59 protein-coding genes and 1 tRNA gene (1 of these 60 cut by a window edge) are annotated in these 54,105 nt (G+C 59.6%); 26 read left to right on the forward strand and 34 right to left on the reverse strand.

The window, feature by feature from the left end; translation table 11 throughout:
- Positions 1–1,108, forward strand: a 1,108-nt coding sequence (locus ACTG3X_RS00755) for a D-alanyl-D-alanine carboxypeptidase (protein WP_439109308.1), incomplete at its 5' end; no start/stop codon positions are given.
- Here the strand turns inward: ACTG3X_RS00755 and ACTG3X_RS00760 are convergent.
- Positions 1,105–1,530 carry a tellurite resistance TerB family protein gene (locus ACTG3X_RS00760; RefSeq protein WP_439109309.1) on the reverse strand — a complete coding sequence of 142 codons (426 nt, stop codon included), beginning with the start codon at positions 1,528–1,530 and terminating at the stop codon, positions 1,105–1,107. The two genes, ACTG3X_RS00755 and ACTG3X_RS00760, sit on opposite strands and share 4 nt — an antisense overlap.
- Positions 1,531–1,651: 121 nt before the next feature.
- On the opposite strand from ACTG3X_RS00760, the gene ACTG3X_RS00765 reads away from it, so the two are divergent.
- A complete protein-coding gene (locus ACTG3X_RS00765) occupies positions 1,652–3,295 on the forward strand; it encodes a lysine--tRNA ligase (protein WP_439109310.1) in 1,644 nt (547 codons plus the stop codon).
- 52 nt (positions 3,296–3,347) lie between these two features.
- Positions 3,348–3,752, forward strand: coding sequence for a DUF4864 domain-containing protein (locus ACTG3X_RS00770; RefSeq protein WP_439109311.1), 405 nt, complete (start codon positions 3,348–3,350; stop codon positions 3,750–3,752).
- Positions 3,753–3,780: 28 nt separating this feature from the next.
- On the opposite strand, the gene ACTG3X_RS00775 is transcribed toward ACTG3X_RS00770, so the two are convergent.
- The 6 genes from ACTG3X_RS00775 to ACTG3X_RS00800 form a co-directional block, all read right to left on the reverse strand.
- Complete coding sequence (locus tag ACTG3X_RS00775; protein WP_439109312.1) at positions 3,781–4,266, reverse strand: DUF2244 domain-containing protein; 486 nt, start codon at positions 4,264–4,266, stop codon at positions 3,781–3,783.
- Positions 4,266–4,847 carry a hypothetical protein gene (locus tag ACTG3X_RS00780; protein ID WP_439109313.1) on the reverse strand — a complete coding sequence of 194 codons (582 nt, stop codon included), beginning with the start codon at positions 4,845–4,847 and terminating at the stop codon, positions 4,266–4,268. Before ACTG3X_RS00780 ends, ACTG3X_RS00775 begins: the two co-directional genes overlap by 1 nt.
- Before the next feature lie 84 nt (positions 4,848–4,931).
- On the reverse strand, positions 4,932–6,608 hold the full coding sequence (locus ACTG3X_RS00785) for a cytochrome c oxidase subunit I (protein ID WP_439109314.1): 1,677 nt from the start codon (positions 6,606–6,608) through the stop codon (positions 4,932–4,934).
- A gap of 292 nt (positions 6,609–6,900) precedes the next feature.
- On the reverse strand, positions 6,901–7,338 hold the full coding sequence (locus tag ACTG3X_RS00790; RefSeq protein WP_439109315.1) for a c-type cytochrome: 438 nt from the start codon (positions 7,336–7,338) through the stop codon (positions 6,901–6,903).
- Positions 7,339–7,431: 93 nt separating this feature from the next.
- A complete protein-coding gene (gene lipB, locus ACTG3X_RS00795; RefSeq protein WP_439109316.1) occupies positions 7,432–8,094 on the reverse strand; it encodes a lipoyl(octanoyl) transferase LipB in 663 nt (220 codons plus the stop codon).
- Positions 8,095–8,103: 9 nt separating this feature from the next.
- Positions 8,104–8,871, reverse strand: a complete 768-nt coding sequence (locus ACTG3X_RS00800; RefSeq protein ID WP_439109317.1) for a LytTR family DNA-binding domain-containing protein — start codon at positions 8,869–8,871, stop codon at positions 8,104–8,106.
- Between the two features lie 91 nt (positions 8,872–8,962).
- Here ACTG3X_RS00800 and ACTG3X_RS00805 point away from each other — a divergent pair, with 91 nt between their 5' ends.
- Positions 8,963–9,439: a DUF2306 domain-containing protein gene (locus ACTG3X_RS00805; protein WP_439109318.1), complete on the forward strand. Its 477-nt coding sequence runs from the start codon at positions 8,963–8,965 to the stop codon at positions 9,437–9,439.
- Between the two features lie 95 nt (positions 9,440–9,534).
- Positions 9,535–9,620, forward strand: a tRNA-Leu gene (locus ACTG3X_RS00810).
- A gap of 129 nt (positions 9,621–9,749) precedes the next feature.
- Here the strand turns inward: ACTG3X_RS00810 and ACTG3X_RS00815 are convergent.
- Complete coding sequence (locus ACTG3X_RS00815; RefSeq protein WP_439109319.1) at positions 9,750–10,574, reverse strand: hypothetical protein; 825 nt, start codon at positions 10,572–10,574, stop codon at positions 9,750–9,752.
- A gap of 176 nt (positions 10,575–10,750) precedes the next feature.
- Here ACTG3X_RS00815 and ACTG3X_RS00820 point away from each other — a divergent pair, with 176 nt between their 5' ends.
- On the forward strand, positions 10,751–11,311 hold the full coding sequence (locus ACTG3X_RS00820; RefSeq protein ID WP_439109320.1) for a glutathione peroxidase: 561 nt from the start codon (positions 10,751–10,753) through the stop codon (positions 11,309–11,311).
- 39 nt (positions 11,312–11,350) lie between these two features.
- Complete coding sequence (locus ACTG3X_RS00825; RefSeq protein WP_439109321.1) at positions 11,351–11,791, forward strand: DUF3429 domain-containing protein; 441 nt, start codon at positions 11,351–11,353, stop codon at positions 11,789–11,791.
- On the opposite strand, the gene ACTG3X_RS00830 is transcribed toward ACTG3X_RS00825, so the two are convergent.
- Positions 11,788–12,264, reverse strand: a complete 477-nt coding sequence (locus ACTG3X_RS00830) for a hypothetical protein (protein ID WP_439109322.1) — start codon at positions 12,262–12,264, stop codon at positions 11,788–11,790. The two genes, ACTG3X_RS00825 and ACTG3X_RS00830, sit on opposite strands and share 4 nt — an antisense overlap.
- A 288-nt stretch (positions 12,265–12,552) precedes the next feature.
- On the opposite strand from ACTG3X_RS00830, the gene ACTG3X_RS00835 reads away from it, so the two are divergent.
- Together ACTG3X_RS00835 and ACTG3X_RS00840 are read left to right on the forward strand one after the other, a co-directional pair.
- The gene (locus ACTG3X_RS00835) at positions 12,553–13,218 is read left to right on the forward strand and encodes a hypothetical protein (protein WP_439109323.1); all 666 of its coding nucleotides are present in this window, start codon (positions 12,553–12,555) and stop codon (positions 13,216–13,218) included.
- Positions 13,219–13,298: 80 nt separating this feature from the next.
- Positions 13,299–14,528 carry an acyl-CoA dehydrogenase family protein gene (locus ACTG3X_RS00840; RefSeq protein WP_439109324.1) on the forward strand — a complete coding sequence of 410 codons (1,230 nt, stop codon included), beginning with the start codon at positions 13,299–13,301 and terminating at the stop codon, positions 14,526–14,528.
- 79 nt (positions 14,529–14,607) lie between these two features.
- Here ACTG3X_RS00840 and ACTG3X_RS00845 read toward each other — a convergent pair whose 3' ends face one another.
- Entirely contained in the window at positions 14,608–16,725 is a 2,118-nt protein-coding gene (locus tag ACTG3X_RS00845; RefSeq protein WP_439109325.1) for a hypothetical protein, read from the reverse strand.
- 219 nt (positions 16,726–16,944) lie between these two features.
- Here ACTG3X_RS00845 and ACTG3X_RS00850 point away from each other — a divergent pair, with 219 nt between their 5' ends.
- Positions 16,945–17,643: a thiamine diphosphokinase gene (locus tag ACTG3X_RS00850; protein ID WP_439109326.1), complete on the forward strand. Its 699-nt coding sequence runs from the start codon at positions 16,945–16,947 to the stop codon at positions 17,641–17,643.
- On the opposite strand, the gene ACTG3X_RS00855 is transcribed toward ACTG3X_RS00850, so the two are convergent.
- From ACTG3X_RS00855 to ACTG3X_RS00865, 3 genes are all read right to left on the reverse strand, one after another.
- The gene (locus ACTG3X_RS00855) at positions 17,558–18,499 is read right to left on the reverse strand and encodes a DMT family transporter (protein WP_439109327.1); all 942 of its coding nucleotides are present in this window, start codon (positions 18,497–18,499) and stop codon (positions 17,558–17,560) included. The two genes, ACTG3X_RS00850 and ACTG3X_RS00855, sit on opposite strands and share 86 nt — an antisense overlap.
- 94 nt (positions 18,500–18,593) lie before the next feature.
- Entirely contained in the window at positions 18,594–19,970 is a 1,377-nt protein-coding gene (locus ACTG3X_RS00860) for an L-serine ammonia-lyase (RefSeq protein WP_439109328.1), read from the reverse strand.
- The gene (locus tag ACTG3X_RS00865; protein ID WP_439109329.1) at positions 19,970–20,668 is read right to left on the reverse strand and encodes a glutathione S-transferase family protein; all 699 of its coding nucleotides are present in this window, start codon (positions 20,666–20,668) and stop codon (positions 19,970–19,972) included. The genes ACTG3X_RS00860 and ACTG3X_RS00865 overlap by 1 nt, the downstream gene beginning before the upstream one ends.
- 133 nt (positions 20,669–20,801) lie before the next feature.
- On the opposite strand from ACTG3X_RS00865, the gene ACTG3X_RS00870 reads away from it, so the two are divergent.
- The 8 genes from ACTG3X_RS00870 (at position 20,802) to ACTG3X_RS00905 (ending at position 28,053) form a co-directional block, all read left to right on the forward strand.
- Positions 20,802–21,365: an EF-hand domain-containing protein gene (locus ACTG3X_RS00870; protein ID WP_439109330.1), complete on the forward strand. Its 564-nt coding sequence runs from the start codon at positions 20,802–20,804 to the stop codon at positions 21,363–21,365.
- A gap of 118 nt (positions 21,366–21,483) precedes the next feature.
- Positions 21,484–22,272, forward strand: a complete 789-nt coding sequence (rpiA, locus tag ACTG3X_RS00875) for a ribose-5-phosphate isomerase RpiA (protein ID WP_439109331.1) — start codon at positions 21,484–21,486, stop codon at positions 22,270–22,272.
- Positions 22,269–22,730 (forward strand): hypothetical protein, encoded by a 462-nt coding sequence (locus ACTG3X_RS00880; protein WP_439109332.1) that lies wholly within the window; start codon positions 22,269–22,271, stop codon positions 22,728–22,730. Before rpiA ends, ACTG3X_RS00880 begins: the two co-directional genes overlap by 4 nt.
- Positions 22,727–24,082 (forward strand): glutathione-disulfide reductase, encoded by a 1,356-nt coding sequence (gene gor / locus ACTG3X_RS00885; protein WP_439109333.1) that lies wholly within the window; start codon positions 22,727–22,729, stop codon positions 24,080–24,082. The genes ACTG3X_RS00880 and gor overlap by 4 nt, the downstream gene beginning before the upstream one ends.
- A gap of 89 nt (positions 24,083–24,171) precedes the next feature.
- Positions 24,172–25,332 carry an FtsH protease activity modulator HflK gene (hflK, locus tag ACTG3X_RS00890; RefSeq protein ID WP_439109334.1) on the forward strand — a complete coding sequence of 387 codons (1,161 nt, stop codon included), beginning with the start codon at positions 24,172–24,174 and terminating at the stop codon, positions 25,330–25,332.
- Entirely contained in the window at positions 25,332–26,210 is an 879-nt protein-coding gene (gene hflC / locus ACTG3X_RS00895) for a protease modulator HflC (RefSeq protein WP_439109335.1), read from the forward strand. Before hflK ends, hflC begins: the two co-directional genes overlap by 1 nt.
- Entirely contained in the window at positions 26,210–26,413 is a 204-nt protein-coding gene (locus ACTG3X_RS00900) for a DUF2065 family protein (RefSeq protein ID WP_439109336.1), read from the forward strand. Before hflC ends, ACTG3X_RS00900 begins: the two co-directional genes overlap by 1 nt.
- Positions 26,414–26,610: 197 nt before the next feature.
- Positions 26,611–28,053 (forward strand): Do family serine endopeptidase, encoded by a 1,443-nt coding sequence (locus ACTG3X_RS00905; protein ID WP_439109443.1) that lies wholly within the window; start codon positions 26,611–26,613, stop codon positions 28,051–28,053.
- A gap of 69 nt (positions 28,054–28,122) precedes the next feature.
- Here the strand turns inward: ACTG3X_RS00905 and ACTG3X_RS00910 are convergent, their stop codons facing one another.
- The 3 genes from ACTG3X_RS00910 to ACTG3X_RS00920 all read right to left on the reverse strand — a co-directional run bounded on the left by ACTG3X_RS00910 (position 28,123) and on the right by ACTG3X_RS00920 (position 29,644).
- Entirely contained in the window at positions 28,123–28,569 is a 447-nt protein-coding gene (locus ACTG3X_RS00910; protein ID WP_439109337.1) for an RDD family protein, read from the reverse strand.
- A gap of 83 nt (positions 28,570–28,652) precedes the next feature.
- On the reverse strand, positions 28,653–29,075 hold the full coding sequence (locus ACTG3X_RS00915; RefSeq protein ID WP_439109338.1) for a DUF2852 domain-containing protein: 423 nt from the start codon (positions 29,073–29,075) through the stop codon (positions 28,653–28,655).
- A 104-nt stretch (positions 29,076–29,179) separates the two neighbouring features.
- Positions 29,180–29,644, reverse strand: a complete 465-nt coding sequence (locus ACTG3X_RS00920; RefSeq protein WP_439109339.1) for a YbaK/EbsC family protein — start codon at positions 29,642–29,644, stop codon at positions 29,180–29,182.
- A gap of 54 nt (positions 29,645–29,698) precedes the next feature.
- Between ACTG3X_RS00920 and ACTG3X_RS00925 the strand changes: the two genes are divergently transcribed.
- The 5 genes from ACTG3X_RS00925 (at position 29,699) to ACTG3X_RS00945 (ending at position 35,310) form a co-directional block, all read left to right on the forward strand.
- Positions 29,699–32,494, forward strand: a complete 2,796-nt coding sequence (locus ACTG3X_RS00925) for a bifunctional [glutamine synthetase] adenylyltransferase/[glutamine synthetase]-adenylyl-L-tyrosine phosphorylase (RefSeq protein WP_439109340.1) — start codon at positions 29,699–29,701, stop codon at positions 32,492–32,494.
- A complete protein-coding gene (locus tag ACTG3X_RS00930) occupies positions 32,484–32,756 on the forward strand; it encodes a hypothetical protein (protein ID WP_439109341.1) in 273 nt (90 codons plus the stop codon). The genes ACTG3X_RS00925 and ACTG3X_RS00930 overlap by 11 nt, the downstream gene beginning before the upstream one ends.
- Before the next feature lie 110 nt (positions 32,757–32,866).
- Positions 32,867–33,538 carry a DUF6778 family protein gene (locus tag ACTG3X_RS00935; protein WP_439109342.1) on the forward strand — a complete coding sequence of 224 codons (672 nt, stop codon included), beginning with the start codon at positions 32,867–32,869 and terminating at the stop codon, positions 33,536–33,538.
- 39 nt (positions 33,539–33,577) lie between these two features.
- Positions 33,578–34,774, forward strand: coding sequence for an RSP_2647 family RNA methyltransferase (locus tag ACTG3X_RS00940; RefSeq protein WP_439109343.1), 1,197 nt, complete (start codon positions 33,578–33,580; stop codon positions 34,772–34,774).
- Positions 34,771–35,310, forward strand: a complete 540-nt coding sequence (locus tag ACTG3X_RS00945; RefSeq protein ID WP_439109344.1) for an RSP_2648 family PIN domain-containing protein — start codon at positions 34,771–34,773, stop codon at positions 35,308–35,310. The genes ACTG3X_RS00940 and ACTG3X_RS00945 overlap by 4 nt, the downstream gene beginning before the upstream one ends.
- Here ACTG3X_RS00945 and ACTG3X_RS00950 read toward each other — a convergent pair.
- Entirely contained in the window at positions 35,307–35,993 is a 687-nt protein-coding gene (locus tag ACTG3X_RS00950) for a M48 family metallopeptidase (RefSeq protein ID WP_439109345.1), read from the reverse strand. The genes ACTG3X_RS00945 and ACTG3X_RS00950 overlap by 4 nt on opposite strands.
- Positions 35,994–36,169: 176 nt before the next feature.
- Here ACTG3X_RS00950 and ACTG3X_RS00955 point away from each other — a divergent pair, with 176 nt between their 5' ends.
- Positions 36,170–36,904, forward strand: a complete 735-nt coding sequence (locus tag ACTG3X_RS00955; RefSeq protein WP_439109346.1) for a maleate cis-trans isomerase family protein — start codon at positions 36,170–36,172, stop codon at positions 36,902–36,904.
- A 139-nt stretch (positions 36,905–37,043) separates the two neighbouring features.
- Here the strand turns inward: ACTG3X_RS00955 and ACTG3X_RS00960 are convergent, their stop codons facing one another.
- The 14 genes from ACTG3X_RS00960 to purB all read right to left on the reverse strand — a co-directional run bounded on the left by ACTG3X_RS00960 (position 37,044) and on the right by purB (position 51,234).
- Positions 37,044–38,225: a vWA domain-containing protein gene (locus tag ACTG3X_RS00960; protein WP_439109347.1), complete on the reverse strand. Its 1,182-nt coding sequence runs from the start codon at positions 38,223–38,225 to the stop codon at positions 37,044–37,046.
- A gap of 7 nt (positions 38,226–38,232) precedes the next feature.
- Positions 38,233–38,397, reverse strand: coding sequence for a hypothetical protein (locus tag ACTG3X_RS00965; protein WP_439109348.1), 165 nt, complete (start codon positions 38,395–38,397; stop codon positions 38,233–38,235).
- 6 nt (positions 38,398–38,403) lie between these two features.
- A complete protein-coding gene (locus tag ACTG3X_RS00970) occupies positions 38,404–39,777 on the reverse strand; it encodes a DUF2927 domain-containing protein (RefSeq protein ID WP_439109349.1) in 1,374 nt (457 codons plus the stop codon).
- Between the two features lie 386 nt (positions 39,778–40,163).
- On the reverse strand, positions 40,164–41,030 hold the full coding sequence (locus tag ACTG3X_RS00975; RefSeq protein WP_439109350.1) for a DMT family transporter: 867 nt from the start codon (positions 41,028–41,030) through the stop codon (positions 40,164–40,166).
- 62 nt (positions 41,031–41,092) lie between these two features.
- A complete protein-coding gene (locus tag ACTG3X_RS00980; RefSeq protein WP_439109351.1) occupies positions 41,093–42,172 on the reverse strand; it encodes a flagellar motor switch protein FliG in 1,080 nt (359 codons plus the stop codon).
- A gap of 148 nt (positions 42,173–42,320) precedes the next feature.
- Positions 42,321–42,716, reverse strand: a complete 396-nt coding sequence (gene mnhG / locus ACTG3X_RS00985; RefSeq protein WP_439109352.1) for a monovalent cation/H(+) antiporter subunit G — start codon at positions 42,714–42,716, stop codon at positions 42,321–42,323.
- Positions 42,713–43,000: a K+/H+ antiporter subunit F gene (locus ACTG3X_RS00990; protein ID WP_439109353.1), complete on the reverse strand. Its 288-nt coding sequence runs from the start codon at positions 42,998–43,000 to the stop codon at positions 42,713–42,715. Before ACTG3X_RS00990 ends, mnhG begins: the two co-directional genes overlap by 4 nt.
- On the reverse strand, positions 42,997–43,497 hold the full coding sequence (locus ACTG3X_RS00995) for a Na+/H+ antiporter subunit E (protein ID WP_439109354.1): 501 nt from the start codon (positions 43,495–43,497) through the stop codon (positions 42,997–42,999). The genes ACTG3X_RS00990 and ACTG3X_RS00995 overlap by 4 nt, the downstream gene beginning before the upstream one ends.
- Before the next feature lies 1 nt (position 43,498).
- On the reverse strand, positions 43,499–45,040 hold the full coding sequence (locus tag ACTG3X_RS01000; protein ID WP_439109355.1) for a monovalent cation/H+ antiporter subunit D: 1,542 nt from the start codon (positions 45,038–45,040) through the stop codon (positions 43,499–43,501).
- Positions 45,037–45,387, reverse strand: a complete 351-nt coding sequence (locus ACTG3X_RS01005; RefSeq protein ID WP_439109356.1) for a Na+/H+ antiporter subunit C — start codon at positions 45,385–45,387, stop codon at positions 45,037–45,039. The genes ACTG3X_RS01000 and ACTG3X_RS01005 overlap by 4 nt, the downstream gene beginning before the upstream one ends.
- 1 nt (position 45,388) lies before the next feature.
- Positions 45,389–48,283, reverse strand: a complete 2,895-nt coding sequence (locus ACTG3X_RS01010) for a monovalent cation/H+ antiporter subunit A (protein ID WP_439109357.1) — start codon at positions 48,281–48,283, stop codon at positions 45,389–45,391.
- A 247-nt stretch (positions 48,284–48,530) separates the two neighbouring features.
- Positions 48,531–48,683 carry a chitin-binding domain-containing protein gene (locus ACTG3X_RS01015; RefSeq protein ID WP_439109358.1) on the reverse strand — a complete coding sequence of 51 codons (153 nt, stop codon included), beginning with the start codon at positions 48,681–48,683 and terminating at the stop codon, positions 48,531–48,533.
- Positions 48,684–48,748: 65 nt separating this feature from the next.
- Entirely contained in the window at positions 48,749–49,909 is a 1,161-nt protein-coding gene (locus ACTG3X_RS01020; RefSeq protein ID WP_439109359.1) for an amidohydrolase, read from the reverse strand.
- 17 nt (positions 49,910–49,926) lie between these two features.
- Positions 49,927–51,234: an adenylosuccinate lyase gene (gene purB, locus ACTG3X_RS01025; RefSeq protein ID WP_439109360.1), complete on the reverse strand. Its 1,308-nt coding sequence runs from the start codon at positions 51,232–51,234 to the stop codon at positions 49,927–49,929.
- 81 nt (positions 51,235–51,315) lie between these two features.
- Here purB and ACTG3X_RS01030 point away from each other — a divergent pair, with 81 nt between their 5' ends.
- On the forward strand, positions 51,316–51,702 hold the full coding sequence (locus ACTG3X_RS01030; RefSeq protein ID WP_439109361.1) for a DUF6314 family protein: 387 nt from the start codon (positions 51,316–51,318) through the stop codon (positions 51,700–51,702).
- 67 nt (positions 51,703–51,769) lie between these two features.
- Positions 51,770–52,369: a biotin transporter BioY gene (locus ACTG3X_RS01035; RefSeq protein WP_439109362.1), complete on the forward strand. Its 600-nt coding sequence runs from the start codon at positions 51,770–51,772 to the stop codon at positions 52,367–52,369.
- Positions 52,370–52,619: 250 nt separating this feature from the next.
- Here the strand turns inward: ACTG3X_RS01035 and ACTG3X_RS01040 are convergent, their stop codons facing one another.
- From ACTG3X_RS01040 to ACTG3X_RS01050, 3 genes are all read right to left on the reverse strand, one after another.
- Positions 52,620–53,129, reverse strand: coding sequence for a CarD family transcriptional regulator (locus ACTG3X_RS01040; protein WP_439109363.1), 510 nt, complete (start codon positions 53,127–53,129; stop codon positions 52,620–52,622).
- Between the two features lie 239 nt (positions 53,130–53,368).
- Positions 53,369–53,707, reverse strand: coding sequence for a ferredoxin FdxA (fdxA, locus tag ACTG3X_RS01045; RefSeq protein WP_439109364.1), 339 nt, complete (start codon positions 53,705–53,707; stop codon positions 53,369–53,371).
- Between the two features lie 88 nt (positions 53,708–53,795).
- A protein-coding gene (locus tag ACTG3X_RS01050) for an RNA-binding S4 domain-containing protein (RefSeq protein WP_439109365.1) crosses the window boundary here: on the reverse strand, positions 53,796–54,105 show its 3' portion. Its footprint extends 86 nt past the window's final position; the window shows 310 of its 396 coding nt (coding positions 87–396); its start codon lies off the right edge, out of view; it ends in the stop codon at positions 53,796–53,798.

Below are 54,105 nucleotides of genomic sequence, written 5' to 3' on the forward strand. Positions count from 1 at the left end.
TGATCTGATCCTGAAAGGCGGGGGCGACCCGAGCCTAGACACCGACCGTCTGGCCGCCATGGCTGCCGAGCTGAAGGCGGCGGGTGTGCGGGAGGTCAAGGGGCGCTTTCTTGTGGATGGAAGCGCTTTGCCGAGCCTTGCAGCGATTGACCGCGCCCAGCCTGACCATGTGGGCTACAACCCTGCGATTTCGGGAATCGCGCTCAATTTTAACCGTGTGCATTTTGAGTGGAAGCGCGCGGGCGGCAAATGGGCCACCAGCATGGAGGCGCGCAGCGACCGCCACCGCCCTGCTGTGCGCTTTGCCAAGATGAGCATCGCGGCGCGGGATGCACCTGTTTACAGCTACGCCAGCAAAGGCGGGCGCGACGAATGGAGCGTGGCCGCTCAAGCGCTGGGCAAGGGCGGCTCGCGCTGGCTGCCTGTGCGCCAGCCCGAGATCTATGCGGGGGAAGTGCTGCGCGAGCTGGCGCGGGCCCAAGGGGTGCGCTTGCCCGAGCCGCGCAAAGGCAGCAGCGCAGGGACAGTGCTGGTGCGCCAGCAGAGCGCCGCGCTGAGCAGCCTTTGCCGCGATTTTTTGCTCTATTCCAACAACCTTATGGCCGAGATGATCGGGCTTGCGGCCACGCAGGCGCGCAGCGGCAAAGCAGGAAGCCTGAAGGCCAGCGCTGGTGAGATGAGCCGTTGGGCCAGCGGGGCGCTGGGCATGGGCGCGAGCCGCTTTGTGGACCATTCGGGGCTTGGCGACGCCTCGGAAGCCACCGCCGAAGACATGGCGCGGGCCTTGGTACGCGCGCGCAGTACCATCGAGCCGCTGCTCAAGCGCATTGCGCTGCGCGACGACAAGGGGCGCGTGAACAAGTCCCACCCTATTGATGTGCATGCCAAGACGGGCACGCTCAATTTTGTCAGCGCTTTGGCTGGCTTTGCCCGCACAGCCGACGGAACCGAAGTGAGCTTTGCTATCTTTGCTGCCGATGAGGCCCAGCGGCGGCGGATCAAGCGCGAAGACCGCGAAGCACCACGTGGCGCGCGCAGCTGGAACAGGCGCGCCAAAGGCTTGCAACAAGGCCTGATCGAGCGCTGGGGCGCGCTCTACGGTGCTTAGAGCGTGATGTGACGCGCCCGTGCGCCGCGCTCGATGGCGGCGGCGTGAAGACGGTCGAGCGCCAGCTCGTAGCGGATTTCTTCCAGGAGGCGCAGCTCGGTTTCGGCGAGGGTGCCGTCGGCGGCGGCAACATCGCAGGCCAGCGCATAGGCTGTCTCAAAGAGCGCTTCTGGAAGATTGTCGCGCACGAGACCAAAAAGCGCATCAAGCCCGTCTTCTTGGGCGAAGAGGTCAAACACCACCTGTGCGGTGCGGTTCATGCGGTCAATGTCATAGCCTGCAAAAACGGGCAGCATGTTGACTGCATTTTCGATTTTGATGAGTTCGGCTGTGCGAATATCCTCGTCAGAGGCGGAAACGGCGATCATCACCGCAACGAGGCAGTCTTGGGGCGACATGGGGTGCGGCAAGTTTTCGTTCATTTCGGGCGCTCCTTAAGGGCTTTGTTGCGGTGCAGAATATTGACCAATGCCGCGCTTGCCAATAGGAAGCATGAAGTTTGGCTCTTGCGATGTGCAAATGGGCCTGAATGGAGAAAATACAATGTCGGCACTGCGTGACGCTGCGATGAAATCAAAAGCCTGGCCCTTTGTAGAGGCGCGCCGCGTTTTGAAACGCTACGAGAAGCAGCCGCCGGAAAAGGGCTATGTCTTGTTTGAGACGGGCTATGGCCCCTCGGGCTTGCCCCATATCGGCACCTTTGGCGAGGTCGCACGCACGACGATGATCCGCCATGCCTTTACTGTGATGTCCGACATCCCCACCAAGCTCATCTGTTTCTCCGATGATCTGGACGGGATGCGCAAAGTGCCCGGCAATGTGCCCAACCCCGAGGCGTTGGCGGAACATTTGCAAAAGCCGCTCACAAGCGTGCCTGACCCTTTCGAGAAGTTTGACAGCTTTGGCGCGCATAACAACGCGATGCTGCGCCGCTTCCTTGATACATTCGGCTTTGACTACGAGTTCTTTTCGGCCACCGAATTCTATGCCTCGGGGCAGTTTGACGAGGTGCTTTTGCGCGCCGCCGAGAAGTATGACGAGATCATGGCTGTGATGCTGAAGTCGTTGCGCGAAGAGCGCCGCAAGACCTACTCTATCTTCCTGCCCATCCACCCCGAGACAGGGCGGGTGCTGTATGTGCCGATGAAAGAGGTCAATGCCAAAGAGGGCACCATCACCTTTGACACAGAAGACGGCGAAGAGATGACCCTGCCCGTGACAGGCGGTAACGTGAAGTTGCAGTGGAAGCCCGACTTTGGCGCGCGCTGGGCTGCGCTGGGCGTGGACTTTGAGATGTATGGCAAGGACCACAGCACCAACACGCCGATCTATGACAGCATTTGCCGTATCCTTGGTATGCGGGCGCCCGAGCATTTCACATATGAGCTGTTTCTGGATGAGAACGGGCAGAAGATCTCGAAATCATCAGGCAATGGTGTGAGCATTGACGAGTGGCTGACCTATGCCAGCACGGAGAGCCTCGGGTATTTTATGTACCTCAAGCCACAGACAGCCAAGCGGATGCACTTTGATGTGATTCCCAAGGCGGTGGACGAATACCACCAGCAGCTGCGCGCCTATGAGACACAGGACGAGACCCAGCGGCTCAACAACCCTGTGTATCACATCCACTCAGGCGATGTGCCCAAGTCGGATATGGTTGTGCCGTTTTCCATGCTGCTCAACCTTGCCAGCGTGGCGGCGTCTGAGGACAAAGAGGGGCTGTGGGGCTTTATCCAGCGCTATGCGCCTGAGGCGAGTGCAGAAAACAACCCCCAGCTTGATGCGGCGGCGGGCTATGCTGTGCGCTACTTCAACGACTTTGTGAAACCCACGCGTGTCTTCCGTGCGCCAACAGATCAGGAGCGCGCGGCGCTCACAGACCTTGTGGCGGCTTTGAAAGACCCTGAGCTTGCGCGCGAGATGATCGCCAAGAAGAACGCAGCGATGGGCAATGATGCGCCTGTGGCAGCGCTCGACATGACAGATGGCGAAGACTTGCAGAGCATTGTCTTTGCTGTGGGGAAGAACCACGGCTTTGAGAACCTGCGCGACTGGTTTGCAGCGATCTATGAGGTGCTGATGGGCGCAAGCCAGGGGCCGCGCTTTGGCAGCTTTATTGCGCTCTATGGTGTGGATGAGACGATCACGCTGATCGAGCAGGGCCTCGCGGGCGACCTTGGCTAAGTGATCCGCGCGGGCGGGTTGGGCGTATCCCTTTTTACAAAGGGGGTACGCTATGAAACAGATTTTACTTGGATTTGCGATCGCTTTGGCGCTGTGGGTGCGGCCTGCAGCGGCTGATGATGCGGCTGTGCGCGAGGTGATCGGGGCGCAGATCGAGGCCTTTAAGGCCGATGATTTTGCCCGTGCCTTTACCTATGCCAGCCCGATGATCCGCGATGTTTTTGGCACGGCGGAGAACTTCGGCGCGATGGTGCGCAGCGGCTACCCTATGGTCTGGCGGCCAGAGACGGTGCGCTACCTCGAGGCGCGGATTATCGCAGGCAAGCTTTGGCAGAAAGTGCTGATCAGTGATGCCAAGGGCGCGCAATTCCTGCTGGATTACCGTATGATTGAAACAGACGGCACGTGGCTGATTGATGCGGTGCAGCTTTTGCCACAGCCCGAGGTGAGCGCCTGAGGCGCTGCGCTGTTTTCGGCTCTGGCTCTCAGGTTTGAGCCTTTTTGAGCGCGTCTGTCAGCTCGCCAAAGAGCGCTTTGCGCTCGTCTTCAGACAGAAAGCGCCCCAGCTCGGCCTCGCGGCCATTGCCTGAGAGGGTGATGTAGTGGCGCACGGGCCCTTCGTTGGGGTAGATGCGCGCGCGCGTCCAGTAGGTGTTGCAGGCCCAGTCAAGCGGTGCGCCTTTGTAGGGTGTGTGCTTGAGCAGGGTCTCCTCTGGACCGATGGTGAGCACCTCGCGGGCATCGCCTGTGCGGTAGGTGTGCATGAAGGCAAAGTAGAGGCCCGTGAGCGTGATCAGCACGAAGGGCAACATCCCCCACAAAAGAGATGTGCCAATCAGCCCGAAGAGGGGGATGATGGCGAGAATGAAGATGCTTCCAAAGACGCCTGCAAAGCCACGGATGGGCAGGGAGCGGTGCGGCCAGAGTGTGAGTGTTTTGGCGGTATCGGTGGAGGTCCAGTGGTAGGGCATTATGCGCTCCTTTGCCCGTTGAGCGCGCGCAGAACAGAGACTGCAAATTGCAGCGTAAACCCTGCGATGGCGACGGCAGTGAGGGTAAAGCCAAGGGTGGTGGCGATGATGAAGCTTTTGTCCACAGCGCGGGCGAAGGTCCAGTCATAGAAGCCTGCGAAATAGGCGATGGCAAAGCTCATCGGCTCGGTTGTGGCGGCGAAAGTCGCCAGAGGCGCGGCCAGCCAGCAGGTGAAGGGGCTGTAGAACGCGGCGCGAAACCGCTCTTGGAGGATGTAGAGCACACCACAGAGGGCGAGAAGGGCCGCGTTGAAGGCCACAAAACCCGGCGTGATGCGCACAACACTTGTGACGCGGCTTTGGCTGCCGTCGGTGAGCGCGAGGACGCTGGAGTAGGGCCATGCGCGCTGTGCCGCTGTGCTGAGCAGAGCGTCAGCCGCATAGATGAGCAGGGCTGTGGCCCCCATGAGAGCGGCCAGCCCAAGGAACAAGCGGGAGACCCTGACACCACGGCGCGCCAGCCACAGCCCGATGAGCGGCACGGCGAGGCAGGCGAGAAAGGGGAGGCTTGGATAAAGCATAAGCACGCTGTCCGTGGGCGGGAGGAAAAGGAAAGGGGCCCCAGATTGCTCCGGAGCCCCTTTTTATCAGTCTAGAGCATCCGCTTAGTGAGCGTGCTGCTTGTCCCAGTCTTCCTGCTTTGGAAGCTGCTCGAACGTGTGCTCGGGCGGTGGGCAAGGAAGCGTCCACTCAAGCGTGTCGGCATATTCATTCCAGTAGTTGTTTTCGGTCACTTTCGCGCCGCGGAACAGCGTGTAAAGGATGATGCCGAAGAACAGGATGAACGACGCGAACGACAGGAACGCACCCCATGAGGAGACATAGTTCCAGTAGGCGAACGCTTCAGGGTAGTCGATGTAGCGACGTGGCATGCCCTGACGGCCCAGGAAGTGCTGCGGGAAGAAGGTCACGTTGACGCCAACAAAGAACATCCAGAAGTGAACCTTGCCCCAGAACTCAGGGTACTGACGGCCTGTCATCTTGCCGATGTAGTAGTAGATACCGGCAAAGATGGTGAAGGCTGCCCCCATGGACATGGTGTAGTGGAAGTGCGCCACAACGTAGTATGTGTCGTGGTAGGCACGGTCTACCGCAGCTTGGCTGAGAACAACGCCTGTGACGCCACCGATGGTGAAGAGCACGAGGAAGCCGATGGCGAAGAGCATCGGTGTTTTGAACTCAAGGCTGCCGCCCCACATGGTCGCGATCCATGAGAAGACCTTGATCCCTGTCGGGATCGCGATCGTCATGGTGGCGAGCATGAAGTAGCTCTGCTGTGTCAGGGACATACCAACCGTGTACATGTGGTGCGCCCAGACAACGAAGCCGAGTGCGCCGATGGCGATGATCGCCCAGACCATTGGCAGGTAGCCGAACACAGGCTTGCGCGAGAATGTCGCGAAGATGTGTGAGACAAGGCCAAAGCCTGGCAGAACCACGATGTAAACCTCGGGGTGACCGAAGAACCAGAGAATGTGCTGGTACAGGATCGGGTCGCCGCCGCCGGCTGGGTCAAAGAAGGTTGTGCCGAAGTTACGGTCTGTGAGCAGCATCGTGATCGCGCCGGCCAGAACAGGCAGGGCGAGGAGGATGAGCCAGGCCGTTACAAAGATCGACCATGCAAAGAGCGGAACCTTGAACAGGGTCATGCCCGGTGTGCGCATGTTGAGGAAGGTTGTGATGATGTTGATCGCGCCCAGAATTGAGCTTGCGCCCGATACGTGAACCGCAAAGATCGCGAGATCCATCGACATCCCTGGTGCACCTGCTGTTGAAAGCGGTGGGTAAAGCACCCAGCCCACACCCGACCCGAGCTGCCCATCCGCGCTACCAGGCACGAACATGGACGACACGCCGAGGGCGAGGCCCGCAACATACATCCAGAAAGACAGGTTGTTCATCCGTGGGAAGGCCATATCGGGCGCGCCGATTTGCAGTGGCATGAAGTAGTTGCCAAAGCCGCCGAAGAGGGCGGGAATCACCACAAAGAACATCATCAGGACGCCGTGATAGGTGATCATCACGTTCCAGAAGTGGCCATTTGGTGTACAAACATCGCTCGAAGTGAAGAAGCGGAACCCTTCAAGACACATGTGCTGGACACCCGGGTGCATGAGCTCAAGGCGCATGAACATGGTGAATCCAACGGCGATCAGACCTGCAAGCGCAGATACGATCAGATAAAGCAGACCAATATCTTTGTGATTGGTCGAGAGGAACCAGCGCGTAAAGAAGCTGCGGTTGTCCTCGTGGTCGTGGCTGTGAATGGCTGCGTCTGCCATGCGTGCCTCCCTTTGGTGCAAAAATTCGGCATACGGCAGAGGGAATCCCTGCGCGCATACGGGGTGTATCATTTATATGTTTTAGAATGTGTAAGAGGCTGGGGCAACGGGTGAAGTTGATCCAGATCAAATTATATTGTCGCACCCCCCTTGAGCGATATCAAAGGGGTGGGGGTGAGATATCATGTGAGGGGCGGGGTTCAGGGGCTGGCAGGCCGCTGGCTGCTGTGCCGCCCAAAAAGAAACGCCCCCGCAGGACGCGGAGGCGTTTGAATCGTTGTAGGCTCAGAGCTTACTCTGTGGGGGCTTCTGCATCTGCTTCGACCGCGGGGCCAACAGAGGCGAGCCATGCGGCCACATCTTCGCCGCCTTTTTTCAGCTTGAAGCTCATTTTTGATTGCTTGGGCCAGTCGTGCTTTTCGTTATATGCTTTCGGGTCCTGAACATACTCGGCGAGTTCAGCTTCTGTCCAAACAAAGCCTTCTTCTTGAGCAGCCGAGAGGCCTTTGCCGTATTTGTAGCCGTCATAAGAGCCCGCAACGCGGCCAATCACGCCGTAAAGGTTCGGGCCTGTTTTGCCGCCTTTGTAGATTTCCTCGCCTGCGTCTGACACGATCATGTGGCAGGCTTTGCATTTCTTGAACGCCTTTTCGCCGGCTTCAATGTCGCCAGCGAAGGCTGGAGCTGCGGCCATAAAGGCGCCAGCGGCGAGGAGTGTAAGAGTTTTCATTGCTACAATTTCCTTTGGTTTGATGTGGGTCTTGCGCTGACAGTATATCTGGCAACTCGCTTGACCAGATGCAACGGACAATTCGACGCGGGGTCACCCACAGCTTGGGGCGCTCATGGCCGCATCAAACGTGGCTTTGAGCGCGACATCCAGGTCATCCAGGGTGACAGGCAGGCCCAGATCGACAAGAGACGTAACCCCGTGCTCGGAGATACCACAGGGCACGATGCCTGAGAAATGCTCAAGCTCCGGCTCCACGTTGATCGAAATCCCGTGAAAGCTGACCCATTTGCGCAGGCGGATGCCGATGGCGGCGACCTTGTCTTCGGGCTTGGCGCCTGTGGCGGTGAGGGGCTTGTCATCCCGCGCGACCCAAACACCCACGCGGCCCTCGCGGATTTCGCCTGTGATGTTGAACTCGGCCAAGGTGTTGATCACCCAGCGCTCAAGGTCGCGCACAAAACAGCGGACATCGCGGCCGCGCTTGGCCACATCCAGCATCACATAGACAACACGCTGCCCCGGGCCGTGGTAGGTATACTGGCCGCCGCGCCGCGCGTCATAGACGGGGAAGCGGTCGGGGGCGACGAGGTCTTCTGTCTTGGCCGAGGTGCCTGCCGTATAGAGCGGCGGGTGCTCAAGGAGCCAGATACACTCGGGGGCCGTTCCGTCATGGATGGCGGCAACACGCGCTTCCATGAAGCTGAGTGCGTCTTCGTAAGGCACAAGGCCGTCAGAGTGTTTCCATTCGATCATGATGTGTCCTTAGCGGGGCAGCAGGCCTGCGTCTTTCAATGTGGGAATATAGCTGCGCGAGGCGGGAATGTCGCGCCCGTCTTTCAGCGTGATGCGGGCTTTGTCGCCTGTACGGGTGACGTTGGCGATGTGGCCAAAGGCGACCCAGTGGGAGCGGTGCACTTGCAGGCCCGTGTCCTGGCCTGTTTCGCGGATGGCATCACTCAGGCGCATGAGGATCAGCTCCTGGCCCTTGGTTGTGACGATTTCAACATAGTGATCCTGCACCGACAGAGAGACAAGCGCGCCGCGTTTTTCAAAGGGCAGGCGCGCCAGCAGAGGCGGTGGGCCACTTGGGGCTTTGGCCTCGTGATGGGTCAGATAGTAGAGCGCGAGCGCAACCAGAGCCGCTGTCACAAACACCGAGGCCAAGAGGCCGAGGGTGTGGGCGGGGGTGTCTGGGGTGAGGCCAAGGGCCAACCAGTTGATCAGCAGGACGGCAGGCCCGACGGCAAGCGCTGTGCTGGTGGCGACGAGTAAAGGCGTGCGCCACGCAGGGCCACGCCCCCTGACGCGGGCTGCGGTATAGGCAGCAACAAAGCTGCCAAGCGCAAAGGTTATGGGGGCGGTAAAGGCCCAGTAGGCCAGCCGCGCCGGAAAGCCCATGGCATCCAATGTGCCAAAGGGGCCAGACACAGCGAGAAACAAAACAACCCCTGCCAAGCCTGCCAAAAGGCGAGGGCTTGTGAAAAAGCGCCGTATTTCACGAAGCGCAAGCTGCGCTGGGGTGTGTTTCACGTAGAAGACCCGTTCTTTACCATAGCGGCAGATGACGCCGCTTTGCCCCTGTCATAGCCCATTTGAGACCCGAGACAAAAGGAGCTTTGATATGACGATTGACCCGATCCTGAACGCACCCGCCGAGGTGCAGCTGCATTTGCTGGCGGCTTTGGCGGCATTGGCCCTGACGCCTGTTATGCTCTGGCGTCCCAAAGGCACGCCGCGCCACAAAGCTCTGGGGCGTATCTGGGTGGCGGCGATGGCGCTCACGGCTGTCAGCTCGTTCTGGGTGATGGAGATTCGGCTCATCGGGCCTTGGAGCCCGATTCACATTTTGTCGCTGATAACGCTGGGGAGCCTGTTTCAAGCCGTGCGCGCGGCGCGGGCGCGCAACATCGTGGCACACAAGCAGTATATTTTCGGCGCAATGATGGGCCTCTTGGGGGCGGGGCTGTTTACGCTCGCGCCGGGGCGTATTCTGTCAGACAGTCTGTTTGCAGGCTTTGAAACAAGGGCGTTTGCCATTGTTCTGGTGCTGGGCGGCGCGGGGCTGTTCTGGCTTGCGCGGCGCTGGCGGGCGGGCTGAGGCGGGGCGGGCGAGATTATTTCTCGGTGCTGTGCTTATTTTCGCTTCACATCCTGCGAGGCTTTCTTTAAAGCACCCTTCACCAGCCTAGACGTGCGGTCGTGGCGGAATGGTAGACGCGCAGCGTTGAGGTCGCTGTGGGGTAACACCCGTGAGAGTTCGAGTCTCTCCGACCGCACCACTAGGACCTCCCGACAGCTTTATTTCCTACCAGAATTTGGCGTGTGGCCTTGGGCTGCGGGCGACATTCGGGCTACAGCGGGGTGCCGAGCCTTGATGGCACGCGCTCTCCCTCAGGCCCCCCCTTTTTTCAAGCCATTTCAAGCAAACGGCCGAGTGTCTGCTTTGCCGCATCATGGCGGTGTTGGGGCGGCGCAAACGGCAAAATTGCAGATTTGCTCTCTGCGGAAAGGGCCTCGAGCTGCGGTGCTATATGGCGCGCCATCGGCAGTTCATCGGCCTCATGGCGCAATTCCAAATCACAATTGGCAAAAAGCGTGATGCGGAAGCTGTCTACGAGCACAATGTGATTCACCACAGGCTGCTGCGCCCATATCGGCAGGAACGCTCCTGCGCCCTCGCAGACAAAAGAGCTTGGCTCTTTTTGCATGAGGTACTGATAGCTCTTTGTGATGCATGCATCTGATACTGCGGCGGCTGTGAGCCAGTTGAAAGGCCGAACCGGTAAAGTGCCGGGGGGCAAAAAAGCAAATGGCTGTGGCCCGGTGCCATAGATTTTTGGGCTGCGCAGCAGGCTCTTGTTTTCGGTGCCAGCGTAGAACGCACGCGTCCCGATTGCTTCGGAGCCAAATCTGGTCAGGTAGTTTTGCCTGAAACCAGCAGAACTCACCATCTGGAACGGGACCACGACCTCGATCTCGTCATCGGAGCAGAGGTTGGAATATTTGATGAGAGAAAAGCCGTCACCGCAGATCATTTTGCTCGGATCGGCACCATGCTGGAAGGTTTCTGCGATATACTTGTGATATTGGTAGTTTGCTCTTGGCTTGAAGCCGATCACTGTGCCTGCTTCACTTAAAATATCGACCAATGCAGAGGCTATCGTCGTTTTGCCCACATCAACATCCGTCCCGATGACCCACCACATATCTGTGCGTTTGTTCTCTGGTGTCATTGTTCAGGGTCCGCTTGTCGTTATGCTTTGGGGGAGGGCAAACAGATACCGTGAAACGTGATAGCTGTGATTTTACAGCAAGGTGGGCAAAAGGCTAGCCTGCGTTTCTGGCGGGCGTGTCGCTTTCTTCTGAGTGTTTGACTGATCCGATGCTTTGCGGCGCGCGTAAGACAGGTATGAAAACATTGTATCGACTGGTCTTGAAATCGGCCTCCGTTTGCACGCTGCTTCTTGGACTGTTGGTTGCGCCGCTGAGCGCAGCAGCAGGGGAGGGCTTTGTCTTTCGCTCCATAGATGGGGGCGAGATTGATACGGGGGATTGGCGCGGCAAGCCGCTCCTTGTTGTGAACACCGCGTCGCGCTGTGGCTTTACGCGCCAGTATGACGACATGCAGCTCTTGTTTGACAAATACCGCGCGTCGGGCTTCGGGCTGATTGCTGTGCCGTCGGATGACTTCAACCAAGAGCTTGGCAGTGACGCCGAGATCAAGGCGTTTTGTGAGGTCAACTTCGGGCTTGATATGCCGATGACCACGAGCCTTTCGGTGAAGGGCGCAGAGGCGCACCCGTTTTATCGGGCTGTGGCGCAGCAGACAGGCTTTGTGCCGCGCTGGAACTTCAACAAGGTTCTGATTGGCGCTGATGGCGAGGTTGTTGGCACCTGGGGATCTTCGACAAAGCCCCTGTCAGGACAGATCACACGCGCGATCGAGGCCGAGCTTGCCAAGGCCGAGTAAGTCAGGAGCAAGGGCTTTGGAACCCTCGGGGGAACGATGATGACACGCAGAGCGACACCATTGGTGCCTTGGCTTATGTACCTTGGCGGATTGCCTTTTGTGGGGCTGGCGCTCGGGCTTGCCTTGGGGCCGTTTGGCCGTGAGGCACAAGCTCTCATGCAAGAGGCGTTGCAGGGCTATGCCTTCATTATCGGTGCGTTTATGGCGGGCACCCATTGGGGACAGCGCGACAGCGTGACGGAGGCGCTGCGCCTGTTTTTACTCGTGTCGAGCAATGTGCTGGCGCTCGCTCTCTGGGCGGGGCTGGTTTTGCTGGCGTTCAAACCTGCCTTGGCGCTTTCGGGTGGGGTGTTTCTTTTGCTTTTGGCGGTAGATTATCGACTGTTGCGCGCGGGCGCGCTAGAGGCGGGCTATTTTGGACACCGCGTCAGGATTACGCTTGTTGTTCTGGCAGGTTTGGCGCTGGCGCTTTGGGCCTAGCGCTCTGACGTGATCGGATTGAGCAGAAGAAGCGGTGGCGTTTTGGGCTGGCTTTGTACAGGCCGTGGCGCGCCTTCCTGGGCCTGCCGCTCGATCAGGTAGGCGAAAGATTGCGTCACTTCATGCAGCCGTGCCTCGGCTGTTTCGGCGCGCTTTTCGTTGGAGCGAGACTGGCGCTCGAGCGTGCTGACATAGGTGTTGAGCTGCTGGCGCTCTGATTTCACCATTTCAAGGGCGACGGCATATTGCAGCTTTTCGGCTTTTTCACGCTCAAGCTTGGCGGTGAGCTCCTGAACTTCGCTGCGCTGGCTGCCCGCATAGGAGCCGACCCTGACAAGCAGGCTCAGGGCTTTGTCAAACTCAAGCCCGTCTTCATGGATTTCGGATTGGTCCAGAATGGTTTTTGACAACAAGGTCAGCATGGTCTTGTTGCGGCCTGTGACCTCTTCGAGCTTGTCCCATGAAATAATCATTGTGGTGCCATCGTTTCTATCTTGCCGGGGTTGGAAACAAATACACTTATCACAGGGTTTGCCCGAGGTCAGGGCAGACTGCATCTGAAAAAATACAGTCAATTTTAGGTTTCGGCGGTGGTTTGCCAACGCCCTCTATACTGGGTTTTCGGGCGCGTTAAGTCCAGAGGCAGTTGGGGTTTTCTCGCATCTGCGCCTTAGATCGCGGCTTGGCCTGACGAGCACCCGTTGAAATACGGCAGGGGGTGGTGCATCACTGGGCCATTGAATTGGGTTTTGAGTATTAAAATGTTTCAGATGGATCTTGCAGACAGTGCTGCCGTGCATCTTGCGGAGTTGCGCAAGCTGGGCTGTGATGTGATGGCATGCGACGATTTTGGCCAGATCGAAGCGCTGCTGGAGGAGATCGGCAGCCCCTATCGTGCGCCTATGTTTGATGTGCGGCGCAATGACTTTACCAAGGGCGGTGCGTTTTGGCTTTTTCTGATGCGGCGCGGCAAGCCTGTGGGCGGGGTGGCGGCACGACAGATTGAGCTGCAGGACGAAAGCTTTTTTGACTATGTGCAGCGCGTGTCTGGCGAGCAATATGGGGCGGAGGCGCCTCTGCGCGCGATGGCTGCGCCGCTGAAGCGCCGCCTTGCCGGACGGTTGGTGCAGCTTGATAAGCTGCATTTGACCGAGGAAGACCAAGCCAAGCCAGCGCTGATGCGCGCCTTCGGGCATATGGTTGTTGTGCTCTCGGCCATGACATGGCCCGAGTTTGACTGGATGTACAGCTTCGCGCCCGAGGCCCATGGGCCTTTGCAGTCGGCCTACGGATTTCCGATTGTCACGCCTCATGCGCTCACATGGCGGCCACCTGTGCCGTTTGTTCATAGCAACTCGGAGGCCGTGATCTATCTGTCCAAGCTTGATTTTCTGCATTTGCTCAGCTTGCGGCACAAGAAAAAGTAAGACGCAACGGCACACTCAGATTGTCTTTACTCTCTGCACGGTCGGGTCTTTTATCAGGCCAACGGAAAGGGAGATGAAATATGGATCTGGGATTGCGACCTGAGGCCCAAGCGCTGCTGGGCAAAGTGAAACAGATGATCGCCGAGGAGATTATGCCTCTGGAGGCGGAGTATCAGGCCGAAATCGGCAAGGGCGAGCGCTGGGGCTATACGGCGCGGCAGGCCGAGATACTGGAAGGGCTCAAGGCCAAAGCCAAGGAGCGCGGGCTTTGGAACTTCTGGCTGACCGACAGTGAAAAGGGGCTTGGCCTTAGCACAGTGGAATATGCCTATTTTGCCGAGGAGATGGGCAAAACGCCTATGGGGGCTGAGGTGTTTAACTGCGGTGCGCCAGATACGGGCAATATGGAGGTGTTTGAGCGCTATGGCACCGAGGCCATGAAAGAGCGGTGGCTCAAGCCGCTTCTGGCGGGAGAGATCCGCTCGGCCTACCTTATGACAGAACCTGACGAGGCCAGTTCGGATGCGACAAACATTGCCATGCGCTGTGAGCGCGATGGCGATGAGTGGGTGCTGAACGGCGAGAAATGGTGGGCCTCTGGCGCGGGTGACCCGCGCTGTAAGGTCTATATCGTCATGGTGCGCACGGGCGGTGACGATGCCCCCAAACACAAGCGCCATTCGATGGTTGTGGTGCCTGCTGGCACCGAAGGGATCGAAGTGCTGCGGCCCATGACTGTCTATGGCTCTGATGATGCACCCCACGGGCATATGCACATTCGCATGACCAATGTGCGCGTGCCAGCGGATGCGATGATCCTTGGCGAGGGGCGCGGATTTGAGGTGGCGCAGGGCCGTCTTGGGCCGGGGCGGATTCACCATTGTATGCGGGCCATCGGGCAGGCCGAAGCCGCGCTTGAGATGATGTGCCGCCGGAGCCTTGAGCGGGAGGCGTTTGGCAAGGCGATTGCCCATCTGGGCGCAAATTACGATATCATCGCCAACGCGCGTATGGAGATCGAGCAGGCGCGGCTCTTGTGCCTGAAGACCGCGTGGATGATGGATCAGGGCGATATGAAGGCGGCGGCGGTCTGGATTCACCAGATCAAGGTGGTTGCGCCGCTGATGTCGCTGAAAGTCATCGACGAGGCGGTGCAGCTCTTCGGGGCGCAGGGTATTTCGCAAGACACGGCCCTGGCCAGTATGTGGAAGCACGTGCGCACGCTGCGCCTTGCTGATGGGCCTGATGCGGTGCACCGCCGCCAAGTGGCGCGCAGCGAGCTGCGCAAATACACCCAAGAGCGTATTTGAAACCACGCAAAAAAAATGGGCGCCCGCGAAGGGCGCCCAAGGTTAAGAGCAGTCAGGAGTCATGTCTTGTTTGGCTGACTCAGGAGCCTGCCGCGCGTGCGCTGGGGCGATAGGAAATCTCTTCTGAGGCTTTGAACTGGCCTCCGCCCAGCTTGCGTATTTTGCCTGCGCGCAGCAGTTGGCCGAAGGAGCGCAGACGATCTTCGCGGGAGGTGTTGGCGTGGTCGGTGCCTTTGAGCTTTGACATGAGCTGGGGGCGCGAAAAGGCGTCTTGGCCTTCCACAAACGACATGAACGATGCGGCGGCTTCCAGCACTTCACCGAGGTTTTGCGCGCCAACGCTTTCTGCATAGTCGGCAAAGCCATCGGCGGCTTCGGGTATCTTGTCATGCACGAGCTTTTGCGTGACGCGCACACGGCGCGGGCGCACGGGGGCATCGGGCTTTGGGGTGTCGATGCGCTGTTCGGCCACAAGCTTGAGCGGAGCCGGGCGGCGCATTTCGGGGCGCGTGCCAGTGGTTTGGGCCGCAACAGGGCGGCGCGGGCGCACGGCTGTTTCCAGATCATCGCGGTAGACTTCTGTGTCGCGGCCATCGGCCCCGAGGTCTCCGCCAAGGTCGCGCTCGGCCTCTGTGGCCTGCACAGCGGCACGCAGGTGGGCGATGGCGTTGCGGCGGCCGCGGCCCTCGTCTTCGTTGAGCTTTGTATTCGTCTCTTCGAGGATGCGGCCCATCTGGTCGTCGCTCGCTGTTTCGGTCAGGCGGGCACTGCGCATGGCGCGCACTGTCGAGGAGACATTGGCATCGGTTTGGGGGTCGTCTTCCGAAAAGAGGTTGCCTGCCGTATCTTCGCCGATGCTGTCATCATCAAAGGCGTTCTCGGCCAGATCGTCTTCAAAGGCGTCCTCTTCATCCGCGTCATCAAAGGCACTTTGTACCGGCTTTGCCGGGGCTTTGTGTGAGGCCAGTTCGGCCTCCACTGCGGCAAGCTCACGCATGAGCTCTTCTTCTTCCTCGTGTGAGAGGGTTGATTCTTCGCCGTGATCAAAGCTGCTATCTTCTTCTTCGATGTAGCCATCTGAAATGGCTGCCTCAAAGTCGCTTTTCTTCATTTTGATCACGCGCGCACGCATGGACGCGTCAACTGGCGCTGCATCGGTGACGTCGTCATCGCCGACAAAGGGCTCATCTTGGGGGGCGTCGTTGGCGGGGTCTGTCTCGCCTGCGCTATCTGTTGCGCTGAGCCGTTCGAGCATGGCGCTGATGTCGTCTTCTTCCTCGGCGTCATCCTCCAGGTCAAAAACAGATGCGTCTTCGGCAGCCTTTGCTTGGGCTGCGGCCTCGGCTTCAGCCTTCTCGGCCTTTGCTTTTGCGGCGGCTGCTTCAGTGCGCGCATGTTCGTCTGCGGCAGCTTTCGCTTCCGCTTGTGCTTTCGCTTCAGCTCTTGCCGTGGCCTCTGCTTCGGCTTTTGCCTGTGCTTTCGCCTTGGCTTCTGCTTCAGCTTTCGCCTTGGCTTCTGCTTCAGCTTTCGCCTTGGCTTCAGCTTCAGCTTCTGCAGCGGCTTGAGCGCGAGCTTGCTCTGCGGCTTTGGCCTCGGCTTCTTTTTCAGCCTGGGCGCGCGCGGCGTCTTCTGCGGCGTCATCAGCGTCAAGGGCTGCTGTGATGTCAGCTTGTGCGCCTGTCAGAAATGCCTCTGTGGCGGCGTCATCATCAAGCAGTGTGTCTTCGGCGTGTTCATCTTCGGAATAGGCGTTTTCGGCCTCGCCCTTTGAGACAACATCGCGAATGCGTTGCAACTTGGCCGCGACACTGTCCGGATCGGCCGGAGCTTTTGCCTTGGGCACAAAGGGTTCGGCCTCAGGCGCTGCCAGCGTGTCATCTGCGTCAGAAGAGGACTGGCTTTCGGCCACGAGGGCAGACAGCCCTGTGATGGCGGCGGCCTCGTCTTGGGAGACGGGCTGTGCCTTGGCGTGTGGCGCGGGCGCGGGTTCGGCGGGCGCCTTGGCCGCCATGGGCAACATGCTCGACGGATCTGCGCGCAAGACGAATGTGTCTTTGTCCCGGTGGGCTTCGACACGGCGCGAGATTTCACGCTCGGCGATGCGCGCCAGCATTTCGGCATCAGGGCTGGGAGGCTCGGCTCCGAAGTAACGGTCATCGGCGGCAAGGTCGCGGAAATACTCCGCGATTGCTTTCATAGTGCCGAAAGAATCGTCGAATCCCTCCAGGGTGCACGAGAAGGTGCCATAAGAGACCGTGAGGATTTTATTCGTGTTAACCATGTTCTTGCTCGCCACGTAATTTTATAATTGTCATAGTTAATGACAGCCTACAGCGTCGAAAGCGGACCGAATCTAAGAAGATTAGCGTATCATTTCGTGGCGACAATGTGTTCTGTTTCCTTAAGAAAGGGTAAAATGCCTTTGAACACCCCTATTGTTCACGTTTCAGACCCGGTTTTGCTGGTGGGCGGTGGAAAACACCGCAAACGGGGGCTTGCGGCCTGTGCCGGACGCTATGGCGCGCTTGTGGCTGCTGACAGCGGGGCAGATTGGCTGCTGGGGCAGGGGCTTATGCCCGACAAGGTGATCGGAGATCTGGATTCTGTCTCGCCTGAGGCTTTAACCACGTTGGGCCTTGAGCGGGTCGTGAGGGTTAAGGAGCAGAGCAGCACTGATTTTGAGAAATGTCTGACGCGTATTGAAGCACCGCTTGTCCTGGGCGTCGGGTTTCTCGGGGGGCGGCTTGACCACGAATTGGCCGCGCTGCACACGCTCGTATCCTACCCCGAGCGGCGCTGTGTGTTGATTGGCGGGCAAGACATTGTCTTTCTGGCCCCGCCCAAGCTTGCGCTTGATTTGGCCGCAGGCACGCGTGTCTCCTTGTTTCCGTTCGGGGCGGTAACTGCGAGGGCAACGGGCCTGCAATGGCCGCTTGAGGGGCTGCGCTTTGACCCTGCGCGCCTGATCGGGACGTCGAACACAGCCCTTGGGCCGGTTCAGCTGGAGGTGGATGCGCCTGATATGTTGGTTATTCTGCCGCGCTCTTTATTGCCACGGTGTCTTGCGGCACTTGCAGGCGACGGCGTTGGCTGGCCTGCTCGCTCACCACGGTGAAAAGCCCCGCAGCGATTGTCAGTGCCATGCCAAAGCTCGCCATGGCATTGGGCAGCTCGCCAAAGATGGCAAGGCCGATGAGGGCGGCGATCGGGATTTCGACATATTGGATGGGCGTCACAGTGGCGGATGGTGCATAGCTGAGAGACCATGTCATCAGCAGGTGGGCCAAAGTGCCCAAAGCACCGACAGAAAGCAGTAAGCCCCATTCGCGCGCGGTGGGCGCGCTCCAGCTGATCTCGGCAAGCTCGGCCAGCCCGCCAAAAGCCAGCAGGGGCAGGAGCAGGGCCGTGGCCATCAACCCCGAGACAAATTGCAGGCCAATCGGATCTGTTTCGTTCGAGATGTGGCGCGTGAGCAGCATGAAGCCTGAAAACAAAAGCGCGACGCCCAGAGGCAGCAGCGCGACCCAGCCAACATTGGCAAAGCTCGGTTGGACCACGCAGAGCACGCCCGCAAACCCGACGACACACGCGCTGAGCCGCGCCTGACCAACCGCCTCGCCAAGCAGAAGGTGGCCCAGCACAAGGTTGAGGAAAGGCAGCACAAAGACAATTGCGATGGCATCCGCCAAGGGCATGTGGCGCAGAGCTGTGAACATGAGGCCGATGGCGGCCATATGCAGCAGTGTGCGCAAGAGGCACAGGCGCAGCGCAGCAGGCGAGAGCCGCCAAGGCCTGAGCGACAGCGCAATAAAGGGAAAGAGCAGAGCAACCTGCACAACAAAACGGATGAGCAACATGGGGCCAAGAGCGACTGATTGGCCAATCAGTTTTGCCACGGCGTCACCCAGAGGGGCAACGGCGCAAAAGCCGAGCATCAGGGCAATGCCGAGAAGGGGTTTGTCACTAACCATAAGGATAGGCTAGAGCGGCGAGGCGAGTCTGGCAACTTAAAGTTGTGTCTCTCGCATCACCTTTTCGCGCGCCGATATTTCATAGCGTGGCTGTTCAGCAGTTGGGCACATTGACAGCGAGGCCACCCAGTGAGGTTTCTTTGTATTTCTCACTCATATCGACGCCTGTCTGGCGCATGGTTTCGATACAGGCATCCAGTGGCACAAGGTGGGTGCCGTCGCCTCTGAGGGCGAGCGAGGCGGCAGAGACAGCTTTGATCGCGCCCAGACCGTTGCGCTCGATGCAAGGCACTTGCACAAGCCCTTTCACGGGGTCGCAGGTCATCCCGAGGTGGTGCTCCAGCGCGATTTCGGCGGCGTTTTCCACTTGCTCGGGGGTTCCCCCCATCACGGCGCACAGGCCAGCGGCGGCCATGGCGGCGGCAGAGCCGACTTCGGCCTGACAGCCAGCCTCAGCCCCTGAGATAGAGGCATTGAACTTGACCAGACCGCCAATGGCGGCGGCTGTGAGCAGGAAGTCTTCTACACCGCTCTCGGACGCGCCGGGGACATGATCGAGCCAGTAGCGGATCACGGCAGGCATGACGCCTGCTGCGCCGTTGGTGGGCGCGGTGACAACCTGGCCGCCTGCGGCGTTCTCTTCGTTGACGGCCATGGCGTAGGTGCTCATCCAGTCGTTGATCGTGTGGGGCGCGCGCTGGTTCATGCCGCGCTCCGCAATCAGCGCGTCATGGATGGCTTTGGCGCGGCGTTTTACAAACAGGCCACCGGGCAGCTCGCCCTCTGTTTCAAGGCCACGGTTGATACAGTCGTTCATCACCTGCCAGATGCGGGCCGAGCCTGTGCGCAGGTTGTCATGGCCGCCACGGGCGATCTCGTTGGCGCGTTTCATCTCGGCGATGTTTTTGCCTGATGTTTTGCACATCTCAAGCATTTCGGCGGCAGATTTGAACGGGTAGGGGATGGGCGGGCCATCATCATCGGTGGCTTTGCCTTGGGCATGTTCCTCGGCGGTCAGCACAAAGCCGCCCCCGATGGAGTAATAGGTCTCGCTCAGGATGATATCGCCCTGCGCATCGGTGGCGTGCAGCACCATGCCGTTGGCGTGGCCAGCGAGGGCTGGGCCGTAGTCAAAGATCAGGTCGTCTTTCGGGGAGAACTTGAGCGTTGGCAGGCCTTCGGGGCTGATGGTGTGGGTGTCGCGGATGGCCGCAAGCGTGGCTTCTGCTGTGTCGTGATCATAGGTTTCAGGCACAAAGCCCGCGAGGCCCAGAATGGTTGCGCGGTCGGTGGCGTGGCCAACGCCTGTGAAGGCGAGCGAGCCGTGCAGCGAGCCTTTCAGCCCCGCGAACTCGAAGGGTGAGGCGCGCATGAGATCCAGAAAGCGCGCAGCGGCGACCATGGGGCCCATTGTGTGCGAAGAGGAGGGGCCAATGCCCACTTTGAACATTTCAAAGACAGAGAGAAACATTAGGTGGCCGATCCTTCTGGTGGGGTGGCATATCGGGGCCGTGTGAATGGTGTGGGGCCGAGGCCTTCAGCGACACTAGCGGTTTGAACGCTGGCGCGGCGTTCGACTTGAGACGCTAATCTATACAAATGCGGCGTCTTATCAAAAGAGAAGCTGCGGGCGCAGTCTTTCGGGTAAAGCGCCAACCAGCGCAGGAGCGTCGCGACGTAGAGATCAAGACTGCTGGGCGCAGGTGCCCCGAACCAGGCGTGGCCCTGACTTGCGAGCGTATCAAGCTTTTGCAGATGTCGTGCGAGGCTTTTTTGCAGCCCCGCGCGCAGGGCGGCTTGGTGGGCTGCGTCATCGCCGATATATTTGGCGGGGTAAAATATCATCCGCATTTCTGCGTGAACCGTGTTGGAGACAAAGAACAGCCATTTGAGAAAGTCGCCGCGCGCGGAGTGGTCGGGCGCGGGGGCCAGTGCGCCGTGGGTGTCGGCCAGCCAGAGCAGAATTGCCCCTGTCTCAAAGAGCACACCTTGGGGTGTCTCGAGTACGGGGATCAGCCCGTTGGGGTTGAGGTGCAGATATTCCGCGCTGCGCTGGCCTGCGGCGGCGCGGTCGATGAGCACCGTTTCGTAAGGCAGGCGCAGCTCTTCCAGCGCGAGGCGTATGATGAGCGAGGCATTGTCGGGGGCGTAGTGGAGGCGATATGTCATGCTGTGTAGATAAGCATGGAGAGACCAATTGCAGCGCGCAAAAGCGACATTGGGTCTTATTTGTGCGTAAATCCTGCCTTTTCATGTGCACGTTTGGGTTGTATTGTGGCGGTGTGAATTTATGAGGTGATATATGTACAGGTTTTTTCAAACACTCGCGCTTGCGGTTGTGGCTACAAGTGCCGGGGCGCAGAGCACACTGACGATACCGCCGCAAATTATCAAGGCGGCTAAGAACAGCCCTGCGCAAGCCAAGCAAATGTATATTAACGAGGCGCTGAAGCTGGAGCCCAGCGGGACAGTCACGGCAAAGACGCTTGATAAAGAGCAGGCCCGCCAGATCGCCGCTTTGCGGGCGGGTTTTTACGAAGAAATCCTGACGTCTGACACTGATGGTGATGGCCGCGTTTCTGCCCAAGAGGCGGATGTGGCGAGCACTCTTGGTAGGCCCGGGCGCTTCTCGCGCCTCACGCCAGCACAGGCTTTTGAGGTGCTGGACACCAACACAGACGGGTTTGTGGAGTTTGCCGAGATCAACGCATATGCTCGGACAGGCCTGAACCAGAGACTGCGCAACTCGTCACGGGAGAGCATGATTGAACTGCTGATCGCGATGGACCGTGATGGCGACGGCGGCACGACCTTGAACGAGATTGTCGCCACGGTGGATGAGGCGGCGGGGCTTTCGCAAGACTGAGCGGCGCTGCCCTGCGTTTGAAAATGGTCGGCTTTTCTTGAAAGAATCCGCTCTGCCCCCTCGCGTGGGCGGGCGCGGCGCTCTATAAGGCGGCACGGGACACATCTGCGAGGCTGCTATGGGCGGAGAACTTTCACCGATTGATAAGGCCAAATTTGTTGCTGCAAAGCGTGCAGCGGAATTTGTGGAAGATGGAATGCGCGTGGGCCTTGGCACGGGCAGCACGGCGGCATGGCTTGTGCGCTGCTTGGGCGAGATGGTGCGCGACGACGGCCTCAAGATAAAAGGTGTTCCGACAAGCACCCGCACAGCCGAGCTGGCGCGGGATGTTGGCATAGAGGTGATCAGCCTTGATGAGGCGCGGTGGCTGGACCTGACGATCGACGGGGCAGACGAGTTTGATGGCGAACTCAACCTTGTCAAAGGCGGGGGCGGCGCGCTTTTGCAGGAGAAAATCGTCGCAACGGCCAGTGACCAGATGATCGTGATTGCCGATGTGGGCAAAGAGGTTGAGCGGCTTGGCTCGTTTCCGCTGCCTGTAGAGGTGATCCCCTTCGGGTGGCAGACCACCAAAGCGCTGATTGAAGAGACGCTGGTGAGCATGGATGTGCTCGGGCGTAACACAACCCTCAGAATGAACGGGGATGTGCCGTTTTTCACCGACGAGGGAAACCATATTCTTGATTTGCACCTCAACCGTATCGGCAACCCGCGCCAGCTGAGCCTTGTGATGAACCAGATCCCCGGTGTGGTGGAGAACGGGCTGTTTCTTGATATTTGCGACAAGGTTGTTGTCGGCTTTGGTGATGGCAAGGTCGAGATCCGAGATATCAACGCAGGCACGGTTGAGACTGACCGCCTCGACTTTCTGGAAGATGACAATCTGTTCACGGATCTTATGGAATGATCGAGCTCCACCGACCGCGCCGCAACACGACCATTTTGCTGATAAACACAAGCATCACAGCGGGTGTGGCCGGCTACTTCTTTATGGATTTTCAGCAGACGGGCTTGTTTTATTCGCAAGTCATGATGGCGGTTTTCGGCTTTTGGGCTGCTTTGCTCACACGCAGCCTTATTCGCCGCCGCGTGCTGGCGCGCATCACGGGTGCACGGCTCGTCGTGCTTGGCTTGATGCGCGATACGGATATTCCTTTTGAGGCAATCGACAGATTTGCGCTCAACGCGGGCGAGCGCATGGGATTTGTTGGCCATAGAGTTTCGGGCAAAGCGCGGGTCATAGCTGTTTCGCCAAAGGTTTTTGGCGCGGAAAACATGACACGGCTGCGCGAGGCCCTTGAGGCAGCGCGCCCGGATTTACACAATATTTCAAATACAGACTTCAGAAAGGCCTATGAGACATGAGCTTTGACTATGATCTTTTCGTAATTGGCGGTGGCTCGGGCGGTGTACGGGCTGCGCGCGTGGCCGCACAGGGCGGTGCCAAAGTGGCATTGGCAGAAGAAGACCGCTACGGCGGAACCTGCGTGATCCGGGGCTGTGTGCCCAAGAAGCTGATGGTCTTTGCCAGCGAATTCCCCAACGCTATCGCCGATGCGCAGGCTTACGGCTGGGATGTGAGAGCGGGCGATTTTGACTGGGGCGTGTTTAAAACAAAGCTTCATGCCGAGCTTGACCGTCTTGAAAATGTTTACCGTGGTATCCTCAAGAACAACGGTGTCGAGAGCTTTGATGCGCGGGCCAAGGTGGTTGGTGCGCATGAGGTCGAGCTATCTGACGGGACGCGCAAGTCAGCCAAGCATATCTTGCTGGCCATGGGCGGACGGCCAGTGAAGCCAGAGATGGCTGGCGCAGAGCATGCGATCACTTCAAACGAGATTTTTCACCTTGAGAGCCTGCCAAAAAACATGCTGATCCTCGGTGGTGGGTATATTGCCTGTGAATTTGCAGGGATCATGAACGGCCTCGGTGTGGAGGTGACGCAATATTACCGCGGCGCGCAGATTTTGCGCGGGTTTGACGACGAGGCACGCGGCCTTGTCTCGGACGAGATGATCCAGAACGGGGTAAAGCTTCACCTTGGCACCAATATCTTCTCGATGGAGAAAGTTGACGGCGGCATTCGTGTCAAATCAACCAACGGGCATGATCAGGTCTTTGAGCAGGTCATGTTTGCCACGGGGCGTGCGCCCAACACAGACGACATGGGCCTTGAGGCCGTTGGCGTTGAGCTTGGCCGCAAGGGCCAAGTGTTGGTGGATGACTATAGCCAGACCAAAGTGCCGAGCATTTATGCGGTGGGCGATGTGACCGACCGTGTGAACCTGACGCCGGTTGCGATCCGCGAGGGGATGGCCTTTGTGGAGACCGTGTTTAACGGCAACCCGACGAAGCCTGACCACACGCTTATACCAACGGCTATTTTCACGCAGCCCGAGATGGGCACGGTGGGCCTGAGCGAAGAAGAGGCGCGCGAGCTTGAGCCGATCGAGGTTTATGCGACATCATTCAAGCCGATGCAGCAGAGCTTTGCAGGGCGCAGCGCGCGCGTGCTTATGAAACTGGTTGTGTCTCAGGCCAGCCGTAAGATTTTGGGCTGCCATATTGTCGCGCCCGGGGCGGGTGAGATGATCCAGCTTGCGGGCATTGCCGTAAAGATGGGAGCAACAAAAGAAGACTTTGACCGCACCGTAGCGGTGCACCCGACGATGAGCGAAGAAATTGTAACGATGAAAGAACCTGTGCGCCGTGGTTAATCCTTACCAAAAGGGTTGAAAAAGGGCATCAGACACACAAGGTATGCAACAGCACCTGAATGACTTTAAAACAGAGGGGAAATCTGTAGATGGCGGGTAATTCTGGCGGCCCATGGGGCGGCGGCGGAAACGACAACGGGGATGACGGGCGTGATCAACGCCCCAATGGCGGGCGCAGGCCTGCCAATGACGAGCAATCGCAGATTCCTGAAATCGATGAATTGATGAAAAAAGGCCAAGAGCAGCTGCGCGTCCTGATGGGCGGCCGTGGCAGCGGAAATGGCGGCAACCGCGGTGGCGCGGGTGGCGGCGGTGGCCCTGCGATCAACCGTGGCACAATCGGCCTTGGCGTATTGGTCGTATTTGCGCTCTGGCTGTTCCAGAGCTTTTACACTGTGAAGCCTGAAGAACAGTCTGTTGAGCTGTTCCTTGGCGAGTGTAACAGCCCCTGCGTCGGTGGCCCTGGCCTTAACTTTGCGCCTTGGCCTGTTGTGACAGCCGAAGTTATGCCTGTAACACGCGAAAACACCGAAGACATTGGTGGTGGAACGGGTGCTGATGCGGGCCTGATGCTGACGGGCGACGAGAACATCGTCGACATTGATTTCCAAGTTGTTTGGAACATCAACAACGCGGAAGAGTTCCTCTTCAACCTGCGGGAGCCGCAAACAACCATTCGTGCGGTATCGGAATCTGCGATGCGCGAAATTATCGCTCAAAGCGAGCTGGCGCCGATCCTGAACCGGGACCGTGGCCCGATTGCTGACCGTTTGAAAGACCTCATCCAGTCAACGCTCGACAGCTACAACAGTGGTGTAAACATTGTCCGTGTGAACTTTGACAAGGCGGATCCGCCCGAAGAAGTGAAACAGGCTTTCTTTGCTGTTCAGTCCGCCGAGCAAGACCGCGACCGCCTTGAGAAGCAGGCCGATGCCTACGCCAACACCGTTCTGGCGGCGGCGCGTGGTGAATCTGCGCAGGTTCTGGAAGAGGCCGAAGGCTACCGTGCACAGGTTGTGAACGAAGCCCAAGGTGAAGCGAGCCGCTTTACGGCTGTTTTGCGCGAATACAGCAAAGCACCAGAAGTGACACGCAAGCGTTTGTACCTTGAAACGATGGAAGAAGTGCTCGGAAACGTGGACAAAATTATCGTTGATGGTGACGTTGGCGGGCAAGGGGGCATTGTGCCGTATCTGCCGCTCAACGAGCTGCGCCGCAGCACAGACACGCAAACAGGAGGGAGCAACTGATGCGCTCGACAACATATATCCTGCCGGTGATTGTGCTGGCTCTTGCTGGCATCCTGTCGTCGATCTTCATCGTGGACGAGCGTGAAAAGGCGCTGGTGCTTCAGTTCGGCCGTTTGGTCGATATCAAGGATGAGCCGGGCCTTGCGTTCAAGATCCCGCTTATTCAAGAGGTTATCCGCTATGACAACCGCATTCTGAGCCGCGATATTCCGCAGCTTCAGGTGACACCGTCAGATGACCGCCGCCTCGAAGTGAACGCGTTTGCGCGCTACCGCATCAATGATGTGGAACAGTTCCGCCAAGCGACAGGTGCGGGGGGCGATCAGGCCATCGAAGTCGCGGGCCGCAGGCTAGACTCGATCTTGCGCTCAGAGACGCGCGAAGTATTGGGTACGGTTTCGTCCAACGACATTCTGAGCTCTGATCGTGCGGCGCTTATGCTGCGCATCCGCAACGGCGCGATTGCCGAAGCGCGCGCGCTCGGGATCGAAGTTATTGACGTGCGCCTCAAGCGCACCGACCTGCCCAACGCCAACCTTGCGGCGACATTCTCTCGAATGCAGGCGGAGCGGGAACGCGAAGCGGCAGACGAGATTGCGCGTGGTAACGAGGCTGCGCAGCGTGTGCGCGCTCAGGCAGACAGAACCCGTGTCGAGATCACCTCTGATGCCAACCGCCAAGCCGAGATCATCCGAGGCGAGGCCGATGCGGCGCGCAACGCGATCTTTGCTGAAGCCTATGGTGCTGATCAGGAGTTCTTTGAATTCTACCGCTCGCTCAATGCTTACCGCGGTGCGCTGACAGGCAACAACACAAGCATGGTGATGTCGCCTGACTCCGAGTTCTTCAACTATCTGAAGAACGAAGACGGCAAGTGATGACCATCTGGGCGACAGCCCTTCTGGCCCTCGGGCTGGTACTACTTCTGGAGGGGCTGGTCTATGTGCTGGCCCCTTCTCTTATTGAAGAGATGTTGCGCGCGTTGCGTGCGCTGCCGCCTGAAGCACGGCGCATGATTGGCGCTTTGATGATGGTGCTTGGTCTCTGTCTTGTCTGGGCGGCCAAGACGCTTGGCGCCTGACATGGGCGGTTTACCGCCGCTTCACGCGCTTCTCACGCGTCTTTCACGACAGCTTGAGCAGGTTTGCGCAGACTTGGCGTTGCGCAGAATAGACCCTAGTTTACATATATAAGAGATTGAACCCATGCCGCTTGGCGTGGAATGATCACACGAGATAAAGGAGCATCAGTGTGAGACAGGCAACAAAAGCGATTGTGATGAAGACGAACCAGACAAGTGCCATGCGGGCGCTTTGGCTGATGATGCTGGGCGCAGCCCTTGTGCTGGCGCAAGCCATTGTGGCGCAGGCGAGGCCCGAAAGCTTTGCAGACCTCGCCGACAAGGTGAGCCCTTCGGTTGTGAACATCACAACTTCGACCATGGTGGCGCGCGGCACGGGTCCGGGGGCGATTGTGCCTGATGGCAGCCCGTTTGAAGACTTCTTCCGCGAATTTCAGGACCGCAACGGCCAAGGCAACCGCCCCCGCCGCTCTTCGGCGCTTGGCTCTGGATTTGTGATTTCTGAAGATGGCTACATTGTCACCAACAACCACGTGATTGAGGGGGCTGATGAGGTGATCATCGAGTTTTTCTCGGGAGCCGAGCTTGAGGCCAAAGTGATCGGCACAGACCCCAAGACAGACATCGCGCTGCTCAAGGTCGAAAGCGACGAGCCGCTGCCATTTGTGCCTTTTGGTGACAGTGACACGGCGCGCGTGGGTGACTGGGTCTTGGCTGTGGGCAACCCTTTGGGGCAGGGCTTCTCTGTTTCTGCCGGGATCGTCAGCCAGCGCAACCGCGCCCTTCAAGGCGCATATGACGACTACATCCAGACCGATGCCGCCATCAACCGTGGCAACTCGGGCGGCCCGCTCTTTAACATGGATGGTCAGGTTGTGGGGGTGAACACCGCAATTCTTAGCCCCAATGGTGGCTCGATCGGGATCGGCTTCTCCATGGCTTCAAACGTGGTGACACGGGTTGTTGACCAGCTGCGCGAGTTTGGCGAAACGCGCCGTGGCTGGCTCGGGGTTCGCATTCAGGATGTGACCGATGATGTGGCGGAAGCGATTGGCCTTGAGAAGACAGCCGGCGCGCTTGTGACGGATGTGCCTGACGGGCCAGCCAAAGAGGCCGGTATGCTCGCGGGCGATGTGATCATGAGCTTTGACGGTGTCGAGGTGGATGACACGCGCGGCCTTGTGCGCACGGTTGGCAACGCGGATGTTGGCAAAGCGGTGCGTGTGATTGTCTTCCGCGAAGGCAAGACACAGACCCTCAAGATCACTCTGGGCCGCCGCGAAGATGCGGAAAGCGCTGATGCTTCGGCAGGTACGGATGCGCCAGAGGAGGGCGAGCCCGAGCAGACCGAGATGATGGGGCTGACGCTCTCGCCGATGACAGACGAGCTGCGCGAGCAGCTTGAGCTTGGCCCGGAGGCGACCGGCCTTGTTGTGGGCGATGTTGATGAAGCGTCAGAAGCTTTTGAAAAAGGTCTGCGCGCGGGCGACGTCATCACAGAGGCGGGGCAGCAAAAGATCACCACGGTTGGCGAGCTTGACGCGCAGATTGAGCAAGCCAAGGATGGTGGCCGCAAGTCGCTCTTGCTTTTGGTGCGCCGCGCGGGCGAGCCAAGGTTTGTGGCGCTGACGCTGGAGTGAGGCCTTAAGCAGACATGAAAACGGCCGCGCAAGAGATTGCGCGGCCGATTTTCTTCGGAGGTGGGTGTCTCAGCCTGCGCGGCGGTTGAGCGCGACGGTGCCAAGCGCCATATCGGACAGGCCTTGGCCGCGCTCTTGGGAGGCCATGAAGATGACCGACACAAACTGCGCGAGAGGAAACATCCAGGATACAGTGTAGCCCAGCGTGTGCAGCAGCGCATGTGAGAGGTCAAACTTTGCGCCATCGCCTGTGCGAAATTCGATCGCAGTGAGGCGCATCCCCAGCGTTGCCGAACCGTTGGCAAGGCAGATGACGCGATACCCAAAATTGACCACAAACCCGAGCAAGGGCAGGAAGAACAGCCCCGTAAAAGCCGTGAACGGAACAATGACAACAACAAGCAGAATGATCAGCACCGTGTCGATCACCCACGCGATGAGCCGCTTGAGCGGCACATCGGCATAGAACTCTGGCTGATAGTGTGGGTCGGGCAGGGCAAAGCTCTGGCTATCCATCGTGTCCTCATTTGAAATCGGTTTGCTTTTATAACACACTTGGCCCTCAGGATAGGAGGGCCAAGCGGCAGGCGTAAAGGGGGTTAGGCCTTTTCAGCGGGCTCTTCGGAGGCAGAGCTGGCTTCGGCACGGTCATCCATGAACTGGTCAAACTCTGCTTTGTCTTTGGCGTCCCGCAGGCGCTCAAGGAAAGCTTCAAAGCTGTGCTGTTCATCTTCGAGGCGGCGCAGGGTCTCGTCTTTATAGGCGTCAAAGGCCAAGTTTCCTGAAGACCGTGAGGCCTGAAAGCGGCTGTGACGGTGTTCGCGGCCTTTGCTACAGCGACCAGGGCCAAGACGCTTGCTCCAGATCATGTAAAACAGAAGTGCCAGCCCGACAGGCCAGACAAAGACAAAGCCCAGAACCATAGCGGCGATCCAGGCCCCTTTGCCTTTGCTATCAAGCCAGGCCTCTGAGCGGGCGAACCAGCTTTGGGGCTGGATTTGAAAATCTGCAGTGTGGGTCATGGGGGCTCCTTTGCGAGTTTAAATGTAAATACTTTTTACATTACCAATATTGGAGCCGGTTGCCCTTCGCGCAAGGGCTTATGTTAATCTTTTTTACATAAGCGTTATTCGCTCGTGAAATCAGCCACTTGTGCGCCAGACTTCTCCAGAAGACGTGCGGGTTTCATGCTGAAAACATGGTGCGGTGTGCCTGCAGCGGCCCAAACGAGGCCAAAATCATGCAGGCGCGTATCAAAAAAGCTGCGGATCTCGGTTTTATGGGCAATCGGGGATACACCGCCAATGGCAAAGCCTGTTTGTGCGCGGACAACTGCGGCATCGGCGCGGCCCAAGGGCTCGCCTGCCAAGGCGGCCGCCTTCGCCTCGCAGACCTGATTGCCGCCAGCTGTGACAAACAGAAGAGCCTCGCCCGAGCTTTGACCCTGAAAGATGATGGATTTGGCGATCTGATCAACCTCAACGCCCAGTTCCGTCGCGGCTTGAAGGGCTGTCTTGGCCTCACCTGTTTCGCGGATTTCTGTCTCCTCGCCCTCAAGGGCGGCGCGCACGCGTTTCAGGCTTTTTGACATGTGTCTGTTCCTCTTGGTGATTGACGCGGCTTTGGGCGCAGCGCATCTTCAGGCATGGAATTTGCACAGAAAATCACCCGTCTGCCAAGAGCCTTTGACGCCGAGCGCGCGCTGCAAGCGCAACAGCTGTTTCCAGAGCTGAGCGGCGAGCTTTTGGCGCTTGTAGAGGGGGCTGCTGGCTGTAGCCCTTATCTGCTCTCGTTGATGAGCCGTGAGGCAACATGGATGAGTGAGGCGTTTGACGCGCCCGAGCTGGCCTTGCGCGCCGAGTTCGCGCGGCTGGCTGAAGTGGGCGCGCCCGATCTGGGCAGTGAATTGCGCCGCGCCAAAAAGAGGGTCGCCTTGCTCACGGGGCTGGCCGACCTTGGCGGTGTCTGGGCTTTGGAAGAGGTGACGGGCGCGCTGACAGAGTTTGCCGATCTGTCTGTGAGCCTGAGCCTGCGCGCCTCTTTGGGTGCTGAAATCAAGCGTGGCAAGCTGCCGGGCATGACAGAGGCCGATCTTGGCACACTCGGGGGGATGTTCGTGCTCTCTATGGGCAAGATGGGCGCATATGAGCTTAATTACTCCTCTGACATCGATCTGATCTGCCTGTTTGACGAAACCCGCTTTGAGCGCGACGACTTTTTCGAGGCGCGCAAGGCTTTTATCAAAGCGACCCGCGCCATGAGCGCTATGCTCAATGACCGCACGGCAGAAGGCTATGTGTTTCGCACCGATTTGCGCTTGCGCCCTGACCCTGCGGTGACGCCTGTGTGTATGGCGGCCGAGGCGGCTGAGCGCTACTATGAAAGCCTCGGGCGCACATGGGAGCGGGCGGCGTATATCAAAGCGCGTTGCGGTGTGGGCGATGTGGCCGCGGGTGAGGCCTTTCTGGAGACCCTGCGCCCCTTTGTGTGGCGCAAGCATCTGGATTTTGCAGCCATTGAAGACGCGCACAACATGCGCCTGCGCATTCGCGAGCATAAAGGGCTTGGCGGGGCGATTGAGCTTTTGGGCCACAATATGAAGCTTGGACGCGGGGGCATTCGGGAGATCGAGTTTTTCACGCAGACACGCCAGCTTATTTCGGGAGGGCGCGATGCTGAGCTGCGCGAGCGGCGCACAGTGCCGGCGCTGGCGCGGCTGGCCGAAAAGGGCTGGGTGCCTCAAGATGTGGCCGATGTTTTGAGCACGCACTACCGTGCGCACCGCGAGGTGGAGCACCGTGTGCAGATGATAGCGGATCAACAGACGCATCTTTTGCCAAGCTCTGGCGAGGGTATGGAGCAGCTTGCGGCCTTTATGGGTCGAGAGCGCGCCAGCCTTGAGGCCGAGCTACGAGAGCGGCTGGAAGAGGTGCACGAGCTGACCGAGGGCTTCTTTGCGCCTGATGCGATTGCGCCCGAAGCGGCGGGCCCCGAGCTGGAGACGCTGGATCAGGACGTGATCAGCCGCTGGCCGACTTATGCTGCGCTGCGCTCGGAGCGGGGCACGCAGATTTTCAACCGCCTCAAGCCAGATATTCTGCGCGCGCTGGCGCTTTCCTCTGACCCTCACGCGGCGCTGCTGGCGTTTGATGGCTTTTTGGCGGGTCTGCCCGCGGGTGTGCAGCTGTTTTCGCTTTTTGAGGCCAACCCGCAGCTTGTTGACCTTGTGGTTGATATTGTCAGCACAGCCCCTGCACTTGCGCGCCACCTCAGCCGCAATTCGGCTGTGTTTGACGCGGTCATCGGGGGAGACTTCTTCTCTGATTGGCCAAGTGTGGCAGCTTTGGCGGGGGAACTGGGCGCGCTTCTGACCGCAGAGGAAGACTATGAGCGCAAGCTGGACCTTGCGCGCCGTTGGAACAAAGAGTGGCACTTTCGCGTCGGCGTCCACTTCTTGCGCGGTCTGACGGGAGCGGAGGAGGCGGGTACGCAATATGCCCAGCTGGCGGAGGCCGCGCTTGTGGCGCTCTGGCCCGAGGTGGTGGCACAATTTGAAGAGAAGCATGGCCCCCAGCCCGGCAAGGGCGCAACGGTCATCGGCATGGGCTCGCTGGGCGCAGGCCGCCTGACCAGCGCGTCTGACCTTGATATCATTGTGATCTACGACCCCGAGGATGTGGAGATGTCTACGGGCAGGCGGCCTTTGGCCACGCGGCCCTATTATGCGCGGCTGACGCAAGCGCTTGTGACCGCGGTGAGTGCGCCTATGGCCGAGGGCAGGCTCTATGAGCTTGATATGCGCTTGCGGCCCTCGGGCAACCAAGGGCCCGTTGCCACCAGCTGGCCTGCGTTCAAATCGTATCAGCAAAGCGAAGCCTGGCTTTGGGAACATCTGGCGCTTGTGCGGGCGCGCCCGATCTGCGGGCTTGCGAGCTTGGGCACCGAGTTTACGGCCTTTCGCCAAGCGATTCTGGCTGAAAAGGGTCAGGACCGCAGCCGCACACGCAATGGCGTGGCCGAGATGCGCAGCAAGATTGCGACCGCCAAGTCGCCCAGCGGGCCATGGGATGCCAAGCTTGGGGCAGGGCGTTTGCAAGACATAGAGCTTTTTTCCCAGATGGGCGCTTTGGCGGCAGGAGGCGCCAGCGTGCGTGTGCAAGCGGGTGTGAAGGGGCTTCTGGAGGCCGGGTTGGTGGATAAAGCTGCGAGCCAAGCCTTGATGCGCGCCTATCGGCTTCTCTGGGCGCTGAACCTCAGTACACGGTTCTTGTCAGACAAGCCTTTTGATGCAGACAGCGCCAGTGTCGGAGCCGCGCAGCTTGTCTTAAGAGAGACAGGGGCGAATTGCCTTGCCAGCTTGCAAACAGAGTTGCAAAGCTGCGCAAACGCTGCGGCGGCAATCATAGCGGCCACTTTGGGAGGAGCAGGCGATGAAGGGTGACATTTACGATCCGAAGGCGCTTATTCGTGAGGCTTACAACATCGAAGGCATCACTGCGCCCGAGTGCCGCTCGATCTTTCTGGACTGGGCGCTGAGCCTGCCTGTCGAGATGGATCAGACAGAGACCATCGGCCTTTTGCTCGCGCGCCACGGGGTTGCGGGGCACCCTATGACCGAGGTTCTCAAGGACGGGCTTGAGACGATGAAAGCGCCTCGCCGCCGTGGTGGCTGGATGGCGCGGCGGCGCGACACACCGCATTAACCATGCTCTGAGCGACCACCTATTTACCCATATGATGCCATAAAGTCGTCCCATTCCGAGGCCAGTCTCTTACTCGAGCAGTAAAGGGCAAAGGCCCAAGGAGAATGGACATGAAATTCGTAAAAGCAACATTGGTAGCCGCGTTGGCGCTGACTGTTTCTGGATGTGCCAGCGTTGATGTGGCCACACGAAACGCATCTTTTGAGGCGCCTAAAGAGCAATCGCCGCTCAGCGAGGTTATCGCGATCCGGGATGTCGAGGTGAATGTTTCGCGCGATTTGCGGGTTTCTGAAGCGGAGCTGTTTTACCCTGTTGCCGATATTGTCTGGCGCGGTGAGGCGCGTGGCGACCGCTATGAGCAGGTGGGTGCGATCTTTCAAGATAGCGCCAAAGTTGCCACAAAAGACCTGAGAGGCGCAACGCCTGCTCATGTCGAGATTGATGTGTTGCGCTTTCACTCGGTGACCGACAAAGCGCGCTACACGGTCGGTGGCAGCCACTCCATCAGCTTTATGATGCGTGTGACAGACCCTGCGACAGGCATCGACCTTATGGCACCACGCAAAGTGAAAGCAGACCTGAAAGCCTTTGGCGGGCAAGCAGCGATTGAAGCTGACGCGCGCGGCGAGACCCAGAAAAAACGTGTGACCGAGCATTTGGTTGGCGTGATCCGCGGCGAGCTTGAAACGGCTGCGGCTGCAACAGGCACTGTGACGCGCAACGCAGGCGAGGAGGTTGCACAGGCTGCAAACTCAGAAACACCTGTTCCAGCGCTCTACTAGGGCTTTCCCATCAAACAAAAAGTGATGTAAGGGGGCTGCATGACACAGTCCCCTTATAGAACGATCCGCCTCACCCCCAAAGCAGACGCGCGCAAGATCCGCCATGGCGCGCCTTGGGTGTTTGACAATGAGCTTGTGCTCGACCGCCGCACCAAGGCCATCGCCAAAGGCGAGGTGGTGCTTCTGGAAGACGCCGAGCGCGCGCCGATGGGGCTTGTCGGCTTTAACGCCGAAAGCCGGATTTCGGGGCGGATGCTGGACCGCAACGTGACTGCCACGATTGACGCGGCATGGTTTGCGGCCAAGCTCACAAAGGCGCTCGATATGCGCCAGCGCCTTTATTCAGAGCCATTTTACCGCCTTGTTCATGCCGAAGCCGACGGCCTGCCCGGTGTGGTCATCGACCGCTTTGGCGACACGGTTGTGTTGCAGCCAAATGCGGCTTGGGCCGAAGCCAAGCTGGATGCGCTGTGTGAAGCGCTGCTGTCGCTGGATGGTATCACAACGATCATGAAAAATGCCGCAGGGCGCGCGCGGGGCCTTGAGGGGCTGGACGACGTCAGCGCCGTCTTGGCGGGCACGGCGCCCACAGCGCCAGTGCCTGTGATGATGAACGGTGCGACCTATATGGCCGACCTGACAGGCGGGCAGAAAACAGGGATCTTCTTTGACCAGCGCGACAACCAGGCCTTTGCTGCGAAGCTGAGCCAAGGTGCTGATGTGCTTGATGTTTTCTCCCATGTCGGCGGCTTTGGCCTTGCGGCTTTGGCGGGCGGAGCAGCGAGCGCTGTGGCTGTCGATGGCTCGGCTGCGGCACTTGAGCTGGCCCAAGCGGGCGCTGCGGCTTCAGGTATGGCCGAGCGCTTTGAAACACGGGTCTCTGATGCGTTTGATGCCCTTGCGGCTCTGGCCCAAGAGGGCCGCCGATTTGATGTGGTGATCTGTGATCCCCCCGCTTTTGCGCCGTCTAAAAAGGCGCTTGATGCAGGCTTGCGGGCCTATGAGCGGATTGCACGGCTGGCCTCTGTCTTGGTGAAAGAGGGCGGCTATCTGGGCCTGTGCTCTTGCTCGCATGCGGCTGACTTGAGCAAGTTTCGCGCCGCCTCCAGCCGTGGCATTGGCCGCGCAGGGCGCACGAGCCAGCTGATCCATACGGGCTTTGCGGGGCCTGACCACCCGCTGATGCCGCAGCTGGCGGAAAGCGGCTACCTCAAAGCGTTGTTCTACCGCCTGTGAAGCTCCTGCTAGACACTTGCGTGCTCTATCCGACTGTCATGCGCGAGATGCTCTTGGGCGTGGCGGATTCGGGGGCTTTCGAGCCGCTGTGGTCTGCCGAGATCGAGGGCGAGTGGGCCCATACAGCAGAAAAGCATCAGGCGGGTGCACGCGTGTTTGCCGAGGGTGAAATAGCCATGCTCAACGCTCGCTGGCCAAACGGGCGGGTGCGCTATGGCGAGGGGCTCAAAGCGCGCCTTTGGCTGCCTGATGCGGGCGATATCCACGTGCTTGCAGCGGCTGTTGCAGGCTCGGCTGATGCTATTATCACATTGAATAAAAAGGATTTTCCTGCGCAAATCTTGGCGGAGGAGGGCCTGAGCCTGATGGACCCGGATGCCTACCTGCGGGGTGTTTTTGCGGCGGATCCTGAACGTGTTTCAGCGGTTGCAGCGCGTGTGTTGCGGGTGGCTTGCGAGCTGTCAGGTGAGGCGTGGACGATGCGCACATTGTTTAAAAAGGCCCGCTTGCCGCGGCTGGCGAAAGCGCTGTCTTAAGCCTTCTGCCAGCGCGCCTCGAGGCTGCGGATCGCCTCGATACGTTCGTCTGTTTTGGGGTGGCTGAGCAGCCATGCGGGGGGGCTGCCCGCCACAGCGCCTGTGAGGCGCTCCAGCTTGTGGAATAGCTCGATCTGCGGGGTCACCCCGAAGCCAGCCTTTGTCATGAGCGCAGCGGCGTATTCATCGGCCTCATATTCATCCGAGCGCGAGAGCCGCGCCGCGAGAAGCGATGTGGCAAAATTGGCAAGCCAGTAGCCGATCACCGGAATGAAGCGCGAGAACACGGCCCCAAGCGCCATGCGCATCGCATTTTGCCCTGAAAAATCGATCATGCGGCGGCGCGAGTGGCCCAAGGCGACATGGCCAAGCTCGTGAGCGATAACGCTTGCGAGCTCTTCGGCGCTCACTTCGCCTTGGCGAAACTTGTTGTAAAACCCACGGGTTATGAAAATCCGCCCGTCCGGCGCTGCGAGGCCGTTGACCGGCTCGATCTCGTAAAGATACACGCGCACACGCTCAAGGCCGAGCGCAGCCGCGAGCCGTGAAAGCACGGGTTGAAAGGCAGGGTCGGCAAGCTCGGATGACTTTTCATCAAGCTCTTTCAACGTGTTGCGCACAGAAAAGCGGTAGATGACGTAGCCATAGAGCAGCGGCAGGATAAGGGGGAGGAGCTTTAACATGGCAAAGATATGGGGGCTTTGAGGGGGCTGCGCAACGGGTGTTTGGCTGTGCTGCGGCCTATTGGGCCAAAGAGGGTTTGGCCGGGAAGAGCAATAGGCGTGACAGAGGCGCTGGTCATAGGGCAAGGTTAGGTGTGGTTGCAGATTCGTGCCAGCGATATTTCGAGGAGCGTACGGTGCCAAATTATGTTCTAGATCAAGGGTTTGGTGGCGCGGCGAAGCTGGGCCTTATTGTGCTCTCAACCGACGAGACACTGGAAAGCGAGGCGCGGCAGGTTCTGGCGGGGCGTGATGTGAGCCTTGTTCATGCGCGCATTGCGGCTGAAGCAGATGTGACACCTAAGACCCTGAAAATGATGGAAGAACGCTTGCCTGATGTGGCTGCGTTGTTGCCAGAGGGTTTGGCGGCTGTGGGCTATGCCTGCACCTCTGCGAGCACGGTGATCGGGCCTGCACGGGTGGCGGAGCTGGTGGGGCGCAGCCACCCGCGCGCGGCGGTCACCGATCCGATCTCGGCTGTGATGGCGGCGCTTAAGGCCTTGAAGGCAAAGAAAATTGGCTTTGTCAGCCCCTATGTCAAAGAGGTGACTGCGCCGATGCGGGAGCTGCTGGGAGAGGCCGGATTTGAGACGGTTTCCGAGCTGAGTTTTAACGTGGCCGAGGACAAAAAGGTCGCGCGGATCGCTGAAATCAGCACATTGGAAGCGATTGAAAGCATAGCAAAATCAAACGCTTGCGATGCGATCTTCGCAAGTTGCACCAACTTGCGGACATTCGGCATTCTGGCCGAAGCCGAACGGCGCGCGGGCTGCCCTGTTATCTCGTCAAATCAAGCGCTTATCTGGCACTTGTTAAAACTGGCGCAGGTCGATGCAAGCGGCTGGGGGCCGGGGGCCTTGTTCGAGCTCTGAGCGCAGCGCGCGGTGGGGTTAACGGCCATTGAGCCTCCCGAAACAGGGGGGCACACTGCGTGCACCGGGCGTGCACCATGCGTGCACCGCCTTGTGCGACGTCTTGTTAACCGAAAATTAGTCAATGCGGCGTGCGCTGCTAGATCAGCTCGCGCATGCCACGGGTGATGCCATCAAGTGTCATGGGCACCATGCGATCTTCGAAGATCTCCTGAATCATGCCGATGGACTGGGTATAGCTCCAGTATTTTTCGGGCACGGGGTTGATCCAGACGTTGTTGGCCCATTGCGCGCGGGCGCGCTCGAGCCAGACCTGCCCCGCCTCGGGGTTCCAGTGTTCGTTTGCGCCGCCTGCATAGGCGACCTCGTAGGGCGACATGGAGGCATCGCCCACGAAGATACATTTGTAGTCGGCCCCATAGGTGCGCAGAACCTCCCATGTGGGGGTTTGCTGGTCCCAGCGGCGGGCATTGTCTTTCCAGACGCCCTCATAGAGGCAGTTGTGAAAGTAGAAATGCTCAAAGTGTTTGAACTCGGACTTGGCGGCAGAGAAAAGCTCTTCGACCATCTTGATGTGGGGGTCCATCGAGCCGCCGATATCAAGGAACAAGAGCACTTTCACGGCGTTGCGCCGCTCGGGGCGGGTCTTCACATCGAGGTAGCCGTGCTCGGCCGTGGCGCGGATCGTGCCGTCAAGGTCAAGCTCGTCATGGGCCCCGTCGCGGGCCCAGCGGCGCAGGCGCTTGAGCGCGACTTTGATGTTACGGGTGCCAAGCTCGACATCGCCATCGAGGTTTTTGAACTCGCGTTTGTCCCAGACTTTGACAGCGCTTTTGTGGCGGCTTTCGCTCTGGCCAATGCGCACGCCTTCAGGGTTGTAACCGTAGGCGCCAAAAGGAGATGTGCCGGCTGTGCCGATCCATTTGCTGCCACCCTGATGGCGGCCCTCTTGCTCTTTGAGGCGTTCTTTCAAGGTTTCCATGAGCTTGTCAAAGCCGCCTAAAGCTTCGATCTCGGCGCGCTCTTCCTCAGACAGATGTTTCTCTGCCAGCTTTTCAAGCCACTCGGCGGGGATATCAACTGCATTTAAAGCATCACTTAAAGTAATGCCCTCAAGGCCTTCAAATGTTTTGGAAAAAGCGCGATCAAACCTGTCGATATGGCGCTCGTCCTTGACCATGGATGTGCGTGCGAGGTAGTAGAATCCCTCGATGTCATAGGTCACAAGACCCGCTTTCACGGCTTCAAGAAAGGTCAGATATTCGCGGAGGGACACAGGGATCTGAGCTTCTCGGAGGTTCTCAAAGAAGGGCAGAAACATGGGGGCCTCACATCATCCGCAGAATAGCAATATTGATGAAGAGAGCGACAATCGCAAAGATGATCGCGAAGGCGATACCATGCTGGAACATGTCCAGTTTGTTGCCGCCTTTTCTATATGCCACCACCGCTCCTGTCAGAGCGCCGATGAGAAAGCCGAGAGTTACTATCATGTTGTCTTACCCGCTTTGGCCCCGTCGCGGACTGAGCGCTGATATCTCGCGCATCTTTGCACGCACCGCCCATTCCGAACCAAATCCGTATCGTGCCCAGCCCAGACTGTCCAGTCTGACATGCTGCGCTTCTGAGGAACGTCCCGTCAACTCGAGGGCTTCGGCGCGCAGCATCATGAGGGTGCTGAGCAGCGCTGCATTCTCGTGGTCTTTGGCGATGTGCATGGCGGGGTTGACGAGGGCGAGGGCGCGCACGCCGTTGCCCTGGCTGATGGCGTGGGAGGCCAGCTGCGAGGCCACATAGGCGCGGTGCAAGGTGGTGGAGCGTGAGTTGGAGTAGAACTGGTCTGCGGCCTGAAAGTGCTTGAGCGCTGTGTCAGGCTCGGAGGCGAGCGCAATGCGGCCCATGGCATAGTGTGCAAAGGCGCGGCGGTGGTCTTGCCAGCCGAAGGCGCGGGAGATGTCGAGCGCCTTTTCAGCCGCCTTGCGCCGCTGGGGCATGCTTGCGCCCGGGCCAAGGGCCGTCTGGACGGCGGCGATGTAGCTGCGCGGGGTCGGGGCTGTGCGCTCGGGGCTGAAGGCCTCGCCGCGCGGGTTGAGCCGCGCCAGAACACCGGGGAGCACAGCGGCGACCTGCCGTTTGCTCATCCCTGTGCGCAGCTCGGGCGCATAATAGGCGCGCAGCACGAGCATATCAAAGCCCGTGAGAACGGTGTGCATGTTGTCGTCGTTGAAGACAGAATCGGGCAGGCGGTAGAGGTCATTGAGCGGGCCGATGGCTTGGGCCAGCTCTTCGTGCAGGCAGTCGCGCACCTCTTGGGGGCTTGCATCATTGGGGACAAACACGGCCAGCTTGTCGCGCTGGCGCATCAGCGCCCAGTTGGTTTTGGCGCTGCGACGGGCGGCCTTATACTCGGAGATATCGGAGATATTGGGCACCACGAAGCAGGCGGCATGGGGCAGGTTCTTGCGAATGTCGGCGCGGCTGACGGCTTGCACTGTGATGTTGGCATCGGGCGCATTGGTCAGGCTCACGTTGAGGCGGGCCTCGCTTTGGAAGCGGTAGATCAGGCGTGTGAGGTCGGGCAAGAGCGTGGCGGGCGGAGCGCCTGTGACGCGGATGCTGATGGGGCCTTCAAAGCGCGTGAGCACGGGCAGCTCGCGACCTGACTCAAGGTGAAACGAGAGTTCGAGGATATCGCGGGCGATGTCGCTGTTGGAGCGCATCGGCGCTTGGGCTGTGCTGACATTGAAGGATTTGAGTGGGGGCAGGCCGAGCGCGCTTTCCTGAACAAAGCCGCGCGAGGGCGTGTCGGACATATTGCCCGGCATACAGCCAACCAGTGTCAGAAAAATGGGCAGCAGGAGCTTGTTGCGCATCAGATCGCCCCCGCAGAAGCAGAGGCCGCCACAGCTCGGGCGCAGATACGGATAGATGCGGGAGCGGGCACATTAGAGACCCGCAGACGCACAGCATGCGCCAGCTCTGTCTTTTTCATCGTCAGCTTCTGCCTTCGGTTTTTTCAATAAACAGACTTTTCGCTGTTCTTCCTGTTTTTCTTAAGGATGAAATGGGGCGAAAAAGTGACAATTTGTCTAAATGCTTAAGAGCAACGCGACTCGATCTTTAGTTGTTTTGAAACAGATGCTTAGCCTGTGCTTCCTGCGCAACAACCTTGGGTCCCTAGGGTCTTCTTATGCGACTCAGGGCTGTTTTGATGGGGTAAAAACGGTGCATTTGGCCGCAATCGGAGGGCTGGTTTGCGCTAGGCTTTGGGCTTTGCAAAGGTTTCGCGGTGCCAGACATAGAGGCCTGAGGCCGCAATCACGCAGGCGCCAAGGAGGGTGAACAGGTCGGGCACATCGGCAAAGACAAAGAAGCCGTAGGTGAGCGCAAAGAGGATACCCGCATAGGAAAAGGGCGCGAGCATCGCCGCTTCTCCGGCCATCAGCGCGCGGATGAGGGCGAGCTGGCCCAGTGTGGCGCAGAGGGTTATTCCGACGACATAAGGCGCCTCGGCAAGGCCGATGGGCTGCCAGAAGCGAGGCAAGGCCAGTGTGAGCACAACAGCCCCGAACAGCGCGGTGTAAAAGAGCGATGTCCATGCGTTTTCATCGCGCCCGACAAAGCGGGTGGCGAGGGCATAGGCCGAATAGCAGATCGCGGCGGCCAGAGGCAGCAACGCATAGGGCGAAAACACATCAGAGCCGGGCCGTATGACGAGGTAGGCCCCTAGAAAGGCGGCCAAGATCGCAGCGGCGCGGCGCAAGCCGAAGCGCTCGCCCAGAAAGAGGGCCGCGCCCAGAGTGATAAAGACGGGATTGGTGGACATAACCGAGGCGGCTTCGGCCAAGCCGATGTTGGAGATGCCAAAGAAGAAAAACGTGGTCGCCCCAAGCAGAAAGACCGAGCGGGCGAATTGCAGTTTGGGGTAGCGGGTGCGCGCGATCTGGCTGATCTTGGGCAGAATGAGCAGGGTCACAAAGACGGTCTGGCCGATGTAGCGCACCCAGAGTGTTGTCATGGTGCCAACGCGTGCCGAGAGCAGCTTGGCCAGCAGATCCATCGTGGAAAAGCAGAAGATGGCTGCCAGCATCAGCAGAATGGCTTTTGACGTTGTGGAGAGGGGCATGGGCTGTCCTGCCAGAAAAATCCTTCGCAGGTTAACGAAGTTCGGGCAGGAGGGGAAGCGCCTTAGTCTTCCTCGGTGTCTTCGTCCTCTTCAAAGACCAGCTCCAGATCGCCTGCGGCTTGGAGTGCGCCAATGCCTGCAACCACGGCGTTCATTGCGGCTTCGCCATCTTTTGGCTTCACGCGGCCTGCCTCGCCGATCTCTTCGCGCATACTTTCGGCCATGCGCTTGGAGATATTGCCAAGGATAAACTCCGCACTGGCGCGCAGCCCTTCATCTTCGGCTGCAAGCGCAAAGGCGAGGGCGGTGCGCAAGAGGTCGGGGTCAACCTCGCGGGTGATTTTGGGCACATCGACAGGCCCCACGCGCGCAGGGATATGCACAAAGGTGAAGATGGCTTTTTGCAAGCGCTGGCCAAACTCGGCGTCATCCTCGGCAAGACCTGAGAGCAGCGCATCGCGCATGTCGGAATTGGCGATGTTGAGAATCGCGCCCAGCCGCTCCACGGGGTCGTCTTCAAAGGCGCGGGGCGCTTCATATTCAAACTGGGCCGCCAGAGACAGGCCGATTCTGTCGACCGCTTCGGGGGTTACATTGCCTGTGAGAGAGACAGCGTAGCTGATCTTGCGGGCCTCAGGGCCGGGGAGCTGGCCAAGCAGCTCGGCGGCTTTGGGCACAGGCAGCTTGGAGAGCAGAACGGCTGCAACCTCTGTGCTCTCTTCGCGCAGGAGCGGTAGCAGCTTTTCAGGATCAAGCGCGCGGATACGCTCCCAAGGGTCGCCCACTTGGCGCACGCCCGCCTCTTTGCGCAGCCGCGCGGCGGTGACAGGCGATATGCGCCCTTCAAGAGCGTGGAGCGCCTCGGCCAGCCCTGCGGGAAAGACAAGGCCCATGGCCTCGATCTCGCGGGCGAACTCGGCCAGCACATTGGCGAGTGTCTCACGGTCGATATAGCGCATCTGGCCCATGGCCTCGGTGAGGGTGGTCTGGTTGGCGTCAGAGAGCCGCTCCAGCGGCACATCGGCCCCCTCCTTGAGCAGAAAGCGCACAATGATGGCGGCTTTTTGCGCGGGCGTGAGCGTGGCGGCACGGCCCGAAGCGGGGCTGGGCGCAAGGCGTGAGAGGGGCTGCATCGCGGACATGGGGCTTCCTATTTGGCTTGGGTCAGACCCTAGAGCGAAGCCCCTAAGAAAGCCTTTCGCCGCCCCCGTTTTCAGGAGGGCGGCGACGCGGATTGTGCGATTGTTTTGAAGTGCTTTTGCCTAAAATTTGCGGCAGATTGTCAGCGTCTCAGCTGGCTGTGTCTGTGGTCTCGGACAGCGCTTTGTCTTCGGCCGAGGTGTTGAGCACAGACCATGCTTTATCGGTCTTTGGTGCTGGCGGCGTGTCGCAGCTGCGCTGGTGGATATTGACCTTGGCGATGAAGTTGGCCGAGATCGGCGCTGTGACAAATAGAAACGCCATGATGAGCACTTCATGCAGGGAGGGATTGCCCGTGTTGAACGACTGTATCATCGAGGCAACGAGCAAAGAGCCGATCCCGATTGTGCCGACTTTTGTGGGCGCGTGCAGGCGGGCCATGGAATCGTTGAACTTGAGAAGGCCAAGCACCGCGACGAGCGCAAAGGCTGCCCCGATGAGCAGGAAGGCCGCAGAGGCGTAGGTGGCGATTATGTGCAGGGTCATTCGATGATATCTCCACGCAGGATGAAGCGCGCGAGCGCAACCGTTGACACAAAGCCAAGCATGGCGATGAGCAGCGAGACTTCGAAGTAGATGCGCACGCCTTGGTGGATGCCCAGCAAGACAACAAGGCCAAGCGCGTTGATGACCATGGTATCAAGCGCCAAGATACGGTCGCCCGTGCTTGGCCCGATCACAAGGCGCACCATGCACATGATCTGTGCAAAGGCGAGCGAGACGAAGGCAATGATGAGCGCGATGTCGAGCAGCTCTGATGCGGTTGTCATGAGAAAATCTCCTTCAGGCGGGCCTCGTAGCGGGTCTTGATCGCTTCGACCTCTGCGGCAGGGTCTTCGGTGTGCAACACGTGCACAAGCAGGCAGTGGCCTTCATCAGACAAGTCGGCCGAGACTGTGCCGGGGGTGAGGGTGATTGTGCCAGCCAGAAGCGTGATCGCCTCAGGCTCGACAAGGTCGAGTGGCACGCTGATCCAGGTTGATTTGAGCTTGCTGTTGGGCACGGTCAGCACGATCCACGCGACCTGAACGTTGGCCACCATGATATCCCAGATCACCACAAGGCTATAGGGCACCATCTTGAGCAGGCTGAAGCGGCTGGGCGTATCAGGCCACCAGATCGAGGTGCTCCACGGGATCACGATCCCGAGGATGACGCCGAAGACAGCCATGCCAGCAGACAGCTCGTTCTGAAGCAGGATCCAGACGATTGCGAGAAGCAGTGTCAGGAAGGGGTGGGGCATGAGCCAGCGGATTGCGCGTGCCATATCAATAGCCCTCCTTTGGGGTGCTGAGTTTGCCGGGGGTGTCGAGCACCGTCGAGATATAGGGCTGCGGCGCAAAGAGCTGTGCTGCGATGCCCGATGTGTAGCTGTGCACATAGCCCGCAAAGACAGTGTGCGCGGTCAGCAGCGCGATCAGCCCGCCGACGGCGATATAGGCCAGGGGCGCAGGCGCGTCTTGCGCGGGGCTGTCTTCGCTTGGGGCCACGCTCTTGGCCTTCCAGAAGAGCACGCTGCCTGCGCGGGCAAAGCCGAGGATGCTGATCAGGCTGGAGATGAGCACTGTGGCCCAGATCCAGACCGCCATATCCGAGGCGAAGGCGGCGTTGAGCAGCAGGAGCTTGCCAAGGAAGCCCGAGAGCGGGGGCAAGCCTGCCATTGCGATGGCCCCTGCAAAGAAGAGTGCAGCCGTAAGCGCGGCACCTGCCATGGGCGCTTTGGCCGTGAGGCCAAGGCTGCCACGCCCTGTGCGCACCAGATCGCTGATGAGAAAGAGCGCTGCGCCCGCAAGTGTGGAGTGCACGATATAGTAGAGCGCTGCGGCGATGCCTGCGGGGGTGAAGAGCGAGATCATCACCATGACCATGCCCATGGAGCCGATCACCGAGAACGCCACGAGGCGGTCAAGCTTTTTGGCCGCCAGCACGCCCACCATGCCGATGGCAACAGAGATAAGCGCGGCAGGCAGAAGCCAGACATCATGCAAGCCAGCCGTCGCCTCAAGCTCTGGCGGGAAGACCAGCGTATAGACACGGATGATCGCGTAGGCGCCGACCTTTGTCATGATCGCAAAGAGCGCGGCCACGGGGGCGGGCGCTTCGGCGTAGCTTGAGGGCAGCCAGAAGTGCAGCGGGACGAGCGCGGCCTTGATCGCGAAGACAAGAAGCAGCAGCACGGCGGCGATGCGGATGCCGACGGTTTCTTCGGCGCTCACAAAGGCGACGCGCTCGGCCAGATCGGCCATGTTGAGCGTGCCTGTCTCGGCATAGATCGCGCCGAGAGCGAAGAGGAAGAGCGTGGAGCCGATGAGGTTGAAGAGCACATATTGCACCCCTGCGCGCAGACGGGCGTTGCCGCCTGCGTGGATCATCAATCCGTAGGAGGCGATGAGCAGAACCTCGAAGAAAACAAAGAGGTTGAACAAGTCACCCGTGAGAAACGCGCCCATGATGCCCATAAGCTGGAACTGGAAGAGCGCGTGGAAGTGTCTCCCGCGATTGTCCCAGCCCGAGCCGATGGCATAGAGCAGCACAAACAGCCCCAGAACGGCGGTGAGCAGCACCATGAGCGTGGAGAGGCGGTCACCGACCAGCACGATGCCGAAAGGTGCGGCCCAGTCGCCGAGGCGGTAGAGTGTGATGGTGCCATCCGCGCTTTGCATGGCCAGACCAAGCGCCACCGCGATGAGCGCAACCACACCAGCCACCGAGAGCACCCGCTGGATGCCGATGTGGTAGCGCGCGGCCAGCACGATGAAAGGGGCCAGCAGCGCCGGCAGTACGACGGGGGCAATGAGCCAGTGGGTCATGTGTTGGCCTCCGCTTCGTCTTGCTCTGTTTGATCATCTACGTGGTCATCATCCGAGCCAAGAAACGCGCCAAGCCCGATCATCACCACAACGGCGGTCATGCCGAAGGAAATAACGATGGCTGTCAGCACGAGGGCTTGGGGCAGCGGGTCGGCGTAGGTCTCCACCCCGTCGCGCAGGATGGGGGGCGCGCCGATGGTGAGGCGGCCTGTCGTGAAGAGAAACACGTTCACCGCATAGGTGAGCAGCGAAATCCCCAATATCACCGGGAAGGTGCGCAGGCGCAGCAGAAGATAGATCCCGCCTGCTGTGAGAAAGCCGATTGCGGAGGCAACAAGGAGCTCCATGTTACACGCCCTCCTGTGGGGTGGTTGGTGTTTCAGGCTGAGCGCCGATGCGGTTCGGGTTTTCGCGCGAGGGGTCAATGTCCATCGCGTGTTCGCTGTCGTCCACATGGGCGCGGCGCGCAAGGCGGGAGAAGCTTTCAAGCGAGAGCATCACCGCGCCGACCACGGCAAGGAAGACACCAAGGTCAAACAGCGCCGCTGTGGCCAGCTCGAACTTTTCAAAGGGCGGAATGCGCACATAGGTGAAGTCTGAGGTGAGGAACGGCTTGGAAACAAACCACGAGCCGATGCCTGTGAGGCCTGCAATCAGCACCCCTGCGCCAATGACGCCATGGTAGGGGTAGCGCAGGCGCGCAGAGGCCCACGAGAAGCCGCTGGCCATATACTGCATGACCACGGCAATCGACACGATGAGGCCCGCAATAAAGCCACCCCCCGGCTCGTTGTGGCCGCGCAGGAAGATGTAGAAGCCCACAAGCAGCACGACCGGCATGATCACGCGGGTGAGAACCACCATCATCATCGGGTGCTTGATGCCCGCGCGGGGCTGGTCTGGCTTGCGGTTGAGCAGGCGCGCCCGCACGGGGCCGTCAAGCAGCGTTTCGGTGAGCGCATAGATCAGCAGCGCCGCAATCCCGAGCACGATGATCTCGCCGTAGGTGTCAAAACCACGGAAATCAACGAGGATCACGTTGACCACATTGGTGCCACCGCCGCCTTTGTAGGAGTTGGCAAGGTGGAAGCCGCTGATCGGGTCGCTGACAGCGCTGCGCAGCATGTAGTGATAGGCCAGACCAAAGGTGGCAAGGCCACCGGCAATGGCGATCCCTGCATCGCGCATCCGGCGCAGAACCGAGCTTTCAACAGGGGTGCGGTTTGGCAGGAAGTTGAGCGCGAGCAAGAGCAAGATGATTGTGACAACTTCAACGGTGAACTGGGTCATCGCCAGATCGGGCGCGCTGAAGAAGACAAAGCCGATCGACACCATGAGGCCGATGATGCCCATGAGAATGAGCGACAAGAGGCGGTTGCGGTGCAAGAACACCAGCCCGCCCGTGGCGGCAACCACCATGAGCCAGCCTGCGATGGGCACGGGGCCAGCGGCTTGCAGCTCGCGCGTGGGGGCGCCGACTGAGCCTGTGACAAAGGCGTGGTAGCCTGCAGCCACAATCGCAACTGTGCCGATGGCGGCGTAGCGGCTGAAGGCTCCGTTGTGCAACGGCAGGATGATACGCTCGGCAAGGGCGACCACAGCGGCAATGATCTTGTCAAAGATCTGCTTGGCCTCGGGGCGCGGCAGCGCATCCCAGATGCGGAGCGCAGGCTTGAACGCGGCCAGAAGAAGAAGACCGCCGAGAACCGCAACAACCGACATATAGAGCGCTGGCACAAGGCCATGCCAGATTTTGAAATAGGCTTTCGGCACTTCGGCAGCATCGCCCAGCACCGAGGCTGTGACGAGCTTTACAAAAGGCTCGGCCAGGAAGGGGGCCACGCCAATGGCGACCACAGGGATGATGAGCAGCGCGGGCGGCAACCAGAGGCTTGCGGGCGGATCATGTGGCTTGGCTGGGTAGTCGTCGCGCACGGGGCCAAAGAAGACATGGCCGATAAGGCGGAAGCAGTAGGCCGCCGAAAAGAGCGAGCCGAACGTGGCCAGCGCAGGCACGAGCCACGGTGTGTTGAAGAGCACCGTATGGGTGGCTTCTTCGAGCATCATCTCTTTTGAGAGGAAGCCGTTGAGCAGTGGGATACCTGCCATGGAGAGCGCGGCCAGTGTGGCGATGACAAAGGTCACGGGCATGAGCTTGCGCAAGCCGCCAAGGCGGCGGATGTCGCGAGTGTGGGCCTCGTGATCAATGATGCCAGCGGACATGAAGAGCGCGGCCTTGAAGGTAGCGTGGTTGAGGATGTGGAACATCGCAGCCATTGCGCCAAAGGCTGTGCCTGTGCCCAAAAGCATGGTGATGAGGCCGAGGTGTGACACGGTGGAGAAGGCCAAAAGCGCCTTCAGGTCATGCTTGAAAAGCGCAATGACCGCGCCCAGCACCATGGTGATGAGGCCCGCAGAGGTCACGATGATGAACCACTCGGGGGTGCCCGCAAGCACAGGCCACATCCGCGCCATGAGGAAGATGCCTGCCTTAACCATGGTGGCGGAGTGCAGATAGGCCGACACAGGCGTTGGCGCGGCCATCGCGTGGGGCAACCAGAAGTGGAAGGGGAACTGCGCCGACTTGGTGAAACAGCCCAGCAAGATGAGCAGAAGCGCAGGCACGTAGAGCGGATCGGCCTGAATAAGCTCGCGGTTTTGCAAGATGACGCTGAGGTCATAGCTGCCCACGATCTGGCCGAGAATGAGCATACCACCGACCATGGCAAGCCCGCCCATACCCGTGACGGTGAGGGCCATGCGCGCGCCCTGCCGCCCAGCGGGCAGGTGCTTCCAATAGCCGATGAGCAGGAAGGAGGAGAGCGAGGTCAGCTCCCAGAAAATCAGCAAAAGCAGGATGTTATCAGAAAGAACGATCCCCACCATCGCGCCCTGGAAGAGCAGCAGGTAGGTGAAGAACTCGCCCATGTTGTCGTCGCGGCTGAGGTAGGTGCGCGCATAGGCGATGACGAGCAGGCCGATGCCGAGGATGAGCAGCGCGAAGAAGAAGCCGAGACTGTCGAGCATCAGCGTAAAGTTGAGCCCCAAGAGCGGCATCCAGTCAATCCGCGCTGTCACAACCTCGCCCGCGAGCACGCTGGGCAGGTTGGTAAGCAGACCGACAAACGCGGCCAGTGACACGGTGAAGGTGACGCCAGCGACGGCGGCGCGACCTGCGGAATTCATAAGCCCTGGCAGCAACGCGCCGAGGAAGGGCAAAAGGACGATAAAGAATAGGGACACGGGCGCTCCTGCTGGCCGGGTATTTTTTATGGTTCGAACAAAAATGCATCTGATTTTTCAAAACGCAAGGTTGTGCGACAAAAATAGTCAATTATTCGGGCCGATTTTTCAAAACGGCTCAGGAACTCTTACGGGAGGGGGGGATTGGCTGCAACGCTGTTCGCGGGATTTGGGGCGCAAACGCACCCTTCCCAAGCCGCGTTGCAACGGGCTTGGGCGGGAGGCTGACAGGCCTTCGGGGCTGCGTTTAGCTGCTGACGAGCGGCACGCAAGCGCCTGTTTGGGCATCATATGACTGGCCATCGGCGCAGCTCATGGCCTGTTCGTGACCACGGGTGCATTCGGCTGTGGCCACGGAGGCTGTGAGCACGAAGGCGGCAGTGAGAAGGGCTTTTTTCATCGGTCATTCCTCTCTGTTGAGGCCTCAAGCCTATCACAAAGAACGATTCGTCGCCACGGGTGGCGCTATGTGGTGGTAGCGGGCCCCAAGAGGTCGCGGGCGATGCGCTCGAAAATTGCGCTGCCCAGCGGGATGAGATCATCGGGGAAATCATAATCGGGGTTGTGCAAGGCTGCATAATCCTCGCCCGGCCCAAGGCAGAGCATGGCGGCCCGAGCGCCCCAGCCAAAGACGCCGAAATCTTCCGAGGCGCGCATTGGCACACCCTCGGTGCCGTGGGATATATTCAACGAGTCCATTGCCTTGACAGCTACTTCGTAGGCCTCGGGGCTGTTGATGGAGGCGGCGAAATGGTCGTGCACTTCAAAGGCGACTTCTAGGCCGTGCGCCTCTGCGGCCTCTGTTGCAAGGTGGCGGGCCTCGGCCTCAAGGCTGGCGATGCCCGCATCACCTGTGGTGCGCAGGGTGGCGAAAATCTCGGCATCCGCAGGGGCGATGCCAAAGGTCGGCTCGCCCAGATTGACGTGGGTGAGGGTGACAAGGCGGAAGCTGTCATCAAGCGCGCCGCCGTGGCCGAGCGCATCAAGCCGGGGCAGGAGCGCGGCCAGCGCGAGGGCGGGCGATGTGCCGTCTTCGGGCGTGGCGGCGTGGGCTGTCTTGCCTGTGAGCTTGATCTTGAGGCCAAGGGAGGCGCAGTTGATCAGCCCCGCGCAGGTGGCGACATGGCCAAAGGGGCGGCCCGGCTCGACATGGATGGCAAAGGCCCAGTCAGGCGCGATCTGCTCAAAGGCAGGGTCTGCGACAACCGCTTTGGCCCCGCTGCCGTCTTCTTCGGCGGGTTGGAACATGAGCACGACACGGCCTTTGGCGACAGGCTGGCGCGCGAGCATGCGCCCGAGCGCGAGCAGCATGGTCATGTGGCCATCATGGCCGCAAACGTGGCTTTTGCCCGCAATTTGCGAGGCCCACGGAACATCGTTGATTTCCTGAATGGGCAGCGCATCAAGTTCGGCACGAAAGAGCAGGGTCGGGCCGGGGGTGCCGCTGTCAAACACCGCCGCGACGCCGTGGCCGCCAAGCCCCGTGACGATCTGGCTGGGCGCAAGCTCTTGCAGCGCGGCTGTGATGCGGCGGGCTGTCTCGGCCTCTTCGCCCGAGATTTCGGGGTGAGCATGCAGCGCGCGGCGAAAGGCGGTGAGCTCTTCGATATCGCGGTTTGTGAGCATGCTCATCCCCTTCAGGCTCAGCTTTCGCCGAAGACACGGGTGAAGATCGTGTCGACGTGTTTGGTGTGATACTCCATGTCGAACTTGGCTTTGATGCCGTCTTCGCCAAGGGCTTTCACAACGGCGTCATCGGCCAGCAGAAGCTCTTGGAAATCAAGCCGCTCTTCCCAGACCTTGAGCGCGTTGCGCTGGACCATGGAATAGGCCTCTTCGCGGCTCACACCTGCTTGAGTGAGCGCGAGCAACACCCGTTGGCTCATCACGAGGCCGGGGAATTTGTTCATGTTGTCGAGCATGTTATCAGGGAAAATCAGCATTTTCTCGATGACGCCTGTGAGGCGGGCGAGCGCGAAATCAAGCGTGATTGTCGCGTCGGGGCCGATGGCGCGCTCAACGGACGAGTGGCTGATGTCGCGCTCGTGCCAGAGGGCGACATTTTCCATCGCGGGGATCACGGCCATGCGCACGAGGCGCGCGAGGCCTGTAAGGTTTTCGGTGAGCACAGGGTTTTTCTTGTGCGGCATCGCCGACGAGCCCTTCTGGCCCATGGAGAAGAACTCGGCGCCTTCGAGCACTTCGGTGCGCTGCATGTGGCGGATTTCGATCGCGACATTCTCGATGCTTGAGGCGATGACGCCAAGGGTGGCGAAGAACATGGCGTGACGGTCACGCGGGATCACCTGTGTGCTGATCGGCTCGGGCGTGAGGCCCAGCTCGGCGCAGACATGCTCTTCGACGCGCGGGTCGATATTGGCGAATGTGCCAACCGCGCCCGAGATTGCGCCCGTGGCGATCTCTTCACGGGCCATTTTGAGGCGGGCCAGGTTGCGATCCATCTCGGCGTAAAAGCGCGCGAAGGTGAGGCCCATGGTGGTCGGCTCGGCGTGGATGCCGTGGCTGCGGCCCACGCGGACTGTCATTTTGTGCTCCATCGCGCGGGTCTTGAGAGCTGTGAGCAGCTTCTCCATATCGGCGATGAGGATATCGGCGGCGCGCACGAGCTGAACGTTGAGGCAGGTGTCGAGCACGTCAGAGCTGGTCATGCCCTGATGCACGAAGCGGGCCTCATCGGAGCCGACATGCTCGGCGAGGTGCGTGAGAAAGGCGATGACGTCATGCTTTGTCTCGGCTTCGATCTCGTCGATGCGGGCGACATCAAACTCGACATCGCGGGCCTTCCAGACGGCCTCGGCGTTTTCGCGCGGGATCACCCCCAGATCGGCCATGGCTTCGCAGGCGTGGGCCTCGATCTCGTACCAGATTTTGAATTTGGTCGCGGCAGACCAGATAGAGACCATTTCGGGGCGGGAGTAACGCTCGATCATAATGACGCCTTCGCTGTTGCAGAGAATGTTAGGGCGGTCATAGACTGGGGCTTGCTTAACCTCAAGTCAGGACGCCGATATATGAGACAACTTGCCGACTTTCTGGGCCAATGGGTGCTGTCGCGGCGGATTCTGCCAGCGCAGGGGGCCGAGGCGCAGTTTGAGGGCACGGCTGTCTGGGCTGCTGATGGCGCATATGCCGAGGAGGGGCTTTTGCACGTGGCGGGTCAGCCACCGATGCGCGCGGAGCGGCGCTATCGCTGGGATGAGGCGTTGAATGTCTACTTTGAAGACGGGCGCTTCTTTCACCAAGTGCCCCCAGAGGGCGGCACAGCGGCGCATTGGTGTGAGCCTGATCAATATGATGTGCGCTATGATTTTGGCGATTGGCCACGCTTTGAGGTGCGCTGGCGGGTTGTTGGACCTCGCAAAAATTATGAAATGATTTCGCATTATTGTCGTGGCTAAGCGGTTCTGACTTGCGAAATGGCCCTCGCTCGTGCAGAAATTGCGCAAACAAATGGAGGGACGTGGGATGGCCACAGCCATGACGAACAAGGTTTTGATTGAAACATTCGGTGCTGACGCGGGGGCGGGCCTCTGGGCCAAGCGCGTGGCACTTGTGATTGCAGGCGTAATGGCGCTGGCGATTTCGGCCAAGATTGCTGTGCCGATGTGGCCTGTGCCGATCACCATGGGCACATTTGCTGTGCTCGCGCTGGGCGCGGCCTATGGCCCACGCCTCGGCCTTGCGACCATTGCGATGTACATGCTCGTGGGCGTGATGGGCTTTGATGTCTTTGCAGGCTCATCAGCTGAAGCGCATGGCATCACCTATATGATGGGCGGCACAGGCGGCTACCTTGTGGGCTATGTGCTGGCAACGCTGGCACTGGGCACTTTGGCGCGCATGGGCTGGGACCGCTCGGCGGGCAAGATGGCTGGCGCGATGCTGATCGGCAATGCGCTGATTTATGTGCCGGGCCTGATCTGGCTGGGGATGCTTTACGGCTTTGACAAACCGCTTCTGGCATGGGGCCTCACACCGTTTCTGGTGGGCGATGCTGTGAAGCTGGTGCTGGCGGCGATGCTTTTGCCAGCGGCGTGGAAGCTTGTGGGCCGCGCGCGCGGCTAAGCTCATAGAGCACGAGAATTTGAGGGCGCGGCGGAGAAATCTGCCGCGCTTTTTTTGTGTCGAATTGTGCTGCGCACACTCCGACCGGTGCGAGGGGGGCTTTGCCCCCCTCGCGCTCCCCCCAGGATATTTAGGGCAAAAAGAAAGGGGGAAACCCGCGGTTTGTGCCGGGGGGAAGACGTGAAAAAGCCCGCGCTCCCGGGAGCGGCGGGCTTTTGTCTGTGCGGGTGTTTGTGCGGTGTGGTTTGCCTTAGGCGGCGCGGCTGACGAGGACGTCGTCAATCTGCTTGGCGGCTGCCAGCTCGTCTCCGCCTTCAACGGCGCCGACTTCGCGGGTGAGGCGCTCAAGGGCGGCTTCATAGAGCTGGCGCTCCGAGTAGCTTTGCTCGCGCTGGTCATCAGAGCGGTGCAGGTCGCGCACAACTTCGGCGATGGCGATGAGATCGCCCGAGTTGATTTTTTGCTCATACTCCTGCGCGCGGCGGGACCACATGGCGCGTTTGACCTTGGCTTTGCCTTTGAGTGTTTTCATGGCCTGACCGACGATATCGGGGCTTGAGAGCCCGCGCATCCCGATTTCGGTGGCTTTGTTGGTTGGCACGCGGAGGGTCATTTTGTCTTTTTCAAAAGAGATCACGAAGAGCTCAAGCTCAAAGCCTGCGACCTCTTGCTTCTCGATCGAGACGATCTGGCCTACACCGTGGGCAGGGTAGACAACGTATTCATTGGCGCGGAATTCCGCTTTTTTCGATTTGCTCATGCAATCTTTCCTCGCATTGCCGAGAAACCCTGTGATGTCTGTCAACATCGATACCATGGGGCGGCGCGTGCTGCCCTGTGTGGTAAAGGTGTTAGAAAGACAAAACCATCCATCAAGCCAAGGCTCGGGGGATGGGTTCAGGCAGGTTTCATACTTTACATTAAGGTATCATACCACGAATCAGTGCCGAAAGAAAGCGTGGTGCTCTGCTGTGCGGCGGTGCTGTGCCGCGGGGGGTTTTAGCCGCCTTCGCCGGGGGCTTCTGAGAAATACTTCTCAAGCTTGCCTTCTTCACCGTCGCGCTCTTCGGCTTCGGGGAGGGGGTCTTTCTTTGTCACAATGACGGGCCACAGCTCGGAGTATTTGCGGTTGAATTCAACCCATTTTTCAGTGCCTGCGTCGGTATCGGGGCGGATCGCATCGGCGGGGCACTCTGGCTCGCAAACGCCACAATCGATGCACTCATCCGGGTGGATGACGAGCATATTTTCGCCCTCATAGAAGCAATCTACCGGGCAGACCTCGACGCAGTCTGTAAATTTGCAAGCGATACAAGCGTCATTGACGATATAGGTCATATTCAAAACCCCGAGTTTAACCTTAGGTGGATTGGCTAATCGGTTTTGGCCGATCATTCAAGCGCACTCTATGCCGCAGGGTTACGCCTTAGCGCTCATCCTCAAGACTGTCTTTGAAAGCGGTGATATCGCGGCGGTCTTTTTTGGTGGGGCGGGGGCCTGTGCGGGCCGGCTCGGGCGCGCGGGGCTCGCGGGGCGGCGTGAGGTCTTCATAGAGCGCTTGAGCCTCGGGCGCGGGGCCACGGCGGCTGCCGAGCGCGACGATCTTGATCACGCGGATCTGATCATTCTGGGGGAAGGTGAGCACATCGCCTGCTGTGACGCTGTGGGCGGGTTTGAGGGTTTTGTTGGCGTTCACGCGCACGTGGCCGCCAGAGACCTGCTTGGCGGACAGGCCG

The sequence above is a fragment of the Lentibacter sp. genome, assembly GCF_965658795.1.
Classification (GTDB): domain Bacteria; phylum Pseudomonadota; class Alphaproteobacteria; order Rhodobacterales; family Rhodobacteraceae; genus Lentibacter.

Bases quoted from the DNA above. Each gene is read 5' to 3' on its own strand.
- ACTG3X_RS00760 (WP_439109309.1), bottom strand. From the start codon at position 1,530: ATGAACGAAAACTTGCCGCACCCCATGTCGCCCCAAGACTGCCTCGTT.
- ACTG3X_RS00765 (WP_439109310.1), top strand. From the start codon at position 1,652: ATGTCGGCACTGCGTGACGCTGCGATGAAATCAAAAGCCTGGCCCTTT.
- ACTG3X_RS00770 (WP_439109311.1), top strand. From the start codon at position 3,348: ATGAAACAGATTTTACTTGGATTTGCGATCGCTTTGGCGCTGTGGGTG.
- ACTG3X_RS00775 (WP_439109312.1), bottom strand. From the start codon at position 4,266: ATGCCCTACCACTGGACCTCCACCGATACCGCCAAAACACTCACACTC.
- ACTG3X_RS00780 (WP_439109313.1), bottom strand. From the start codon at position 4,847: ATGCTTTATCCAAGCCTCCCCTTTCTCGCCTGCCTCGCCGTGCCGCTC.
- ACTG3X_RS00785 (WP_439109314.1), bottom strand. From the start codon at position 6,608: ATGGCAGACGCAGCCATTCACAGCCACGACCACGAGGACAACCGCAGC.
- ACTG3X_RS00790 (WP_439109315.1), bottom strand. From the start codon at position 7,338: ATGAAAACTCTTACACTCCTCGCCGCTGGCGCCTTTATGGCCGCAGCT.
- lipB (WP_439109316.1), bottom strand. From the start codon at position 8,094: ATGATCGAATGGAAACACTCTGACGGCCTTGTGCCTTACGAAGACGCA.
- ACTG3X_RS00805 (WP_439109318.1), top strand. From the start codon at position 8,963: ATGACGATTGACCCGATCCTGAACGCACCCGCCGAGGTGCAGCTGCAT.
- ACTG3X_RS00815 (WP_439109319.1), bottom strand. From the start codon at position 10,574: ATGACACCAGAGAACAAACGCACAGATATGTGGTGGGTCATCGGGACG.
- ACTG3X_RS00820 (WP_439109320.1), top strand. From the start codon at position 10,751: ATGAAAACATTGTATCGACTGGTCTTGAAATCGGCCTCCGTTTGCACG.
- ACTG3X_RS00825 (WP_439109321.1), top strand. From the start codon at position 11,351: ATGACACGCAGAGCGACACCATTGGTGCCTTGGCTTATGTACCTTGGC.
- ACTG3X_RS00830 (WP_439109322.1), bottom strand. From the start codon at position 12,264: ATGATTATTTCATGGGACAAGCTCGAAGAGGTCACAGGCCGCAACAAG.
- ACTG3X_RS00835 (WP_439109323.1), top strand. From the start codon at position 12,553: ATGTTTCAGATGGATCTTGCAGACAGTGCTGCCGTGCATCTTGCGGAG.
- ACTG3X_RS00840 (WP_439109324.1), top strand. From the start codon at position 13,299: ATGGATCTGGGATTGCGACCTGAGGCCCAAGCGCTGCTGGGCAAAGTG.
- ACTG3X_RS00845 (WP_439109325.1), bottom strand. From the start codon at position 16,725: ATGAAAGCAATCGCGGAGTATTTCCGCGACCTTGCCGCCGATGACCGT.
- ACTG3X_RS00850 (WP_439109326.1), top strand. From the start codon at position 16,945: ATGCCTTTGAACACCCCTATTGTTCACGTTTCAGACCCGGTTTTGCTG.
- ACTG3X_RS00855 (WP_439109327.1), bottom strand. From the start codon at position 18,499: ATGGTTAGTGACAAACCCCTTCTCGGCATTGCCCTGATGCTCGGCTTT.
- ACTG3X_RS00860 (WP_439109328.1), bottom strand. From the start codon at position 19,970: ATGTTTCTCTCTGTCTTTGAAATGTTCAAAGTGGGCATTGGCCCCTCC.
- ACTG3X_RS00865 (WP_439109329.1), bottom strand. From the start codon at position 20,668: ATGACATATCGCCTCCACTACGCCCCCGACAATGCCTCGCTCATCATA.
- ACTG3X_RS00870 (WP_439109330.1), top strand. From the start codon at position 20,802: ATGTACAGGTTTTTTCAAACACTCGCGCTTGCGGTTGTGGCTACAAGT.
- rpiA (WP_439109331.1), top strand. From the start codon at position 21,484: ATGGGCGGAGAACTTTCACCGATTGATAAGGCCAAATTTGTTGCTGCA.
- ACTG3X_RS00880 (WP_439109332.1), top strand. From the start codon at position 22,269: ATGATCGAGCTCCACCGACCGCGCCGCAACACGACCATTTTGCTGATA.
- gor (WP_439109333.1), top strand. From the start codon at position 22,727: ATGAGCTTTGACTATGATCTTTTCGTAATTGGCGGTGGCTCGGGCGGT.
- hflK (WP_439109334.1), top strand. From the start codon at position 24,172: ATGGCGGGTAATTCTGGCGGCCCATGGGGCGGCGGCGGAAACGACAAC.
- hflC (WP_439109335.1), top strand. From the start codon at position 25,332: ATGCGCTCGACAACATATATCCTGCCGGTGATTGTGCTGGCTCTTGCT.
- ACTG3X_RS00900 (WP_439109336.1), top strand. From the start codon at position 26,210: ATGACCATCTGGGCGACAGCCCTTCTGGCCCTCGGGCTGGTACTACTT.
- ACTG3X_RS00905 (WP_439109443.1), top strand. From the start codon at position 26,611: ATGAAGACGAACCAGACAAGTGCCATGCGGGCGCTTTGGCTGATGATG.
- ACTG3X_RS00910 (WP_439109337.1), bottom strand. From the start codon at position 28,569: ATGGATAGCCAGAGCTTTGCCCTGCCCGACCCACACTATCAGCCAGAG.
- ACTG3X_RS00915 (WP_439109338.1), bottom strand. From the start codon at position 29,075: ATGACCCACACTGCAGATTTTCAAATCCAGCCCCAAAGCTGGTTCGCC.
- ACTG3X_RS00920 (WP_439109339.1), bottom strand. From the start codon at position 29,644: ATGTCAAAAAGCCTGAAACGCGTGCGCGCCGCCCTTGAGGGCGAGGAG.
- ACTG3X_RS00925 (WP_439109340.1), top strand. From the start codon at position 29,699: ATGGAATTTGCACAGAAAATCACCCGTCTGCCAAGAGCCTTTGACGCC.
- ACTG3X_RS00930 (WP_439109341.1), top strand. From the start codon at position 32,484: ATGAAGGGTGACATTTACGATCCGAAGGCGCTTATTCGTGAGGCTTAC.
- ACTG3X_RS00935 (WP_439109342.1), top strand. From the start codon at position 32,867: ATGAAATTCGTAAAAGCAACATTGGTAGCCGCGTTGGCGCTGACTGTT.
- ACTG3X_RS00940 (WP_439109343.1), top strand. From the start codon at position 33,578: ATGACACAGTCCCCTTATAGAACGATCCGCCTCACCCCCAAAGCAGAC.
- ACTG3X_RS00950 (WP_439109345.1), bottom strand. From the start codon at position 35,993: ATGTTAAAGCTCCTCCCCCTTATCCTGCCGCTGCTCTATGGCTACGTC.
- ACTG3X_RS00960 (WP_439109347.1), bottom strand. From the start codon at position 38,225: ATGTTTCTGCCCTTCTTTGAGAACCTCCGAGAAGCTCAGATCCCTGTG.
- ACTG3X_RS00965 (WP_439109348.1), bottom strand. From the start codon at position 38,397: ATGATAGTAACTCTCGGCTTTCTCATCGGCGCTCTGACAGGAGCGGTG.
- ACTG3X_RS00970 (WP_439109349.1), bottom strand. From the start codon at position 39,777: ATGCGCAACAAGCTCCTGCTGCCCATTTTTCTGACACTGGTTGGCTGT.
- ACTG3X_RS00975 (WP_439109350.1), bottom strand. From the start codon at position 41,030: ATGCCCCTCTCCACAACGTCAAAAGCCATTCTGCTGATGCTGGCAGCC.
- ACTG3X_RS00980 (WP_439109351.1), bottom strand. From the start codon at position 42,172: ATGTCCGCGATGCAGCCCCTCTCACGCCTTGCGCCCAGCCCCGCTTCG.
- mnhG (WP_439109352.1), bottom strand. From the start codon at position 42,716: ATGACCCTGCACATAATCGCCACCTACGCCTCTGCGGCCTTCCTGCTC.
- ACTG3X_RS00990 (WP_439109353.1), bottom strand. From the start codon at position 43,000: ATGACAACCGCATCAGAGCTGCTCGACATCGCGCTCATCATTGCCTTC.
- ACTG3X_RS00995 (WP_439109354.1), bottom strand. From the start codon at position 43,497: ATGGCACGCGCAATCCGCTGGCTCATGCCCCACCCCTTCCTGACACTG.
- ACTG3X_RS01000 (WP_439109355.1), bottom strand. From the start codon at position 45,040: ATGACCCACTGGCTCATTGCCCCCGTCGTACTGCCGGCGCTGCTGGCC.
- ACTG3X_RS01005 (WP_439109356.1), bottom strand. From the start codon at position 45,387: ATGGAGCTCCTTGTTGCCTCCGCAATCGGCTTTCTCACAGCAGGCGGG.
- ACTG3X_RS01015 (WP_439109358.1), bottom strand. From the start codon at position 48,683: ATGAAAAAAGCCCTTCTCACTGCCGCCTTCGTGCTCACAGCCTCCGTG.
- ACTG3X_RS01020 (WP_439109359.1), bottom strand. From the start codon at position 49,909: ATGCTCACAAACCGCGATATCGAAGAGCTCACCGCCTTTCGCCGCGCG.
- purB (WP_439109360.1), bottom strand. From the start codon at position 51,234: ATGATCGAGCGTTACTCCCGCCCCGAAATGGTCTCTATCTGGTCTGCC.
- ACTG3X_RS01030 (WP_439109361.1), top strand. From the start codon at position 51,316: ATGAGACAACTTGCCGACTTTCTGGGCCAATGGGTGCTGTCGCGGCGG.
- ACTG3X_RS01035 (WP_439109362.1), top strand. From the start codon at position 51,770: ATGGCCACAGCCATGACGAACAAGGTTTTGATTGAAACATTCGGTGCT.
- ACTG3X_RS01040 (WP_439109363.1), bottom strand. From the start codon at position 53,129: ATGAGCAAATCGAAAAAAGCGGAATTCCGCGCCAATGAATACGTTGTC.
- fdxA (WP_439109364.1), bottom strand. From the start codon at position 53,707: ATGACCTATATCGTCAATGACGCTTGTATCGCTTGCAAATTTACAGAC.